The organism is Lactiplantibacillus sp. ME-2 (assembly GCF_022549155.1).
In the GTDB taxonomy this organism is placed as follows: Bacteria; Bacillota; Bacilli; order Lactobacillales; family Lactobacillaceae; genus Lactiplantibacillus; species Lactiplantibacillus plantarum.
Genome location: NZ_JAKZEQ010000018.1, coordinates 1 through 57671 on the forward strand (window position 1 = coordinate 1; position 57671 = coordinate 57671).

Sequence of the window (57671 nt, forward strand, 5' to 3'; positions counted from 1 at the left end):
GGTCTACATTGCCTCAATTTGCATCTTACTTAAGTAGTTTTAAGACGGACCCTAGATTATGAAACATTCAGCCTCCTAAATAAAACTGGTATGCGCGCATGTGCGCATGTGTACAGTATACTATTGCCAAGTATGTCTGAATAACCGTTTTAAGACTTGAAAAACTCAGCTGGGTGCTTTAGGACGCTTTTTGTGCATTTTAAGACAATATCCTAACTTCAACGCCGGCATAGCTTCAATTCGTCAATCAGTGTCTTAGTTTCTCAGCTATTTCTGTTCAGAACATCTTCCTATTACAATAAAAAGCGTTGATCTCAGCAGAATTTACTTCCACCAAAACCAACGCTAAAGTGTTATTATATCAGGTATTTTAAATTCATTTCAGACATTATATTCAGCATTACTTCTACTACCTAAGTAATTTAGCACGTTTAACATCTTCAATCGTCTTAGTTCCCGCTAGTTGCATATCGATCAACAGCTCATCATTAAGGTGACTCACTACGGAAGCGGCACCCTGCGCACCACCCAATGCTAATCCATAGATAATCGGCCGAGCAAGTGCCACCAAATCTGCGCCATTGGCTAACGCCTTAAAGACATGGGAGCCACGCCGAACACCGCTATCAAAAATTATTGGGACGCGCCCATTAACGGCTTGCGCAATCTCGTGTAAAACATCAAAGGAAGCTGGACCACCATTTAGTTGCCGACCGCCATGGTTTGAAACATAGATACCCTGAGCACCAGCCCCGATTGCTAACAAGGCATCTTCTGGTGACTGAATCCCCTTCACAATAACTGGTAAATTCGTATATTCTGTAATACGCCGAACATCAGCCGGGCTAATCTTTTGCGCCGCAGCAGCATAGATTTCCATGATACCTTTCCCTTTACCATCCCCTTCGCTGAACTTAGTCAAGTTAGCCATTGGGATTGGAAACTGGAAATTGTTGATAATATCAGCTTCACGATAACCGTCAACTGTTGCATCAACTGTCAAAATGATTGCCTTAGCACCAGCCTTCACTGCTTCATCCAGTAAACTCTGATTAAAATCCCAATCCTTGCTCATATATAATTGGAAAAATTGGGGCGCACCTTTACCAGCTGCGGCAGTATCTGCAATTGACGTTGAAGAGTAAGTACTCTGAGCCATAAGTGCCCCAACTTGAGCCATCCCTTCAGCAGTCGCAGCTTCACCCCGTGCATGTGCCAATCCTTGAGCGGCCGCTGGAGCCATCATAATAGGCGTTTTGAGATCTATGCCAAAAGCCTGAGTCTGTGTGCTTGGCTGTTCCATATCCGTCAATGCTCGTGGCACAATTTGAACATGGTTAAAGGCCATTGTATTCTGCTTTAAAGTCCATTCGTCTTCTGACCCACCACTAATATAACCAAAGCCTCCGCTCGGGATGATCTTTTTAGCAGCTGCTTCCAATGATGGTAAATTTAAAATCGTTAACTTTTGCTCACGATCACTCTGTTCATATCCATTAATAACTGTCATTATACTAATCTCCTTTACATAACCCTTTATAATTCATTTAATAATTGGCTAAGTGCCGGTTGATCCGCTTCAGCGATACCATATCGTTCACGATACTTAGCAATCGTATCTGCATCAAAGTTTTCCGGATCTACTGGAACAAAACTAGTATCAATTGGATCAACATTTTTAATTTTTGCATCAATCACAATTGGTAGCTGATTACCATTCTGCTGTAGTTGAGTAACTTTCTGGAACGTTGCTTTCAACTCTTTAAGGTTAGTCACTTTAAAACCAATCGCACCCATGTTGTCTGCCATCTTGGCCCAATCAGCACCAATCAAGTCAATCCCATACGGCGCCTGATTAGCGAGTAACTTTTCATGTTGAATAAAGCCTAATACTTTGTTTTCTAAAACCACGTTAATGACTGGCAAATGATATTTAACTTCCGTTAGTAAGTCTGGCATAACCATGGCATAACCACCATCACCAGAAATACTCCAAACCTGCTTCTTAGGATAATTCAATTGCGCGGCCAAACCTGCTGGCAAACCAAAACCCATCGTGCCATACCAAGCCGACATCGTAAAAGTCTGTTGCTTATTCAATGGTAACTGTCGAATGGCCCATTCCGTATTATTTCCAACATCCAGACCAAAGACGGCATCATCAGTGGCATTGTCCTTAATAGCTTCTAGCACCCCTTCAGCCGTCAGCCCTCCTTGATCATCAGCAGCAATTGTCTTGAGCCACCGGTTCCAGTTTTGCTTATCACGTTGAGCAGCTTTCAAGAACTTAGTTGGCTTAATTGTCACTTCAGATTGAAGTAATGCTTGGAAAAATTCTTTTGTATCTGCAAGAACAGTAATATCAGCATCATGTTGTTTGCCTAAATCTGCTAAATTGTTATTGACTTGAATAAACTTAATTCCTTGTGGCAAGTAACGTGCAAACGGAAAGTTAGTACCAACAAACAAAACCAGATCTGCCGCTTGCGAGACTTCAAAGGCAGGTTTAGTTCCTAGTCGGCCGCGAGAACCCATGAAATTAGGATGGTCAGTTGGCATAATACCAGTTGCTGGAGCCGTCGACAAAACCGGTAAACTAAATTTTTCAGAAACTGCGATAACTTCTTGACGTGCATTATAGGCACCCTTACCAATCCATAAAACAGGGTGTTGAGCAGCTTTCAAAGCCGCTATCGTCTGCTGAACGTCATCTGCTTTCGGCATTAAGACCTGTTGACTGCCGCTAAGTGAAGCCGTTTTAAAACCATCAAACTCAATATCTTGACCAGACAAATCATCTGGAATAATAACAACAGAAACCGAACGGGTCGCGTATGCTGATCTAATTGCTTCATCAACCACGTATGGAATCTGTTCAGCCGTTGTCACTTGTTTATGAAATTCGGCTACATCTGCAAAAATTGGATCTTGGTTCATTTCTTGAAAGAAGTTCGTATTCATAATGGATGTTGCTGATTGACCGACTAAAGCTAGCACCGGTACGTGATCCATCTTGGCATCGTATAATCCGTTCAAGAGATGAACGGCGCCCGGTCCTGCTGAACCAAAGCTAACACCAATCGTCCCAGTTAATTTAGCATCTGCCGCGGCAGCTAAAGCACCAACTTCTTCACGACGTACTTGAATATACTTCAAGTGGTCTTTCTCTTGGTAGAACCCATCTACCGTGTTATTAATCGAGTCGGCTGTAATACCATAGATATGATCAATGTTCCAGTCGACCAACACTTGTGCCAATGCTTGTCCTGCTTTAATTTTAGTCATTTCCATTACCTTCTTTTTGTTGTTACTATTTTAAGCACAACTATATCCTAAATAAAAACTTGACCCTTGTCAAGTCTTTATCTTAAATTATGCTTGTTGTTGAACAGCGCTAATGTCATCAATAATATCTTGCAGCGTCACTCGCGACATACGTGCCTCAGCACTATTCTGAATATCACAATAGTATTTTTCCATCACTCGCGGAATTACTGACCCGACCGGACACGTCTCCGAAGTATTATGATCAACGTTTAAAAAATTACGCTTAGCCACCACTGCTACATAGATATCTTTCAAGGTAATATCATTGGGCGAACAAGCTAATGTTGGCCTAGCAACGCCACGAACCGAAGTTAACAAGCCTGCTTTTCTTAACTTACTCATCATTCTTCTGACCATGGTAGGATCCGTATTTAAACTACTAGCAATATGCTCACTTTTCAGCTGGTCATCAGTATGCAACGCAATATATGCCATAATATGCGTCGCATCACTTAATTGTGTATTAGCCATCTAGACACCTCCCATATCCATCTCTATTGTTACTTATTTTAGCACATCTAACATGAACATAAAAGCGATTAAGGAAATAAGTTAGGCTTCTTTCCCTAATCGCAACATAAGATTATTTGATAATCTCCATTAATTCAATCAAACTTATTCAAGACACCGATAATAGCTGAATTTAAAACCCACCCTGTCCAATTTGATGTTGCAAATCATCTAAGCCAAATTGTTTTAAATAAGTTGAAAGTGGTTGTAAATCTTGAGCTTCATACCGTTGTTTAAATGCTTCAATATCAGCTGCCGAACTCGTTGCCGAATCTAAACAAAGCTTTTCAGCAGGCAGTGGCCGATCTCCTGTAATCACCGCATCAATCAGAACTGGTTCATGCTGAGCGATTGCTTTGGCTTGTTCAAAAACATCAGGTAATTGCTCAATCTTATTAACTCGAAAAGCTTGCATGTGCACGCCATCGGCAATCTTACTAAAATCAATATCATTGAATTCAACGCCAATAAAATCATTCTGATTAGTATCTTCCTGCTCATCTTTGATAAATCCATATTGGCAGTTGGTGAAAACAACATTAATCACTGGTAAATGGTATTGAACTTGCGTCGCCAAATCTTGCATGGTCATCGAAGCGCCACCATCACCGGCCAGATTAAACACCTGCCGCTCAGGATAATTAAGTTTGGCAGCAATTGCTCCCGGAATACCAACTCCCATCGTAGCAAATAAGTTAGAGGTAATGTGCCGATTGGATGGCGTTAATTTCAAATGTCGATTCGCATTCAAATTGATATCACCAACATCAATCGAATAGATTGCATCAGGCTCAGCAATTTTATTAACCGCACGTAGCACTTGATATGCTTGTAAAGGCCCCTCCTGCTTATCTTCTAATGAAGCTAGATAAGCCCGCCAATTTTTAACATTGGCTAAATTAGCTTGCCACCAAGGTGTCGACTCCCGTTCAGATACCTGTGCTAAAATTGCAGCCAGCGTCTTTTGTGCATCAGCAAGTACCGCAATATCTGTTTTATGTCGTTTACCTAACTTAGCTGGATCAATATCAATTTGTAAGAAATAACGCGTATTTTTAAACGCTTTGGAAACTTCTGCAAACGGATAATTATTACCAACAAATAAAACAACGTCGGCTTGCGCAAGTGCCTCATTCGCCGGTTTTTGTGCCACCCGATTAGCAGAACCCAAATAGGCTGGATAACGATCTGCGACAATCCCCTTAGCTGGATACGTACTCATTAATGGAATTTTCAACGTTTTACTCAATTGTTCGAGTTCTTTACCAGCCTTACGAGCTCCAATGCCATAGTAAATAAGTGGCCGTTCAGCTGCGAGTAAAGTCTGTGTCAATCTCGTCACTGCTTGAACGTCGGGTTCTGGTAATAACGGCGTTTGATAACTATTAGCGGAAGCATACCAATCTTCAGCTGGAATCTGTTGCCATGGTAAATCGACTGGAATTTGCACAACCGCAACACCTTGGTGCGCATAGGCGCGTCGAATTGCTTCGTCAATAACATGTGGCAACGTGGCAGCATTGACGGCTGTTACATTATAATCTGCAACGTCCGCATAAATCGGATTCTCATTCATTTCTTGGAACGTATCCATGTTCATCCCAGTAGTGCCAAATTGACCAATAAGCGCTAGAACAGGGACATGGTCTTCACGCGCATCATATAACCCATTCATAAGATGAGTGCCACCAGGTCCCGCTGAGCCGAAGCAAACCCCGATTTTACCCGTTAGCTTAGCATCAGCAGCGGCGGCCATTGCACCAACTTCTTCATGCCGTACTTGAATATAATGGATTCGATCCCTTTCTGCTGATAATGCGTCCATAATCGAATTAATTGAACCTCCAGGAATACCATACAAATGATCTACTCCCCAAGCTTCTAAAACTTTAATAACTGCTGCACCTGCTAGTATGTTAGTTTGTTTTGTTTGTTTTGTTTGTTTCATAACCATAATAAAGCCCCCATTTCATGCACAATTTAATTACGTGCAACTTAATAAACGAATATTACCACAGCAAACGCTTACATTCAAGCGATCATAAACTAATGCTTTTTACCACTTAATCACTATTCAAATGCATTTTAGATCAACAACAGCGCTAGTCTGCTTACCTCGATGAACCACCATCGCTGTTGAAAATTAGTATCTCATACATTCGTTTTTTAAACAATTTTAGTAATTAGTGTATGTTTTACAGGGGCATACTTCCAACAATGTCTGCATGTTTAGAAGCTAGCCATTCTTCGCCTCACACTACTATTTTCGTTTCATACGTCCTTATTTAATTGTGGATAGCGCTCTAGCACATCTACTGTATCCCGATTCAAAGCATGATCAGCACATAAAATAACTGCAGCACTATTCGAATCTGCACGGTAATACTGACTGTTTCTAATTGCAAATAACACACCATTTTGTTTTGCAGATTGAATATATTGCCCCATGATATCCATATCAAGCTGACCATTTATTAACAATTGATATTTGCTGTTTTCTTTCAAAAGGCGCTGTAAGACGCCACTACAGTTATACTTTAACGCTTCAGCAAACGAAATTCGCAACTCAATACGTTCATAAAAAGTACCTAAACAACGATGCTGTTCATCGGGTCTCACTAAGGGTAACCCACACACTGCATTCTGAATTCGTTGATCTAAATCTGGTCGTTTACCTTGCATACTCACACCTCATTAAGCAAAAATTTCTGTATAAAAGACAAAAGAAGATCCAAACCTCGCCAAGAGATTCAGACCCCCATTTAAAAATCAATTACGTTGCATCGTATCTAATCCGTAATGCTTTAAATTAAGAAAGATATGTTTATCGAAGAAACCAATGAACGTGCCTTGAAAGAACAAGCAAATAACGGTACCAACATTGACGGCCCATAAGTGCCCACTAACGCCAAACGTAATCATCATAATAATTATCGGTGGTATATAGTGAACTATTTGCGCCACTGTAGCATTTCCATGCACATAGCGGAACCGTATAATCTGCATAAAGTCATCGTTCGGATGCAGAACTAAGTTTGCGCGTTGATAAATTGATGTCGCTAAAGCAACACATAGCACACCAAACACATCGATGACAATTCGTAATGCCAACGGTAATTCTGCAATCTCACTCCGCTGAATCAAGTCAGTAAACCATTGAATCAAGAAACTGAACGGTAAAGTAAATAACAAATTACCGATTACACGTCGCCAAATGATTTGGTGAATCAAGATAGCATTCATAGTAACCACCAGCACACCACAAGTAAACAATGTCGCTCGCAAGCTTAGTGGCCATAGATGGTACAGATTTACTGCTGAAGCTGTCCATACTGCACTGCCCAAGTTCATAACAACGGTTAATGCATGACCAATCGAATTAATTAGGAGTGATAATCCGAGAAATAACCATCGTTTTAGCCAATCATGATTGGGCATCACTAACTTGGTAACTGCCATGATAACCCTCTTCTCAGGCCAAACTTAGTCAACCGTTGCTCCGACTGCATCTGGTGTTAAGAAGTCTTCATTGGCTTTCAAGTCAAAACGCTTGATTAAGTCACGGAAATCTTTGTCGGTCAACGATTGCAAGACTTCTCCACCTTGTGCACGAATCGTCGTGTAGATTAATGCTGACTTTTCAACTGTTTCAACTAACCCGTAAGTTTCATCCAGAGAGTCACCAGCTGCGAAGACGCCATGGTGTGGCCATACAACTACCCGGTAGTCGGCCATCTTAGCAGCCGTCTTTTCACCGATTTCATTAGTTCCTGGGCACATATATGGGATAACGCCTACGCCTTCTGGGAAGACAACGATTGATTCTGGATGCATCTTCCATAGCGTCCGACTGAACCGCTTAGATGACAACGGAATCGTAAAGGTCATTGCAACCAAGTTAGTTGGGTGGCAATGCATGATAACCCGTTGATCAGGATCTTGCTTCAACCGAGCAATGTGGCTCATTAAGTGTGATGGAAATTCGCTAGTTGGTTCACCACCATCATTGAAGCCCCACATTAAATCAACACTGTTGCCGACTTCGCTGATTCGAATCAAGCCCATGTCACGTTCTGGAAATTCGACCATATTCTTAAAGTACCGGCCAGTTCCCGTAACTAAGTAATACTTGCCCGCTAATTCACTGGCATCAAATTTAATTGGAATCTGACGTAAAACTTTATCCGTACCAGCATAGGCTTCAACTTCCTCTTTAGTCAGTCGTAGACTCACGTTGCCGCCATTCCGTTCGTCCCAGCCATGTCGATATAAATTTTCCGTTGTTTGTGCCATATCACGTACATATGGTGAATCAATAAAGTCTGTCATAATCATTGCCAACCTTTTCTTGTTAATTTTTGTTGTAACTAACCGTCGTTATTCCGTAACTACTTTTTTGTCCCGAGGGAATTGGACTTTCTGTTCATAGTTATGAATTTCATCAAGCCAATCAGTTCCTACTGGTGTATTGTTCTTCAAGCAGAATTCATCCCAAACAGCGCCAAATGGGAAGGACTTCAATTCTTCAGTAACCGCCAACCGCTTCGTAAAGTCGTAGTTTAATTCAGCTTTCTTCAAATCATCAATTGGTGCTAACATCGCTTGTAATAAGGCCTTTTGCGTTGCCCGCGCTCCGATAACCCATGCAGATACTCGGTTGATCGTAGCATCAAAGAAGTCTAAACCGATGTTAGTCCGTTCCAACTCGTTATCACGAACCAATGACCGAGTAATCCGTTGTAAAGCTTCGTCAAAGATTACAACATGGTCACTGTCCCAACGAACTGGACGTGAAACGTGCAACATTAATCCTTTGCCAAACGGCATGAAAGCAGAGAACTTATCCGAAACATCTTCCGTTGGGTGCCAGTGCCCAGCATCAATCGTCCAGAGTTTGCCCCGACTGATGGCATAGTTGTTATAGAACAGATGGGAGCCAACCGTATAAGATTCAATCCCCGTACCGAACAGCTTACCTTCGACAGCTTCGATCGTATTCTTTTCATCGTACTTCTTGGCAAAGACTTCATCTAGGGACTCAATCAACCGTTCCCGTGGTGCTTGTTTATCAATTGGGTTATCTTTAAAACCATCTGGAATCCAGAAGTTATTAACCGATTGTTGGCCTAATTCTTGCCCAAAGTAATTTGCGATTTCCCGCGATTTCTTACCAACTTCAATCCAGTAGTCTCGTACTGACTTTTCAGGACTAGCTAACGTAAAGTTATGCTTAACCATTGGATGGGAGAAGAAGGTTGGATTCATATCTAAGCCAATACCTTCTTGTTTAGCCCAATCTACCCAATATTTGAAGTCTTCCGGACCAACTTCGTTAAAATCTTTTTTCTTATCTGTAACCGCATACAAAGTATGCAAAGCGACTTTATGACTCCCAGGAATTAATGATAATGCTTCGTGCAAGTCACCAGTTAATTGATCTGGAGTCCGCGCAATACCTGGGTAATCACCCGAAACACCGATCCCACCAGTTAATTCTTGATCAGGGTTCAAGAAACCATGAATATCATCACCTTGCCAACAATGAACAGACAACTTGACCTTCTTTAGTGCTTCCATGGCCTTTTCAGTATCAACACCAATTTCAGCGTAACGTTCTTTTGCAACTTGATAGGCTTTTTCGACTTCGTCAGTTTTAACCATTAGTATTTCCTCCTCGTATTCAATAAGTAATTCAGGTTAATCTAAATGAAAGATTTCTTGTAAATCAGTCGTGACTGGACTATTGTCCTCATTTGTATCCATCAACGGCTCCATATATTTCCACCACTTTTTACAAATATCAGTTTCAGCGATCTTGTTGTAAGTCGCTTCGTCTGGAACCTCAAGGTAAGCAAAGGTTTGGCCAGTTAATTTATTTAAGAAAATTGAATAATTCGTTGCACCATACTTCTTAAGCGCCGTCTTCATCTCTGGCCATAGTTCCGCGTGCCGTTTAGCATATTCTTCGTAGGCGTCTTTGTGTAAATACATCACTTGTCCTAACCGAACCATTTAAACCATCTCCTTAGATTTATTTGTTAGAAATCGTTGATACTCTTTTAAAATGTCGCCATACTTATTGGTCTCCGGCAAGTACCGCTTTAGATCAAATGACGTTTCAATCAACCGCCGGCCCGCTCCAATGTTCTCTACTTCATCACTAGTAATCATTTGGACCATAATGTTTCCAACTGCAGTGGCTTCACTCGGACCCGCCACAACCTTGATATTAGCTAGGGTACTCGTTAACTGATTCATCAGAGCAACGTTACTTCCGCCACCAACAATATTCAGTGTATCAATGTGGTAGCCCAAGATACGGTCAAGTTTATTCAATTCATTGGCATAGAACAAAGACAGATTAGAATAGATTGCCTGGAATAATTCACCCGGTGTTTCCGGTATCGTCTGCTTTGTTTCACGGCAATAATCCTGGAGTTCCTTAATCATATTTTCGGGATTAGTGAAGCGTTCATCGTTGATATCAATGAATTGTTGGAATGGCCTTACTTGTTGCGCCAAGTCAGCCAGTTCACCAAAGCTATACTGATCACCTAGTTCATGACGAACACATTGGGCAACCCACAACCCCATAATGTTTTTTAAGAATCGGTAAGTCCCGTATGCGCCCCATTCATTCGTATAGTTCTCATGAAACGCTTGTAATCCATTTTCTGGCACATTTAACTCAGTTCCTAGTAGTGACCATGTTCCTGAACTAAGGAATGCCCACCGATCACCTTCACCTGGCGTTCCGACAACCGCCGAGGCCGTGTCATGGGTTGCGACCGTCACAACTTCAACTTCCGGAATATCATATTGAGTGTGCCATTTGTGGCTCACATTTCCCAGAACCGATCCGGACTCAACTAGTCGTGGAAATTGGTCTTGAGACACGTTGACTTTGCCTAACAAATCTTTATCAAATAAACCGACACGCAAGTTCAACATCTGAGTGGTAGAGGCATTCGTGATTTCAGTAACTGCATTGCCCGTCAAAACATATCCGAGATAATCCGGCATCATCATAATCTTGTCCGTCTTAGCCAATAAATCATGATTCTCTTTATACAATTGATAGAGCGTGTTAAAGTCTTGGAACTGAATGCCAGTCTTTTCGTAAATGTACTCTTTGGGTAGGTCGCTAGTTAACTGTTGGATCGCATTATGTGTCCGCTTATCACGATAACTAATTGGATCCTCCAATTTATGTCCGTTTTCACCGACAAGTACATAATCAACTGCCCAAGTATCAATTCCTAACTCAACATCCTTTATCCCCATCTTTTTGACTTTTTCGAGGCCTTTAAAGATTTCATGGATTAAATGATCAACATCCCAGCGATCATGACCATCCTTCATCGCAAATCCATTGGAGAAACGATGCACTTCCTTTAACGTTAGCTGGCCACGCTTTTGCTGACCGAGCATTAAACGCCCGCTAGAAGCGCCAATGTCTACGGCAATATAAGATTTCATTACTTCACATCTCCAGTAGCATTTGAATTAATCGGTGTCTGTTTATCTTTGGCGTCAAATTCGTCACCATAACGTTCCTTTGTAATTTGTTCCAGTGATTTACCGCGAGTCTGAGGTGTCCAAATGACCCCGATAATCAATGAAACTAACAATAATCCAATCATAAATGTTCCGGCAGCTTTGAAGCCCATCGTCGTCAGAATAGTTGGGAAGATAATTGACCAAATACCAGCTGAGCCACGGACGACGAAGAACATCACGCCTTGAGAGCCTGCACGATACTTAGTTGGGAATAATTCAGTCGCCCATAGTGCGTACCACGCTTGAGCCCCGATCCCTGCGGAGATGCCCCAAACAGCAACGAAAATCCAAAGACTAGTCCAGTTCATCCCGGCAAATGTCAGGACAACCCAAGAAACGACGGCCATTGCAGCCCCAACTGCAAAGAAGATCCGGTGATTAGCACGATCACCATAGCGGGCAAAACCAACATAAGTGGCAACTGCGGTAAAAATCCAAAGAACGGCTTGTAGTAAGTTGGCCTGTAGATTTGTTAACCCACCAGCAGTTTCATACACGTATGGCATAAAGAAGCCCATTGCACCGGCAACTAGATTCCAGAACATGTAAACACCAATTAAAAATAGCAATGACTTTAAGTTAATGACATTTGAGAATAAGTCACGATATGGGTGTGGCTTTTCACCAGTCGCCCGCTCGTGCTGTTTCTGTTCAACCCAAACTTGTGATTCGTCCAATTTGCTTTGAAGACGCCATGCAATAAAGGCAACAATCGTTAAGAAAATGAATAAGATCCGATTGCCCATAACACCTAGTGGCGATAAGGCAACACCGGCTGCAAAAATAATGGCGGGCCCTAACGACCAAGCGAATTGTGAAATACCAATATTCTCCGCCCGATTAGTTGATTCTGACGTTTCTGAAATATAAGTCCACGATGCAGGAACCCCAGCACCGACCGCAATCCCAGTAATCAGAAATCCGGCTAACAACATTGGAAAATTAACTGATGCTGCCACAATAATCGTCCCTAGCATATAAACAAGCATGTCATAGGTATAGATAACTTTCCGACCATATTTATCTGACAAGTGACCACCAATCAAGGCCCCAATCGCAGAACCAAATGCATTGGCACTCAATGCACCCAATAACCCAACTTGAAAGCTTGATAATCCCAGGGCTTTAGTCCATAGTGTTAAACCACTTGCACCAGCAACAATTGATCCAGAATCCAAAAAATTAGTAATTGATACAGCAATTGTTGAGCCATGTGATTCTTTTTTGTTACTACTCATTTTAAATACCCTCCTTTTAGTAAGCGGTTTCATTTATTTACAAGCACATTGTAACCGCCACCATGAAGATGCTACAATAACTCTTACAAGGTATATTAGTATCATATTTACAGGGAGGATTGTGAATGAACACACGTATTTTGAACGCTTTAAAGCAAACAACGTTGATTGAAGAAAAGCAAAAAGCGTCTCACTGTTTCGTTGAAGACATGCCACCCTATGCCATTAACCAAGAACTTTCTTTAAAGGAACACGGACGCGTGCTAAGTAATTATTTTTTTAAGAACAAAGACATTTATATCAGTCGTCATAATCGCTATGCAGATTATCCAACTCACACTCATACTTTTTTGGAAATGAACTATATGCTACAAGGTCATGCAATTGAAATTGTTGATGATAAGAAGATAACGCTAAATACCGGTGATTTATTGCTTTTAGATGAAGGATCAACGCACTCAATTAAGGCTTTAGGTGATAATGATTTGTTAATAAACATTCTTTTCAGAACCAAAAACATCAGTATTAACCTGTTAAATGACCTTCGTAGAAGCAATAACATTTTTTATGACTTTTTGCTCAGTCAAGTTATTGAAGATAGTAACCATAAGCGGGACTACCTCGTATTTACCAAAAAGCGTAATAACGAAGTCCAGGAAACTTTAGACCGGATCATCGATGAGTATTATTTAAAGCGTGATTTTTCGAACAGCATTATTAAATCCTATTTATCAATTTTACTGGTCCAATTGGTTCGTGAATATCCTTTGAATGGCCCTCATCAAGAAAATAAATCTAGTCTGCTAGCCATTAAGGTCCTAAAAGCAATCGCCGAAGAGTATAAGACCGTAAGCTTGGAGGAATTAGCAAATCGCTATAATTATAATAAAAATTATTTAAGTAACATCTTCAAGTCTGAAGTTGGCCAAACTTTTAGCGAAGTTCTAACTCGGCAACGACTAATTCAAGCCCACACGCTAATTGCGTCTACCTCACTTCCCATCGCCACAATCATGGAACAAGTCGGAATTAAGAACAAAACATTCTTTTATCAGAAGTATAAAAATTATTATAAGACGCTCCCCAGCACTGATCGCTAAGCATAACGCAAATATCGGCCATTACTTGTATTCACTATATAGTGATACAAACTAATGGCCGATATTTATTATTTCACTAAATTTATTTAGACCCCGGGTAAATGACTTTAACACCGAGTGCCGCCATGTGTTTTAAAAACTGATTTTTCGGTGCTCTATCAGTCACAATCGTTGACCAGGCAGGAAAGCTGGCTAACCGAATATAGTCAGAATTAACAGACTGAAACTTAGTGTGGTCTGCAACAAGAATGCTTTCACGAGCACTTTTCATCATCGCAATCTTAACATCTGCCTGATCCATATCTGCAATGTACGCTCCCGTATTATCCAACGTGCTACAAGAAACAATTGCTAACTGCGGTCTAAACATCGCAATATCTTGAATTGTATGATTACCCAATAATGAATTGGAATTAGGCCGTAACGAACCGCCGGTTAAGAATAGATTTAAATTTGTCATTTGATTAGCAGCAATCGCGAACTGCAGATTGTCGGTAATCACCTTGACGTTTTGTCGCTCCGATAAGTAATTCGGTAAATACGCCGTCGTTGTACTCGGATCAATGAACAGTGCTTGATTATCTTTGATAACCCTTCTTGCTAATAATCGACAAATTACCTTTTTCTCTTCGACATGCGTCCGATATCGAAAAGGTGACGCAAATTCAATATTGGTATTTTCCAATAAAGAGACCATTCCAAATGTCCTTTTGACCTTTCCCGACTGTTCCAAAACAATTAGATCGCGTCGCATTGTAGAAGCGCTTTCACCAGTTAGTTCTATTAGTCTTTTCACACTAATTCTGGGGTGTTTGTTCAATATCTTAAGTATGTGTAAAACACGATCATCTCGACTTACCATATTGCCCTCCATTTGAACAATTCTGAATTTTTTCACCTTAATCTGAACAATTAAACAGGAAAAAATTGAATGAGTTTCATGTTACGTCGAATTGAATACAAAACGCCGTAACGTCAACATATACTGATTGTTGATGGAAGTTAGTTTGGCAATATAGATTTATTTTTGAGATATTTTTACCGATTACTAACATATTAGCATACTGGCTTAAATCAAATTATTTTTTTAACGACTAGTCGCAACAAGCTCTAAAATGCAGAATAATGTATGCGCTTACAAAAGTAAAGAAGGAATTTTTATGAATTATCAAGATATGCTTAAATCTGACTTAATTTTCCTAGACGTGGATGCCGAAAGTCGCACTGATTTATACAAGCAGATTGCTAAAAAATTAAACACCCGTGGCTACGTCAAGTCTTCGTACGAAGCAGCCCTGAATAAGCGTGAGGATGAATTTCCAACTGGAATTGTGAGTGATTACATCTCAATCGCATTACCTCACGCCGATCCCGAAAACATTAATAGTCCCTTCGTTTGTGTTGTGACAACTAAAGCTCCGATACAAATGCTGCAGATGGGTTACAACACCGAAGAACAAGCTAGTACTTTCTTTTTCCTCGGAATTACAAAGTCGGATGATCAACTGATTCTCTTACAAAAATTCATGGCATTAATTCAGGACAAAGACTTTACTACCCAGTTTAGTCAAATAACTGACACTAAAGAAATGTTCAATTATCTATCTGAAAAGTTCAAATAATTCAAAAGGAGTGCATTACTATGGCTAAAATTATCGTTGCATGTGGGAGCGGAGTTGCTTCAAGCGAGTTAGTCGTTAAACATATTACCGATTTCTTCGAAGATCATCATATTACAGGCGTTGAAGTTGAAGCAACAGATTTTAAGAAGTTACCAGACATCCTTGCAAACTACGATGTTTATGTCTGGATTGCCCGTCCCAACGAGGAAATTCAAACAATCGTTGATCGTTACGGAATCGCTTCAGTTAACGGATTACCAATATTTACTGGACAAAACCCAGAAACTTCTTATCGCGATATCATTACCGCACTGAAGAATATGCAATCATAGGCTTAAACGTTGATAAACACTAGGAGGTGTTAGATTATGGACGTTTTAAAAACAATCGTTAATTATGTGCTGAATCTTGGTGGTCCTGTTTTTGTTCCACTTATTATGTTTATCATTGCCACTATTGCAGGATTGAAGCTCAAGAAATCCGTTCTGGCAGCCTTGACTCTCGGAGTTGCCTTTAGCGGCATGACTCTAGTTGTTAATTATATGATGGATTCAATTTCTCCCGCTGCCAAAGCCATGTCAAAGATTTTTCACTTGAGCCTCAATGCTATTGATGCTGGCTGGACTGGAGTGGCAGCCATTACCTGGTCATATAAATCAGCTTTCCTATTTTTCCCATTATTATTAGCCATAAACTTTATTATGCTCACATTCAAATGGACTAAAACTTTAAATGTCGATATGTGGAATGTCTGGAACAAAATTTTTACTTATGTAGTGGTTCTCTATTTCACACACAATGTCTTTTACGGATTTATCGTCGCAGGAATTCAGATTGTTTTAGAACTAAAGGCCGGCGATATGTGGCAACGCCATATTGAAGATCTAACAGGTATGCCTGGCGTTACCGTTCCACACTTTGTCACACTATTTGCAGTTATTTTACAACCACTCAACAAACTGCTAGACTTCATCCCTGCTATGAATCGACCATTTGACTCAGCTGCTTTACAAAAAAAGATCGGCGTCTTTGGTGATAATACTGTTATGGGAGCTATCATTGGGGTATTGCTGGGCTTCGGCGCTGGCTATTCGGTTTCCAAATCCCTAAACTTGGCAATCCAAGCAGCTACTGCTATGACCCTATTCCCAATGATTTCAAAGCTATTTATGCAGGCGCTCTCTCCAATTGCCGATGCAATGAGTGACTTTATGAAGAAACACTTTAACGGTCGCGAAGTCTTTATTGGACTGGACTGGCCAATTCTTGCCGGTCGAAATGAATTATGGGTCACAGTAGTCATCTTGGTTCCAGTAATGCTCGTGTTTGCAATGCTGTTGCCTGGAAATACAGTACTACCATTTGCAGGTATTATTAATCTCTCATTCGTCGTCGCAGCATTATTACTCACTGGTGCAAACTTATTGCGGATGTTGGTGCTTGGTATTATTACCACACCAATCTTCCTTTATGGTGCCACTTACTTTGCACCGATTATCACAAATCTAGCAAAATCAACGGGTACTGTCAAAGTACAGGCCGGCCAACAATTATCTTGGTCTACCTTTGAAGGACCAGACTTTCGCCTATTCTTTGCAAAAGCATTTACTGGTGAATGGTGGGCAATCGGCATCTCCATTTTATGGTTGCTTGGATTCATTTGGCTATATATTGACCAGAATAAGATCAAATTGCCTAGTCAGCGCTACGTACTAGCAGGATCTGCACAATCTTCGTCAACAACCGCAGCGCCATCTGAAACAACGACCACATCCGCAGGCAGTCTCGATGATCTTGATGATATGGACTTTAGTAACACGTCGAAGTCTAGCGCATCCAATAACGCTACTAAAGTTAGTCTGAACGATTTAGATGGATTGAATTTTAGTAATACATCTAAACACAACAACTCTCGGTGACAACCATGAATATAACAAAAACAATGTTCAAGAAAAAACTATTCTGGTCAATTCTGCTATTCCTTGACGTCGTCCTTTTTATTGAAGCTCTGAGCACTAACAGTATCAGCGCATGTATTGTCGTCATGATAATAAGCGAGACGATTTATTTTAAGGGCAATCATATCTTATTTGGCGAGTTTGATACGAAACGTCACGCCAAGCGTGAACAATATAAAAAGAACTGTCTCAAGAAACGCACCTTAGACCATAGCAGTAAAAGTAAGGAGATCGGATTAAAATGACTGAAGCCTATATTTTCGAAGCAGAACGGTGTGACTTAGCCATGGTTGCTAGAGAAATGTTCAACCGGAAGAACACTAATGTTGCTGGTGGTAATATTAGTGTCAAGGTTACCGCACCACGGGATATTAATTACGGATCAGTTCATGTTAAAAAAGATCATCAGTATTTGATCATGACACCCACTTTTATGTCCGAAGCTTGGTTTGGTAAATTATCCGGGGCACAAATTCTCGTCGTAGATCTGGAATCTGGACAACAAATTGACGGTGTAGGTCGCCTAACTCGTGAAATTAACATGCATATCGGCGCCTATGAAGCCAATCCGGGTATCAAGGTTGTTTACCATTCACATGCCGAAGAATCAATGTTTTGGGCAACTATTGGACAAGATATGCCAAACGTTACTGAGATCACTGCCGTCAGTCAAACTTTAGGCAAAATCAAATGTTTGCCCTATAAAGAAGCTTGTTCTCAAGAACTAGCGGACCAGGTGCATGCAAGCCTATTATCACTTGGTGATGATGCATTGGAGAACATTTTTCTTCTGAACAGTCATGGTGTTTTAATTACTTGTACCGACCTACATGAAGCAACCCGCATTCTAGAAACCGTTGAATGGAATGCTAAAATTGCTTATCAAGAAACTATTTTCAAGTCTCTTGGGCTAATTAAGCAGTACCAATCCTGTGGAAAGGATACAGACGCTTTTCTGGATTAGTATAAAAAAATTCATTTTAAAGCTAAAAGGACGTCACTTGGTTCAAGTCCAAGCAACGTCCTTTTAGCTTTTATGCACTGATGGTCAATTACAGCAACCCATAACATGACAGGATATTTAGCATGTTATAGTCAATTTAAGATAACTAAATGTTTTTATCAAAATAATCATTTGTCATACTTAGTCCGGAAGTATTTTTCAATTTCTTCTAGCGGTACGCCTTTCGTCTCAGGTACTCGTAACGCAACAAAGATAATACCTAATACACAGCACACAGCAAAAATATAAAACGTATTCGACATATTCCATTCTAATAATACCGGGGATAACAGACCAACAATAAAATTACCGATCCATAATACAAAGATTGTAATACCAGTACCAATTCCACGATATCTTTGTGGAAAAATCTCTGAATTAATTAGCCAGGTGACGGGGCCTAATGTACCCTGGAAGAAAATAATATAAAGATAAACTAAAACAACAATCGTAATGCCAGCCCAGCTAGCATTAGGCGCAACAGTATGGATAACACCAGCAGAAACCAGCGTAATACCACAAATTGTTAGGCCTGCAAACTCTAATTTTCTTCTACCTAACCAATCAATCGTGAACATTCCTAAGACAGCTCCAACAATCGACAAGAATCCATTACCGGCATTTAATATTGCCGCGACAGTCGTATCAAATCCAGATTCTTGAATAATTTTACCACCATAATACATAATAGAATTAATTCCGGCAAATTGTTGAATGATACCCAACATTGCACCAGTAATCAGAATTTGTACAACCCAGCGTTTACTAATTAGCTCCTTAAACGTTGCTTGTTCAGCATTTAGTTCCTTATCGGCCTTATCCTTATCCTGAATCTCCTTCATTTCAGATTCCACACTGGCAGCCGAACGAATTCTCCGTAACACATCCAATGCCTTATCCATCTTTCCCTGCGAAACCAACCATCTTGGTGATTCTGGGATAAGGTACATTCCGATCCAAAGGATAATGCCAGGAATAGTTCCTAATCCTAACATCCAGCGCCAAATTGCAGCATTTTGAGCACCCAATGGCGTTAGAGCAGCATTAACACCAAAAGCAACAAATTGGCCAGAAACAATCATAACTTGCGCAGTTGTTACCATTTTCCCTCGTAATTCAGTTGGTGCAATTTCGGCAATATATACTGGTACATTAGCCGATGCAGAGCCTACCGCTAAACCTAAAACAAACCGAAATACGATTAAAATAGTAATGTTTGTGGCAAATGCACATCCTAGGGCACCGACTGAAAAGATAATACCTAAGATAGTTAAAATCTTTTTTCGCCCAATTTTGTCTGCAAATGGTCCGCCAATAATCGCACCAAAAGCGGCCCCAAGAGTCAATCCTGAAGAAACAATTCCTTGTTGAAATGCAGTTAAATCAAGCTGTCCTTTTACCGCCATAAACTCAAGAGATCCATTAACGATCCCTGTGTCATACCCAAAGAGTAACGACCCCATTGCGGCTATGAATGTCGCCAACCAGAGGAAACCTGTGTGCGAGTTGCTCTTTTTGTTTGTACTTTCGCTAACGTCCATTATGGTACCTTCTTTCTAACCAGGCCATCATCCATCCTTCTATAGCTGAATATCAACTAGTTTCCCTATATTCGCAGACTGTTGACAAGCCTTGGCAATCTTCAATGCTTTGATACCGTCATCTACTGTTACTTCAGGTTGCTTTCCCACAATAACATTATTCACAAAGTCCTGAACCTCATCAGTGAATGCAGTGTCAAATCGCTCCCCAAAGCTTTGGAGTGACGGCCGAATAACCCCCTGATCATTAAAGACGGTTACTCGGTTTAAATCAGGGTGCTCCCCGATTCGTACCCAGCCATTCGATCCCATTACCTCAAGTTCAACTTGATTTCCATGTGCAGCATGCCTGCCCCCGATTAACGTTGCAATGACCCCGTCGCTCATTTTCAACTGAGCAACACCTGTTTCAAACTCACCGATATCAGCTAATTGTGGCGCAGCTATATTACTGGTTAGACCATAAGCTTGAACAGGATCTTGCCCTGTAAACCATCTAATTAGATCAATGTCATGGATATTCATATCAACAAAAATACCGCCAGAATCCGCTTCAGTTGCAAACTTTGTAAAGCTTTCCATACCTGATATAGGATCAATCTCATATCCACGCATGTAGATAATTTTGCCAATATCACCGTTATCAACAATTTTCTTAGCATACCGATATGAATCATCATATCGACGCATAAAGCCACTCTGAAAGATTTGATTGGGATGTGATTTAATGACCTTTGCCATCTCATCAACTTCATTGAAATCAAGCCCTAATGGTTTTTCGCAAAAGACATTTAGACCAGCATTCATGGCATAAATCGTCATTTCTGGGTGAAATGGTGTTGGTGCCACAATGAAGATGGCATCAATATTCTCAGTATCAATCATATCTTTATAATTGGTATAAGTTGTCTCAACACCAAGCTCATTCTTAGCCCACTCCAATTGATTACTGTCTAGAGCACACGCGGCTACCAACTTAACACCTTGAATTTTATTAACCAAATGACGGGCATGCCGCGCACCCAATCGACCTAAACCAATAATTGCAGCTCGTAATGGCTTTCTTGTGGTTACCATTTTTCATCCTCCTCGCATGAAGCAATGTCACCCAGTTACTCTGAGACTTTCTCACTTTCCGTATAAAATGCTGGTGTTGATGGGAAGTCTAAGTCTTGTTTAGCACCATCTTCGGCAAGTGATTTCAAGGCAGCATCTGCAGTCACAGCAGCGATGTATCCATCCCAAGCAGATGGACCTACTGGTGATTCATTTTGCGATACATGATTAATAAAATCTCGGAATTCAATATCGTATGCACTTTCAAATCGAGCTTTCCAATCCGTTAAAATTGCCGTACTGTATTGCGCATTCAAGCGGGTCGCCACCTGTGGAACTGTTGGCAATTCAAGAACGCCTTCTTCACCAATAACATCGCATTTAATATCATAACCATATTGGCAGCGGACAAAGACTTCATTGATAATGTTGATGCCAGATTTAGTCTCAATCATTACAATTTGTGGATCTTGAATTTTTGCGTTTTGAACATGCCGGGTTTGCTTTGGACTGAAGACACGGATATTGGCATAATCATCGTTAACTAACCAATGGTCGATATCAATTTCATGGATTGCAGTTTCAATAATGGAACGTGATGAATCATATTCCTCAGGTTGAGTTTGATTGTAGTGACGCTGATCCATCATCAATGGCTTTCCAATGACACCATCATCAATCATTTTCTTCATCTGGACATATTCTGGTGCGTAGTGACGCATAAAACCAACTTGCAACATTCGACGCCCAAGTTTCTTTTCAGAATCAATAATATCCATGCATTGTTTAGCATCAAGTGCTAAAGGCTTTTCACAGAACGTAAACTTACCAGCCTTCAGTGCAGCCATAACAATTTCGTAATGAGCCTCATTATTCGCCGTACATACGACCACTTCGACATTAGGATCATTAACAAGATCATGATAATCTTCGTATGTTGTTGCAGTTAACCCTTGTTGGTCCAATGCTTTTTGTGCTTTGCCAGGTACGATATCACATACAGCAGTGACATCGACATTAGCCACAGTTTTGGTTAGTCGATGTAAATGGTCAGATCCAATAAATCCAATACCAACAATACCTACTTTAGTTACATGTGCTTCAGCCATAATAATAATCTCCTCTTCATTTTTGATTAAATATCATCTAAGTAAATGCTAGATATCAGTGTTTAACTGTGCTAATTTTCAATTAAATGCTGTTTGATATATCGATGTGCGATTTGTGCCATTTCCAAGGGATTGGCTTTTGATGGATCCTGCTCAGCTTCAACAACAATCCAACCTTTGTAGTTATTAGCAATCAACTTGTCATAGACAGGTTTGAAGTCCAAATCACCATCGCCAGGAACTGTAAACATCCCATTCAAGAAGGACCCTTGGAATGTTAGTCCTTTTGCACGACATTCTTCTTCTTTTGATCGCCGAACATCTTTAAAGTGAACATGGACAACTCGGTCAATATGCGCATTAAGTAATGCCATATAGTCACCATCTGATACTGCAATATGGCCGGTATCATAAAGTAATCCAACTAACTTTGGATCAGTATTCGCCATCAAGCGGTCTGTCTCCTCTTTGGTTTGAATACCAGTCCCCATATGATGATGATATGCAACCTTCAGCCCATATTTGGCGGCAATCTCACCATAATGATTGAGGCCTTTGCAGACTTCATCCCATTCTTTATCTGTAAAGTATGGTTTATCCTTAAAAATATTGGTCGTATCTGAACGCTGGATGGTATACGTTTGCTCTGAAACCACCGCTACTGGAGCGTTAATCGCTTTCAAATACTGACAATGCTTCTCAAAAGCTTCACTCGCCTTTTCAATACCATCTCGAATAATATAGCTGCTAAACCATTGCCCAGCAATCTCAAGATTACGCAATTTTAATTCATACTTTAATTTTTCTGGCCCTGGGAAGAACCCGCCTACTTCGGTCCCTTGAAATCCAGCCACTACAATATCACTCAATAATTGTTGTAGATTGTTGTCTTTTCCAATCGAAGGGATATCATCATTTCGCCAACCGATTGGTGCAATTCCCCATTTAATATCTTTTTCTGCTTTTGAACTCATATCCATAACCTCCTAGTAAAGTTTAAATATCTGCTACAGTTGCTGGCTGCCCAGTTTCTAATGATTTTTTAGCTGCCTGAGCTAATCGAATCGCCTTAATACCATCCTCAAACGTACATTCAATTTCATGATTCCCACGAACAGCATCTAAGAACGATTCTATTTCATCCCTATACGCGTCAATATACCGTTGAAGGAAGAAAAACATCGGCTTATCTCCACTAACATCTTTTTCTCCGGAATATGTGGTTGTACTATCAACGACATTGTCGGCATGTGCCATTCCTTTCGATCCAAATAGCTCTATTCGTTGATCATACCCATAGACAGCTTGTCGGCTATTATCAATAACCCCCATCATGCCATTGTTGAAAGATAAATTAATAATGGCAGTATCAATATCACCAGCACTTCCAATTTTAGGATCTACTAATACGTTCCCAGTAACATAGACTTGATCAACTTCGGCATCTGTAATGTACCGTGCCATATCAAAATCATGAATGGTCATATCCATGAAAATACCACCTGAATGATTGATATAGTCCAACGATGGTGGCTCAGGATCACGTGAGGTAATCTTTAAAATTTGTTCATCACCGATGTTTCCATTGATACGATGATCTACGATTCGGCGAAAGTTTTTATCAAATCGTCGATTAAACCCAACTTCAAATTTCACACCGCAGCGCTCAACTGTATCAAGCGCTTTCAAAATATCGTGATCATCAAATCCAACGGGTTTCTCACAGAAAATATCTTTTCCCGCTTCGGCAGCCTCCATTGTGATCTGTGGATGTAGATCGGTGGGGACACAAATTAATACAGCCTCTACTTCTGAATCAGCTAAAACGTCATGATAATCTGTAACAATGTGATCAGCAGCCTTATATTTGGTTGTCCATTCTTCGGTTGCAACCAAGTCACAAATATACTTGACCGTAACATTAGGAATACGCATTAAATTTTTATAATGCACATTGCCAATTCGGCCCATACCGATAATACCGATTGTGATATTTTGGCTTGTGATTTTTGTGCTTTTATCCATATTGACGCCCCTTTACATTAGCATTCTTTAGGTGAGCAAGCTCTTGTGAAATTATTTCGATTTATTCAAAAATCAGATTAATCGCCAAAAGTTCTTGCCTTTGTGTTCGCTTAAAGAATACTCACTATTAAAGGGATTGTCAACCACATTTTCAAAAACTCGCAAAACAAAAAGCGCTTTCTTCAAAAGCGTTGACATTCACAATCCATAGTGAAATAATAGCAAATGAATTCAGAATGATACTTGTTCAGTTATTAACTTTAAAATCACTGTTAGCTGATTCCATTTAATTTATCATTAGTCTTATTAGCGCTTAGGAGGGACTCATATGTCTGCTGAAAAAAGTATTTCATCTGATCATGTACCGCTATCAGATCCAGCTTTAAAAACCATCAATCGAAATGCCGGGCGTAATCTGAATCATATTGCATTTATTTCAACACTTGGCGGTTTATTATTTGGGGTTGATACCGGTGTCATTAACGGTGCAATCGGATATATGGCGACCCCCGCGGAATTAAACCTCTCGCCTAATAATGAAGGACTAGTCACGAGTGGCATCACTCTTGGTGCTGCATTCGGTGCAGTCTTCGCAGGACACCTCTCAGACCGAATTGGTCGAAAACGACTTTTAAAGTACCTAGCCTTGCTTTTCTTTGTTTGCACATTAGCTTGTTCTCTTGCGCCGAATGCACTGTTTATGATCATCTCCCGGGTCCTACTCGGGCTAGCTGTGGGTGGTGCCTCCGTTATAGTGCCAACATATCTATCAGAAATATCCACCCCTGAAATAAGAGGACGTCTAGTAACACAAAACGAGTTAATGATTGTTACCGGACAACTATTAGCCTTTATCGTAAATGCTATTTTAGGTAATTGGTTTGGCCATATTTCTAATATTTGGCGTTATATGATTGGCTTTGGCATGATTCCAGCTGTTGCACTCTTCTTCGGTATGATGGTTGTGCCAGAATCACCGCGGTGGCTAGTAATGGTCAATCAGCTTGATAATGCCTTTGATTCTCTTAGGAAAATCCGCTCCCATCCCGAAACATGTAACGAAGAAATTACCCAGATTCAGGATACATTGAATCAAGAAAGCGAGATTAAGCAGGCCACTTTCAAGGACCTATCAACACCATGGATTCGACGCCTGGTCTTTATTGGAATCGGTCTTGGCGTAATGCAGCAATTTATTGGCATTAATATCATGATGTATTACGGAACAACAATCCTGACGAACTCCGGATTCGCACATAATGCCGCTCTAATTGCAAATATAGGTAATGGTCTAGTGTCGGTTATCGCTACTTTTATCGGCATGTCAATTATGAATCGCGTGAATAGACGAAGCATGCTAATCGCTGGTATTATCGGCACTACCACTTCACTTATCTTAATCGTTGGTGTTTCTGCATTTCTTAGCCAGAGCCCGCTGTTACCAATACTTGTCGTTCTTTGCACCATGATGTTTTTGGGCTTTTTCCAAGGTTTTATCTCTCCATTAGTTTGGCTCTTGCTCTCTGAAATATTTCCACAAAACTTACGTGGACTGGGAATGGGTGTCTCGACCTTTTTCCTGTGGTTTGCAAACTTTCTTGTAGGCTACTTTTTCCCAATACTATTGAGTGCAGTCGGAATGACATGGACATTTTTGATCTTCGTATTTTTCAATATTCTGTCATTTATCTTCGCATATAAATATGCACCTGAAACGCGTGGAAAATCACTTGAATTGATCCAAATGGAATTTAAATATGGTGATACCACGGGAATTAACCCCGAAGATAAATAATTAACTTGTGTATTAATCAATAAAAATATTAAAGGTGGTCTTTATTTATGAAAAAAGTACATGCAGGTATTATTGGATTAGGTCGCGCAGGACAAATGCATTTAAAAAATTTGATGACAATTCCAGAAATTGAAATTGAACAAGTTGCTGATGTCTTTATTGAAAACGTTTCAAGTCACTTAAATGATATCGGTATCACAAATCAAACTCGCGATTATCACGATATTTTAAACAATCCAAAAGTTGGCACCGTTTTCATTTTCACTTCTACCAACACTCACGAAGAAATCGTAACTGCCGCTGCTAAAGCAGGAAAGAATATCTTTTGTGAGAAACCATTAAGCATGAATCTTGTAGAAGAAGCCAGCTTAAACGTTTTACGAGAAGTCAAAAAAGCCGGCGTTAAACTTCAAATTGGTTTCAATCGCCGGATGGATCCTCAATTTCGGAATATTTACGAAAATGTTCGTATGGGGAAGATTGGCACTCCCCAGGTAGTTAAGATTACTTCACGGGATCCGGATCTTTTACCTCATGATTTAATTCAACGAATTGGTGGTTTGTTGTTTGACTTTACAATGCATGATTTTGATATGGCTCGTTATATGATGAACAGCAACATTACTGAAGTTTACGCTAAGGGTGGCACCCTCATCGATCCAACATTAAAGGATATTGATGATATTGATACTCTTGCACTTGTTCTCCAGTTTGAAAACGGCACTTATGGATTAATCGATAATAGTCGGCGTGCAGTATACGGCTACGACCAACGTGTCGAAGTTTTCGGCTCTGAGGGGATGCTAAAAGCTGAAAACGTCAGCAGCAGCACTGTTGAGTTATACAACAATAAGCATGAGGAGTTAGCAAAGCCATTACCAATCTTCAAACAACGCTATCATGAAGCTTATTTAGCCGAAATGCACGCTTTTGTTCGTGCAATTCTGGAAGATGAACCACTGGTTGCTCAGGGTCGCGATGTAATCATGGCACAGCGGGCCGCAATTGCAGCTAAAAAATCACTAGAAACTGGCCTGCCACAAAAGGTTGACACTACTTATCCTTTAGATTAATTAAGATAGAAAGAGGTTATTTGATGATTGATCAGAACAAGATTATTGGACAAGAGAAAAATGCGTTGCTCACACACTTTAACTTGGATGACGTTGACAAATTAGTCATTAGCTTGAAAAAGATCGGTCGAGAGAATTTCGATAAAGTTTGCATCCTAATCAAAATAAATAAACGGATCGTTTTCTTCCACGCCGGAACCCAAACGACGAACGAGAACAATCTCTGGATCCACAAGAAGGCAAACGTTGTCGATAAATTTGATCACAGTTCTTTGTTTGAAAAAGCAATTTATGAAGAAAATCCAGACAAATTCTACATCAATAATGGATTGAGTCGACGTGACTATGCAATTGTAGGTGGTGGATTCCCAATCGGACTTGAAAGTACTGGGATAATCGGTAGCTTAATCGTATCTGGTCTAACCGATACGGAAGATCATGATCTTGCTTATCAAGCACTAATAGATATTCAATCTCAACAAAGCTAGGCTAGGAGGTAATCTCTTGTGAAAGCATTTGGCTTTAATCAATATGGTAATTCCAACGTTATGGAAGAACTAAATATCCCTATTCCAAAAATTAAGCCTGGAGAAGTATTGGTCAAAACAACTGCCTTTGCCATTAACGCATTTGATATTGCTGTCAGAAATGGACAATTTCGGAATAACGTAACGCTACTTTTCCCGACAATTTTAGGAACTGATGGCGTTGGTCGCATTGTTAAGCTAGGAGCAGGAGTTCATGATTATAGTATCGGCGACGACGTTTTAGCACGGCCAGGGATTGGAACATATGCCGAATACTTTAAGGTTTCAGTTGATCATCTTGGCTCACGTCCAAGCAATTATAGCCCTTATGAGGCTGCCGGACTCCCTCTATCTGGAATTACCGCATATAACACACTCGTCCACATAGCCCATGTTAAACAGGGGCAAACAGTCGTTATTCTGGGCTCTTCTGGTGGCGTTGGGTCAATGCTTGTTCAAATGGCACACGCTTTAGGATTATACGTTATTGGAACGGACGCCGAGTCGGCTCGAGAAACTGTTTTAAATCTTGGGGCTTCTGAATTTGGGGCGTATGATACCGAACGCGTCAGTTCCAAATTCAAAAGCATGGCAGATATTCTAATCGATGCTACTAATCTTGGCGCTTCAATTGCTGGAATACAAATCATTAAGCCTACTGGCACATACGTCTCACTAACAACCTTGCCTAAGGACCGCACATTAAAACCAGACGTTATTTACAGGCAAGTTATCCCTCGACGTGAATATCGCGATAGTGATGCATTCACCACCATTTCCTTAATGATTCGGAACAATCAGTTACATGTTCCGATTGATCACTTGGAGTCTTTCACGCTTGACGGTATTCGTAAAGGACAGTCAGATGTCGAAAACGGCAATCCTGATGGTAAAGTAATTGTCACTCTTTAAGCGCAATTTATCATGCACAAATTTTTTTAGCATCTAGGTCATTCTAAATCAGATTATCCCTTCTGATTCAACAGACTTGGGTGCTTTTTAGTTCTTATTACACCACCTGTGAAGTATATTAAATTAATCGAGATATAATCCGCATCACGGAATATATAAACTTTTAATTGTTAATATTTATCGACAAATGCTTATTATATTATAATTATTAGTGAGAGAAGCTGAGAATTATCTTTTTGATTATGGTGAACTAACCACTTTTTTAATTTCGCCTACACTAAGAGATGATTTCAGCTTTTCTTTAGATAAAATAAATTGGAGTTGATAATTTTGGAAGATATTATTTTAGATTGTGACCCAGGACATGATGACGCCGTAGCCTTAATGATTGCAATTGCATCAAAGGATATTAACCTACTCGCTGTAACGACTTCAGCTGGAAATCAGCGTCACAGTCAAACATTACGCAACGCGATGTCCCTTCTTACTTTAATGAAACGTCAAGATATTCCAGTTGCTTCAGGAAACACGAAGCCTTTAATGCGTTCCCTAATCTCCGGCGTTAGTATGCATGGTGTTACAGGGTTAGATGGTGCAGATTTACCATCCCCAGATTTCTTTTCTCAAGGAATACCAGCTATCGAACTAATTGCTAAGATCCTCACTGATCACCCACAGAAAGTCACTCTAGTTGTCACAGGGCCTTGCACAAATATCGCATTATTCCTATCTGTGCATCCTGAGTTACGTTCTCGTATCAAGCAGATTGTTATTCTAGGGGGTGGCATGGGACTCGGAAACTGGGGACCAACCACTGAGTTCAACATTCAGGTGGATCCAGAAGCTGCGAAAATCGTCTTAGATTCCGGAATACCGATTATTTTAGCGCCGTTAAATGTCGCATTTGAAGCACAGCTACTTCCTAACGAAATCGAAAAAATTCATAATATTGATAATTCAGTAGCTCAGACAATTAGCGGCCTTATGGACTTCTATGGAATTTCATTTGGTCGTCAACGATGGGGATTTAAAGGTCTCCCATTATACGACCCTTGTACAGTTGCTTGGCTCATCGATCCTTCAAAGTTTACAAGTAAACGTTGCAATGTTGAAGTAGAGACTAAAGGAGAGCTCACTACTGGGGAGACCGTTATCGATTATTATCATATTACCAACCGTAAGCCTAATGCTGAGGTATTGTTTCATATTGATCGCCAGTGGTTTGCCGATCTAACCATTAGTAGCATTAAATCCTTCGATTTTTAAACAATTGATAAAGAACATTTTGGCTTCAACCTAAAAGTCCAGCTTTCAATCGTAATGTACTTAGTTAATTATTTATAATAAAAATTTATTTTTTTGTCTTCGCTAGTATATCACTTTCAAAAGCTACTTTAATTATCACCAACAATTGCACAATCGATAGACTGTTCCAATTTCAAAAACAACCTGAGATTATTGTCATCACATTGATGATCAATCTCAGGTTGTTTTTCAATGCCAATCTCTTAAACAATAATATTGATTATGACGAATTGTTAAATCAAGCGTAACTTTTTGTCGAAGACCACTTCGCTTGGACTTTTTCACCCCAAGACCTTGCGTGGACGGTTATTTAGATCTGTGACTAATACGATAATCTCCTGGTAATTCAAATCAGTTCCTTTAGGAAAACATTCGCGAATTAAACCGTTAATATTTTCATTGGTTCCACAATCAAGTGTAAGCGTCTTTACCCGTTCCGCTAATAAATATCGTGATTTACGGTCTACCAGTGTCACCTTCCAGTGACCAAACCAAGTTCTACTTTCAGCTGAAAGTGGGCGTTCATGGATTGAAGGCACATCGTTAAAACGACCACGCCGTTCCTTGATAGTTTCCTTAACTTTGCGCGTTTTACATCGATGTCTCAATTGGCAGGCAAATCCACGGACACCACGACTTTTACACTTTTCACCAAGACTATTCAAAGCAATCCCACGATAAATTGTGTTGTAACTGATTTTCCAGTTACTATGTTCAAAATCTAAACGTCCTGCGATTTGTTCTGAGGGCATTTACGATGGACGATACAATTAATGACGAATACTCGGATATCAGTTTGCGATAAGATCCGTGGTCTTCGACTGTTCAAGCGTTGACGTTTATAATTTCAGTTGAACATTAACCGCGGAATATTTAGAACGACCGCCATTCCGGCTAACTTCCCGTGAAATAATCGCTTTAGAACAACCGATGCGTTGGGCAATGTCTTGATAAGACTGTTTTAAAATTAGCCCCACTAGTGGGCATTCACGGTCATTTAGGGTAAGATGATGATATATGAGTCCTCCTTGTAAGGATGTTGTGGTGACTATATTTTACAGGGACTCAGACTGGGGGGCTTCTTTTTGATCATTTGTTGCACTTCAATTGTAAATTATTCCCATTAAAAAGCCATCCTCGCAAGCTAACTACCGCTTTCAAAACATGACCTTAACTCAACTTGACACATAGCAAAATAGTATCTGCCAAATTAATTATTCAGCTATAATCCGTACCACGCTACCGACTTTAAAATCAGGATAATCACCCTGCTCAACATATAACGTCCCAGGCAATTTAGCCTCCTTTGCACCCGTAAAACTAATAGCCGTGTGACCTAATCTTCCAAGGTTAGTCTGGACTTCGCCACCAACTGCTGTAATTTGATAGACTTGATTGTCGACTTCAAGTTTCATTCCTGCTGTGATTTGCTCACTTATTGGGACAACTTCGATAATAAAGCAAGAAGGCCGTAATGCGTCTGGAGCTTCATCACCAAATAATACTGCCATGCCAATCGATTTAAAATCAGCAGATTCCGCACCTATTTCTAAGACCTTTGTTGAAAAGATAATTCTCTCTTTTGTCATCATACAATACACCTCAAACCTTCTAAAAATTTATTTTGAATATAATCCAAAACTTGCAATCCAAGCAATAAAGACCCGCGGAACGCCATTGATAAACCGACTATATAACACTGATGGCACCCCAACTTCAACCGTCTTAGAATCAGCCTCAGCTAGTCCTAAGCCAACTGGAATAAAGTCACAACCATTTTGCGTGTTAATCGCGAATAATGCTGGTAAGGCATACTGTGGTGGAATATTACCTTTCCCGATTTCAACGCCAATCAAGGTCCCGATAACTTGACCGATAACTGCGCCTGGCCCAAGCAATGGAGATAAAAATGGTAATGAGCAAATAAATCCTAAAACCATCAAGCCCCAGACATTGCCTGCTAACGGCTCCATGACACTGGCAAAAACCTTACCAATTCCAGAGCCATTAATAATCCCAATAATTAATGCCACAAATGCCATAAATGGAATAATAGTATTAATAACTGTTTGAACAGCATCTTTTGCGGCCTGATTAAACGTCGAAACAACTCGCCCAGCGCCAATCCCAATCTTAGTTAAGATCCCAGGATTTTTTGTTTGTGCTGTTAGTGTCTTTGTATTATCGAATTTCGTATCATCATCTACATTCTCAAATCGGTTAGCGCTTTCATTTTGACTATCAGAAAGTTGCTCCTCCTCAGATGTTACCAACATAATCTGATCAACATCTACATTGGAAACATAATTAGCTTCATTCATAAATTGCGCTAAGGGACCGCTCTTACCAGTCGGTAATACGTTAATTGTTTTGATACCCTTCTTGGGATAAATTCCACACCTTAATGTCCCACCACAGTCTACAACCGCTAATGCTGTTTCTTCATCAGGAATTGACGTCTTAAAGCCATCAACAGCTTCCATTCCTGTCAACTTAGCAATCTTATCAACAATTGCTGGTTTATTACCTCCAGTGACATAAACAAATTTATGCTTCGTGATAGTTGGTGTAATAATTAGCGGGCCGCCCCAGCCACCAGAGCCTTTAACAACTTTGATACTATGATATTCTTTTGCCATGATCTCGTTCCTCACTCTCTCAATTAGCCGTTAAATTCAACTTTCTTGGACAAGGTAATCCCTTGTTGTTTGCAAACATAGGCTGTTGTAAAGTCAGTAATCCAACCACCGATAAAGTTCATTACTAGGCCGACTAATAGATATCGAATCGCCAAATCCATTGTATTCAATCCTAACTTCTGAACCCCTTGCGCAATCCCTAACCAAATGAAATACTCGGAAGGATTGATATGTGGGAATACCCCATTACTAGTGTGGCAAAATTGAGCAATCGATGCATACCAACTAGGTTTATAGTATTCTGGCAAGAACCGTCCCATTGAGTGCGCCATAGGATTACCGAGCATAAATGCCGAAACAAACGGTAAAATTAAATAACGGGTTACAGGATTCTTTGACGAAGCTCTGGCCAACTTGGCCATCTTCTTGTCACCAACAAAGGCAATAATCGCGTTCATCAAGACTAACAGCAATAGCACAACAGGAATAATTGATGTCATCCATCCAATTAATGTTTTACCACCGCTCTGAAACAGCCCCATAAAGCCCGAGGCCAAATCTGTGACTACTTTCATAGTATTAATGCTCCTTTACGTTCACTTGTTTTTTTCGCAAACTTGCTAAGCCTTTATAATAAATAGATTTCAGCTTTTCAATCATTGGTAGGCTCCAAATTTTGACACTACCATCGAAATCTTGTGGCGTTAGCTGATTTGCTTTGTAATTTAAATAGTTCTTATAGGCATCCAATAGACAAACTCGCGTTAGCTTATCGAATTGTTTTAATTGCTGGTATGAAGCAGCAATTTTCGCAATATTTTTCTGCCGCAGTTGATGCAATTCCCTAAACTTTGCAAAAATCGTAACCCCCTTCATCATTTGAGCCTCTAAGATCGTGCCGTCATCCTTTATCGCTAATAGAATTAGTGTCCCCGACCGTAATTTTTTAGGATTTTTGCCAATTGCTACTGGCGCCAACACTCGTAATTGATGAAAGGTTTTAGAAAAATTCTTAATTTGTCTTAGTCCAAGGAAACCTTGTAATAGAAACGCACTGACTAGGATCACGCCAAAATAAATTAACATTAAATCGCCTCCATCAACTGATTTAATCCTTGATTTTCATCATAATTTTTCAAGTTATTATAAATATTGCTGTTAGCTGTGATACTGCGAATTAGATCGTATACTTGTGCTAATATTTTGCTTAATGTTGCATCTAGTTTATACGGAATTGCGACCAAAAAAACCACGTTTACCTTTTGATTATCGAATACTACCGGTTTTTCAAACACTCCTACTGTTACAAGGATTCGATTTAGTCCAGATTTATCAATAACGTGTGGCAATGCAACCCCATCACCAAAAATACTACTCGATTGTTGCTCTCGATTAAGCCAAGCTTGCATAAAATCTGGTGTCAGTTGACCATGTTGTATCTCTTGATTAATTAATTTTTTCACTCCAGTGACGTAGGTCTCCTGTTCATCAAACTGCGTGACATCAAATCGACACTGCCCCTGATTAACAGCTTCATCAACCAACGAAATTTGAAGACGTTCACGTAACGTTCCTTGATTAAAAATAGAATTCAACCGAATAATAGGCGCGTGGTTAATTAATTCATTATCTGTTAAAAAACTGTTAGAAAAAATCAGTAAATATTTTTCTGGACTCTGCTCCCATTCACTAATTGAGTTAAAAACATCAATCTGCAAATCATCATCTAACATTTCTTTCAATTTCTCGGAAATAAACTTTTTCATACTAGTATTAATGGGCTCAACTAGTGCAACCCGATGAATAATTGGTGCTGCCATGTATTCTTCGAGCTCCATCTGAAAATAGACTGTTAAATAACCAACCTCCTGGGAACGAATCCGAATATTCAATTTAGTGGCAATGGTTGATAATGTTAATTGCGCTAACTCCGTTGAAACTGGATACTTACTTAACATGTCTACCGAGATAAATCCTTCTGACTTGACATCAAAAATAGCCCGATTAATGAGAAATAATAAATGATATCGCAACTCCATCAACAGCCGTTTAAAGTCCAAATTCACATCTAATTTTTGCTTAAGGATTGGAAAAACCGACTGCATTAAATCCTCAACTTCGACCAATCCCACTTGAACTAACTGATTATCATCCTTCGGTAGCTTTCTAATGTTTAATGGGTATGAAATAAACTCCCATTCGCTAGTGCTTAACGAGCTACCAATTATCTCAGTAACTAGATTCCGCAAGGACGCCATCGTTACATCACTAAGAAGTGGATGATAGTTATTAATACGATCATTGATTTGAATGTTATATTTACGTAACCAATTAATAACTGCAATATTTCTTTTAAACATGGTCACAGTATCATTATTATGATCAAGTTTTTTAACAAGATTAAGCAATTTGACATCTGTCGCTTTATCCCAGGTTGCTTCCAGTTCGTAGTATTTCCCGACTAAAGTTCGTGTAATTACTGCATACATATAATCATGTTCAACCGCTAAATGAATCCCACGATTAGTTTTTGTCTCAATTCTGACTTGGTAATAATCAAGCTGTTGTTTGAGCGCTTTTAAATCCTTATTGATAGTGCCACGACTCACAGCCAATGATTCTGCCAAATCATCCAGAATAACGTAATCCGTGATTTGCTGTAACAATTCTTTTAAAATCGTTACTTGTCGCTTTGAGGGATCATTGAAATCTAAATCCTTTTTCAAAAAATTAGTTTGTAGCTTAGCCATGGCAGAATAATTATTGATAACTAGGTAAAACTTGGCTTGATTAACGTTGATTTTTGCAATACCCACCAAATAATCATTGATTGCACGAATATTCTTGGTAATTGTGACTCTCGAAACAGAAAAATGGGATTGTAATTCTCTTAGTGTCAATGCATCATTATTAATAAAAAAGTTTAATATTTCAAAACTTTGCCTATCCATTGCCTCACCATGCCCCCAACTAAAATTTAAAGGTTAACCACGACTCTTGCCTCCCGCAACGTTAATCGTAACCCCGGTAATGTAACTGGCACGTTCTGATAGTAAATAGTTAACTGCATCCGCAACTTCTGATAGTTTTCCACTCCGACCAAGAGGTGTGGTTGACGTACTCTTATAGCCTGCCCGAATGTCATCAACAGTTTTATGCCGGGTATAAGCTAACGCCTCTTCATAAGAGCGTGTTCTTAGCCCAGTAGCTTCCATAATACCTGGCGCGACACCAACGACCCGAATATTATGTTCACCTAATTCTTTAGCCCACGAACGAGTGAACCCATTAATCGCTCCCTTAGTTGCTGAATAAACACTCTGTCCTTGTGAACCTTCAAGTCCAGCTTCTGAGGACATATTAACAATAACACCGTACTGTTGCTTCTCGAATTGATGGGTAACTGCCTGCGATACAAGGAAGACGCTTTTCACGTTCACGGCAAACATTTTCACAAAATCCGATTCTGCAAATTCATACTTACCGTGAGGATCCTTGGCGTCAGCCAATAAACGTGGCAAATTGATACCAGCATTATTTACAAGCCCGTCAATTTTTCCTTGTTCATCAACAACCTTTAAGACCAGCCGATTAACCGCTTCCGCATCTGTGACATTGGTTTCAACAAAGTGTAAATTATCATTTTGCTGATCACCTTGATTGAGGTCAGCATTATAAACAATCGCCCCGTTATTCAATAATTCAGTTACAATTGCTTTACCAATACCGGATGAGCCCCCAGTAACAACGTATACCTTACCCGAAATATTAATCCATGAATTATTCATCAAAATCGCTCCTTAATCATTTCTTTTCTTCACAGATAAATATATACGAAAGCGCATACATTATTAATGCACTCTTTTTTCATTGGCTTTTTAAATTAATGGACTAATGATTCATCAAACATTTAGATGTCTGATATAAACTATAAATATTATGCCGAATTATTTTCATTATCGCCATATCATAAAGCAAATTTTGTAATCGACCATTGTAATCAATAACCGTAAAAATAGAGTCGCTTTAAAGAAGCGTATAACTCCTTCAAAGCGACTCTATTAAATAGTCTTATAGCCATATTAATTTGTTTTAAATCGTCACCGTAACAGCTGCTGCCGCAATAATTAGTATCAGTCCACCAATCGTGACCCACATTTCTTTGGTAGTCTTCTTTTGGCCTAAGAACCAAATACCGGTTAACGTTGCCAATACAACGGAGGTTTGTGAAAGAATAAAGCCGGTTGCTAATCCGTTCATATTTGGTTGCGCAGAGATTAAGTAAGTCAACGCCGCAAACGCGAAGAAGAAACCTGAGATGATGTGCGTGTATGACACCCCTTCAACGAGGGCTAACTTTTCACCTCGTGATGCTAAGAACAGGGCATATACGATCGAAACAATAACCATCCCAATTGCTTGGGGAACGAAGGCTTCCTCCCCACCAATATTGGTTGCTTGGGGCGCAGCCGAATAAGCCCAGTACCCGATTTCACCAACTGCTAACCAGATAACAGCTTGGCGTAAGGTCCGGGCGTTACCTGCATCCTTATGTTCAGACCACACTGTTAGCCAGGCACCAATGATAATTCCAACTAAGGCTAGGCCACCCAAGACCTTGTCCATTGCCCCAGGCCAGTCACCTAAGGCGAAGACGCCCCACAGTGATGCGCCCAACAGCTGGAAGGCCGTCGTAATTGGCATTGCTCGTGAAGAACCAACCATCGTAAACACTTTAAATGTCACGATTTGGGCACTTGCCCAACCGATCCCTGATAGAATTGAAAACCAGAGATTCATGCCGCTTGGAAAAGCAATCCCTTGCACCCATGCATAAATCAGCGCAAAGATTAACGTTCCAATAGTTGAACCCAAGATCTGATTAACAGGCCGACCACCAATTTTCGACGCAATCGTGGGGTAAAGTCCCCAACCAAGTAACGGCCCTAAGCCAATTAGTAAAGCGGTAGTATTCATTCCAATCCCTCCATTAATCACCAACTACTTTAAAAAGTAACGCCACTTTCCAATAGAATATTTGAATAAGGTGTCATTTCACCAGTCCGAACAAAGGCCTTGCAGTCAGCCAAGTCCTTCTTCATTTCTTCATGTGGAATGAAGGTAATTGGGGTGTCTGGTAAGCGCTTCTTGATGGCCGTCAACATCTTAGGATTTTGAACTTTAATTTCTTCTGCCAAATAGATTCGTTGTACTTCAAGCTCTTCCAAGACGTTATTCAAGACTTGCATAAAACTAGGAATACCATTATCAACGGCTAAATCGATTTTTTCGGTTGAACTTGGTACTGGCATGCCAGCATCACCAATACTCAACTTATCGAAATGGCCCATCGTTGCAATAACTCGTGACAAATCTGAATTAATAACTTTTGTTTTTTTCATAATTATTTACCCTCCGCGGCTGTAATTTCATTTTTATAAGGAATTGATGGTTGCGCACCGAAACGTTGTACGGCAATCGATGACGCCCGGTTACCATAGCGAATCGCATCTTCAAGATTACTAAAATCTTTATTTAACACACTACTCATCGCGCCAATAAACGTATCTCCGGCTGAAGTCGTATCCACGGCTTCGACTTTAAAGGCTGGTACGATACCATGTCGCCCATCGATATCATAAAACGCACCCTTACTACCAATCGTAATGATAACAGCTGAAATACCGAGGGCGTGTAATGCAGCGGACGCCTTTAACATGCTGGCTTCATCGGTGATTGCAATCCCAGTCAAAGTTTCCGTTTCCGTCTCATTTGGTACAATCATGTCAGTAACTGCTAAAAGTTCAGCGGGGACTTTTTCCATGGCTGGAGCGGGATTCAAGATTGTTCTTACGCCAGCGGCCTGTGCAATTTTAAAGGCTTCGACCGTACTATCGACAGCGCTTTCAAATTGTGCAACCACAAAATCACTAGTTTCAATGATATCATGGTGGGCTTCAACGTCTGCTGGCGTAAAAGCCATGTTGGCACCACCATGAATCATAATTTGGTTTTCACCGGCATCATTAACCGTGACGTAAGCTTGACCTGTCGATTGATTAGTCATCTTTGTGATCCCTGCCAAGTTGATCTTTTCCTGCGTCAATAAATCAAGCATGGTTTTACCAGCAGCATCGTCACCAACCGCACCAATAAAGTGGGTATTAGCACCAGAACGTTGCGCTGCGACGGCCTGGTTCGCGCCCTTACCACCACCGGCTGAAAAGATTTCCTTAGTGTGAATCGTTTCGCCAGGCTTTGGCATGTTTTCAACCCGAATCGTCCGGTCTAAGTTGATACTCCCAATAACGGTTACCGTATTCATAATGGTCCCTCCAAATAGTTAAATTAATCTGAATTTAGTTTTTATTAAAACGTTTTATGAAAACGTTTTAATAACTCGTAAAAAATATAACACATCTGAATAATTAATTCAAATGTGCCGTCGAATTTCTTTCAATTAATTTAACTGGTAAGTGGTGTTCTTCCCATGGTTGCTGCGGATTAGCAATACGGTCGAGTAACTGGTTGGCCGTCGTTTGACCCAACTCAAAAATAGGTTGTGCGATGGTTGTAAGCTGGGGCGCGACATATTGGCACATTTCGACATCGTCATAGCCAATGACACTGTAATCATCCGGTATCCGCTTATCATGTTCAGCCATGCCCAAGTATACACCGAATGCGATTTCGTCATTGACTGCAAAGATCCCCGTAACTCCAGTCGCCAAAATTTCCGGAACAACTTGTCGACCACCCACTTTAGAAAGCGGCGTCGCGATGACATGTACCGCTGTCCGCGGATACACACTATAAAAACCACTAAGCCGCTTTTGGACATTGGCTGACGGTTTTGCTGGAATAAGAACGGCGACTTGCCGGTGTCCCAAATCTTTTAAGTGTTGAGCAGCTTGCCGCCCCCCATCATAGTCATCAGTCAACACAGAATCACTGAACCCTTCGGCGCGCTTTTGGTCTAAGACGATAAATGGGTGACCCTTTTGCCGTAGAATATCATTAATCGCATTATTGGAAACGGCCGAACTTGCGATAATAAAGCCATCCACACCCCGGCGGCTGAGTTCATCCAAATAGACGCGTTCTTTGTCTTCATCCAGATCAGCATTACACAACATCGTGATGAAATTTTGCTGATACAAGACATTTTCAATGCCTCGAAGTAGCTCACCAAAAAAGGGATTCCGGATATCAGGCACAAGGACCCCAATTGTTTTGCTGGTCTTCTTAATCATCCGCTGAGCAAAGTAATCGGGCTCATAATTTAATTCATCCCGGGCCGCTTCCACCTTAGCAACGGTCGCCGCACTAAACTTATCACCATGCCCGTTTAAAATTTGTGACACGGTCGCAATTGAGCGTTCTGCAAGGCGCGCAACATCTTTGATTGTGACTGCCTTATTTTTCATGGGCTTCTCCTCCGTAAAATTAACTCTTGCATTATTGTAGCCTAGAACGCCGAATTTTCCTAACCGAATCTCAAAAATGTTAATAGCCATATAAGTATATCCATAACGATTCAAAGATTCTAAGCCACTCACGTCCAGCATCAAAAGCGTCCAGATTAAAACTGCGTCCAAGAAGCAGCCATACCAGTTGCTTCTTGGACGCATAATATTTTTAACGTAATTTCCCCTTGTTACCAGCATAGACACATCTATTACAAACCGTATAGCGTATCCCATATACCAAAGTTAAGCCCAGCTTGCAAAAACTAGCGCGTTCGGAATCGACCGAAAATCACAGCAGATACATGAACTGTTCAATATTTAAGGCGTACCCATATAAATACCTTAATACGCTCCAAAACAAATTTATTTGCCGTGTGTCGTTTTCTGAGCATTATCCTGATAATCGTTAACCCTTTCATCAACTTCAGCCTCGTGGACGATAACTTGTGAATGATCACCATTCAATGCTGCGGTCGCTTGTTGAATAGACTTCTGTAAATCCGTTAATTCTGTCGTCATTATTTTTCTCCTTTGCATACCAAGAAAATGGGCGGTCTCTTTTAACCGGCCTTCAGCCATCCAGGCCCTACCTATCTTTCAAAAAAGTTGCTTTATAATACGGTCATATCTGACTGCTAAAAGCCTAATCCGTCTTTGAAACAACCATTCAACAACGACTTAATTCTACTTCGTTCCAAACTAGATTCACAAATCAAATATACCCTATTTTCAATTAAGTTGCCCTGTCCCACATTATCCAACATTTAATAAGCTCGTATCGTCACATTCATCAGACTGGCAGCGTTTACCAGGCTAAAAAGTGTCACAATCTCAACGTTTCGTCACCTGAGTCCCGTGCGTTTCTAACTCCATAATTTCTCTTATATATTTAAAGGGAAAAGGGACAACCGTATACTGGCCGTCACGAACATATCCACTATCCATCAATGTTGATAGTAACGGCATAATTCTTTGAATATCTGCCTTTGGTTGCATACTATCAAGGGCAACAACTTGTTTCAAACTAGTGGCGCGAGTTAAATCTTGCTTGATGATTTGATTCCGGCCGACATAGTAATAGTAGTCCGATCCTAACATCAACAACCCAATTCCGTAAATACCATTCCACCAATCATCATAAATCTGTTGCTTGACAGGCAAGTGTAACCACACATGCGCATTATCGAAAAAGCGTTGATTAAAGGTAGCCATTAACTTTGGACGCCAACTAAGTGTCGGTGCCGTTTTTAGTATCTTTTGAAAGCTCCCAATAGTTATTGTCTCGGTATTGATCCGTTCAATCTTCGTGATTAATGCTTGCTTCAACTCTCGATTACAATCATCTAATTCATTAGCTACTTTTAATAGTGCCCAGCGGTGAATTGAGTGATGTGACCTAGCTTTTCTCATCATTGCATTAATTTGTTCTGCATTCGGAATAATTCGTAGTGCTGTTTCTCCAAGCTTATATAATTTATCCTCATATGCTAATATTTTGGTGAATTTAAGCGTTTCCCGTCCATTTTCCTCATCGAATTCGTGAATCACTCTTTCAAACTCTGCCGACAGTCCCCGCTGTCCCTTAGTAGCCTTCTGAGATGTTAAATTTCCGGCATCGTCGATTTCCAAACGATAATATGCCTTGTCAGCCATCATATAATATCGGAATTTGGCGGCAGCAGCCATCTCATCACGATTTGGAAACGTGATTTTTCCACTCAAAATATCCTGTTTAATCAATAGCTGACTGAGTAACGTCCGTATTTTTGCGTCTTCTAACAAATGTACTTTGTTTCCTAAATATAAGGCGTTACCTGCCACCTTCTCGTTAACAAAGTTTTTATAGATTAAATGTTGGATCACCTGATGTGGCGTATTCTTTTGGTACCGCGAATCCTGACTATCATCTAGAATTTGGATATTGAGCCCGGTAGTCATCGCACTGTCAGTTATAATTTTAATCTGACAGGTTGCTAATTCTGGCGTGCGCTGCCATAGTCTGCCAAATGATTCTGCGAACTCCCGTTGTGCTGCTGATTCAGGATCAATCATTAGCGTCACTGTTTTATGGATAAGTTGGTCAATAATTCGTGCCCGCTTCAGAGGCGTAACGTTCTTTTTATCGACAGCCATTTCAGTTAGGCAACTGTGTGCAATCGGCCCCGATTTGAAACACATCCAATACTGCAATTGCGTCAGACTTAACAATTTATGCAACGTACTGACCTTGTCTTGTTCATAATCACTTTCCTGAATTGAGAAAAAGTTAATGAGATTTTTTTGGTTATCGACACTTTTAAGTCTAAAAATTTGCTGTCGGTTCCGGTATTGCCATTTCATACAACCTTCGCTCACTGCATAGCCAACATTGACCGTATCATCCTCAATCTCCGTAAATGTTCGACTTATTAATTTTAGGACATGTTGATCAATCATAACCTCTAAGGCCACCCGTTGCTGTGGCTTTTCTTTTGTGTGATTAGGCATGATTAAGAAGAGTCTATCCGTTGCGTTAAAGTTACACCAGTCTCGGTTTTCGTCCAGCTTACCTTGAAAATGACATTTCATTAACATAAGTAATAAATCGTCATCGGTGATACCATACTGCCCTAACTGTTCAAAATTAACAAACTTTTGCTGAATATCAGGGTCCGTAGCCATGATTTTAGCCGTGCGACTAATCATCATCAGATACCGCGTTTGTCTGACGTTGCCATTGATCATTACTGTAAGCTTCTTAATTGCGAGTGCTTGTGCTTTCTTAAACCAACTACCTAACTTTTTTGGAATTTGTGTTGTAATTATCGCAAATCTAAATTGTTGATTAATACCCGGATCATTAAACTCAAAATCAATGTAGTTGGTTTTGGCTAGTTTCTCTTCAGTATTCATGAATAAATGTCGCCACCTTCTGCTTTTCAGTTTCGGTTAACACAAATTGGCCTTGACGATTGAGTAAAGCAGGAAGCTCCATCACTCGTTGTCCTTTTAATAAATGACTAGTAAAGGTGAGGTCACTATCGGGTTCTATCAGATTGACAATCAACACTTTCCAATCATCTCTACCAGTCATCTTGCATACTCGTGCCAGTTTTTTCAACACCCAATCTTGTTCATCATCGTTCTCACTATTATGAGGATAGCGCCAGTTTTTAACATCAACTAGCACCCGTTTATCGAGTTGAAAGTCAAACAGTTCATTCAGCTGATTCCCCAGTAGACTAGTTCGATATTGCCACTGATCCTTAATTACAAACTGCGCGCTAACCTCACCCAAAATGCCGCAATAGTTGTCAAATTGTACCGGATTCAAGATATAATTCTTTGATTCCCATTCAATTGCCCATTGATTCTGTTTAAAATGCGCCAACATCCCCGGATAAGCTAATAGGATTGGCAGCCCTGCCGCAGCTGCAGAGATACTTTCTCGGCCATTATTGTTTTCGGGGAAATCAAACATCTCACCATTTCGTTGCACATGATAAGCATTCGCTTGCATATCAAGATAAGCAAATTCAGGTTGGTCTGTCCGCTGATTATTCATTAGCGTCGGATGTTGCAAGTAAAATTCACGCGCCTTCTGGTATCGCCGTGCAACCACAGCTTTCACCTGTAAGTCGTGCTTAACTTGATTAAAGAATTCCTGACTCTGGTTAGTATGATTACGCCAACGTTCTTTTTTTACAACTTCACTTGTCACCACTCGCCAGTGACTTTGCCGCTGATAGTCTTGCAGCGCTTGCGCAATTGGTCCTAATTGGTAAGGCGCCATCGATGTCACGTTATAATAATCTAAAACGCCATCCCCTATAATAACAGTCACTTCAGCAACTTTATTAAACGTGCGATCAAGTCGGCCGATCGCTTGTAGGATACACTGTGTTTGTGCGCCGACATAACTTACCGTGTTTCGAAACTGTTTGATTGGTCGCCCCCGACTCCGTTCACGCGCATATGTTTTGATATCATTTAATGAGATTTCATCCGCATCAGCTAGTTCCATATACTCATAATAACCACGAATCCACTGCTTCGTATTCGCTTTAGTGGCGCACTCAGGAATCAGGGTGAGCAAGTGCGTTATCGCTCCAAGATAGATCCCATCAATATCAATTTGCTTATATCGTGGATCCTGAATATCAGCGTCCTCAGGGGCAATATTAATAATCTGCGCCTGATCTGGTTCAGTATTCGCTCGGACCAGATTAACCCCTACCCCCAGGGTTTTGTATGCGCTTAGCAAATACACACGCGTTTGTTCTTCAGAACGTACTTTTAAAGCTGCGGCCACTTGTTGTTCAATCGGTTCACTTTGCAGCTTTTTGGCAATCATATGAAGTTGCGGTAAATGCTTTTCGTCCGGACAGAGAAGGCCTGCAAGTAGTTCAAATACTTGCTCGATTACCTGAACTGACATTTTAATTGTATCTACTTCTGTATCTAACTTTGGTAGAACACTTTGTAGCCCTAATACGACCCGTCGATTTCGATGACTTAGAAAACAGATAAAGCTTCCAAATAATGATAGATACCGCTTTTGGCAATAAAGCGCATTGTCGCTAACTTTTTGCTTCAGCTGCTGCATTAACTGCTGTACAAGTTGTTCGAGTAATGCTAATTGAGCGTGATTATCATCATTGATTTCAAAATTTGGGTGATATTTCAAAATCAATTTTTGCATAACCCGGATATCATCTAATTGATCAGGATCAGGAATAACATTTATCACGTTGACTTGAACACCTTGCTCCCGGCACCGGGAACTAACATCCATATCTTCCTTGGTGGCTGCAGGAACTAACTCCGTTCCTTTTATAAACGCGGCACCCAGTTGTTGCTGAATATATTTGAAATCAAAATTGCTAATGACTGTTTCTAGGTCGGCAGTTGCAGATAGTCCCAGAACACGATTACTGCGAGCTAATTTCAGCAAAAATTGTTCTGGCGTCGTGTATATGAAGGCCGCTCCGATCTCCGTTCGATTAAGATGCGCATCACTATCAGTCAACGAAAAGAGTTGCATGCCATGGTCTTGTAATAATCGCCCATAATGGCCGTTCTGCAAGTTGTCGCCAACATTTCCCCGGATGTTTTTCAGAGCTTCGATTTCCAGTAAAACAATTTTTTGTGTCTCGTTAGAAAGCCTCAAAGTATCACAAATAGTCCGGACAGAATCAGCAAATTGATAATAGTCTTCGACTTCACTACGCCGTTCATTGATCCGTGCTTGATAGCTTGTTGCCCACTGCGCAATTTGTATCACAAAATACTTAATGAATTTATTAACATCACGGACCATTCCATAGAAATTTAAATTGCCTTTGGCCGGCTCAGTCGATTGTAATGCGACATATTTCCCGTCTGGATCATCACGACTCCACCACGCACTACTACTCGTTATCTGAAGGTGACTTAAATTAAAGATAAAATTAGTTGCTGCTGGACTCCCCTTTGTTTTATAGTCTTTTAACAATTTGTAAGCTGTTGCTAATTCATTGGTTCTACTCTTTAGATTACGTAACCGATGATCCTTACGTAAAACAGTCATGATATCCGCTGGACGGCGCTTCTGTTGATCATTAACCCCGGCGTAAACCTGGCAAAAAAACGGCTGAAAATCAATTGGAATCTTCAGGGCATCATCAATTATTTTATTGAGCAAAATCGGTTTTAACCCGTCAATTTCGTCAAAAATAACAGTTGCTTGATTCAATACGGTAGGGCTACTAACTGTAATTGAGTAGCCGCCCCAAAAGGATATATATGAACGAATAAACTTATCAGCAACCACAATTATCAATTGGCGGTTAGCTAAATCAATGGTTGGAAGATAACGATTAATGTAGGCTGTCAAGGGCGTCTCTTTGTCACGGACATGCCGTTTAATAGTCTCTTTGTCACTTTCACTGATAGGTTCTGCAATACCGACTTCCTTGATAAGCTGTTGTCGAATCGTGCGTTGATAATTAATATACGCTTGCTTCAATCCATGGTTATTCGGCAAATACTGTGACTTAACATCTTCACCCATATGCTTAAATTCATCATACCGCTGCGCTAATGTCTCCAAAGCCTCTTGGATGTCCCGGTAGTGTTCTAACGTTTTAGGTAATTTTTGTGTCGTTATTATATTGACCATGGTCGGTAATGACCGTAATACTGCAACCTTACGCGTATAGAACATCATAAAATCTGACTGACTAACTTTCAGTTCACGCGTTATCCATTCACGTTTAATCGATTCATAAAAACGATCCGCATGTAAGCTTTTATTCTGATTAGCCACAAAGCAAAAGCGCTCATCAGTATAAACAATTCGCCTGCTAATATGTTGCCGTACCGCAAATGTCTTGCCACTCCCAGTAGGAAGCGCCAAGGTCATGAGAGCGCCTGTCCGATCACCGGCCTCAGACACCTGGTTCATAGAAGCTAATAATGTTGCAATATCTAATGACAATATAGCGTCCTCCTTAATTCCATTACCGTAACAAACGGTTAGGATACCATCAACAGGATTTACCAAAAAAATACACAATATTTAACATAAATATACATTTTTAGTTTTGTGTAAACTTACGCTTAATCGCCCAATCAAGTAGTCATAAAAGAACAAAAAAGCCCGCGCTCATCATGAGCGCGGGCTCCCTTAATTCACAAAGGGCTATTTTTCAGTACCTTGGCCGTCCCATTCACGTTCAATAATCGCCTTTAATTCACTGATTAAAGGTTCGCGTGGGTTAGCGGTCGTGCATTGGTCTTCATAGGCCAGTTCGGCTAATTCGTCGACGGTGGCGTCAAAGTGCTTCTTTTCGACCCGGTTGGCTTTCAAGGATAAGGTCACATCCATTGAGTGAGCCAAGTCAATGTAAGCTTTAACTAAGCTTTCTTTGAGTTCTTCGTCGGTCTTGCCTGGTAACCCTAAGGCCCGGGCAATGTTGGCATAGTCGGCTAAGGCAGTATTATGGTTGTACTTCGGCCACATTGCTAACTTCGTTGGGATTTCAGCATTGTAACGAACGACTTGCGGATACGTGATCGCAATTGCCAATCCGTGTGGTAAGTTGAATTCCCCGCCTAATTTATGGGCGATCGAGTGGTTGATACCCAAGAAGGCATTGGCAAAGGCCATCCCAGCTAGCGTTGAGGCATTGTGCATCTTCTCACGAGCCATCTTGTCACCATCATAAGAAGCTTTCAAGTACTTGAAGGCTAATTGCAAAGCTTGAATTGACCAGCCGCGTGTGAAGTCAGAAGCCATCGTTGAAACATATGCTTCGGTTGCGTGGGTAATTACGTCGAGACCAGTCCAAGCCGTCGTCCGCTTTGGCACCGTTTCAACAAATTGTGGGTCAACGATCGCAATATCTGGTTGCATTGCGTAGTCCGTAATCGGGTATTTGACGTGCGTCTTGGAGTCCGTAATAACCGCGTATGGCGTTACTTCAGAACCAGTCCCAGAAGTCGTTGGAATCCCAATATAAGTTACTTTTTCAGATACTGGTACTTTGTACGTCCGCTTCCGGATATCCAGGAACTTCTGTTTAGCACCTAAGAAGGAAGCTTCTGGGTGTTCATAGAAGAGCCACATCCCCTTAGCGGCGTCCATTGCAGAACCACCACCGAGTGCAATGATTGTATCTGGCTTAAAGGCCTTCATCCGGGCAACCCCTTTGTAGACTGTGTCAGTCGACGGGTTCGGTTCAACTTCTGAGAAGATGTCGATATCAACCGGATCAGTCCGCTTGTTCAAGACCGCCGTTACTCGATCAGCATAGCCAAATTCAACCATCCCAGGATCACAAACTAGGAAAACCTTCTTAATCCCGGCCATGTGTTCCAAGTAGCGAACGGAATTGCGTTCGAAGTAGACTTTGGGAGGCATTTTGACCCATTGCATGTTATTACGCCGTTTTGCCACAGTTTTGATATTAATCAGATCCATATCTGTAACGTTATGAGAAATCGAGTTGCCACCATATGATCCCGTGCCCAGAGTTAATGAAGGCGCCATGTTATTGTAGATGTTACCTAACCCACCAACTGAAGATGGCGTGTTAACTAAGATCCGGCAAGCTGGCATTTGTAAGCCAAATTCTTTGACCAATGCATCATCGGTCGTATGAATCCCAGCAGTATGGCCTAAGCCACCATAGTGAAGTAATTCATTAGCCCGTTTGAACGCCGCTTCATGCGAATCCGCTTTGTAAACGGTCAGAACTGGTGATAATTTTTCGCCGGATAATGGGTACTTGATACCGACACCATTAATCTCCGCAATCAAGACCCGGCAGTCCTTAGCGACATCTTTCAAGCCAGCCATTTGTGCGATTTGATAAGCTGTTTTACCAGCAACTGGACCACGAACTGTGTGCCGGTTAGGATCAATGACAGCATCACTCAAGGCTTGCACATCTTTAGGTTTAACGTAGTAGCAACCCAAACGAATAAATTCAGCTTTAACTTCAGCATAAATTTCCTTGTCGATAATGGCACTATTTTCAGAAGCACAAATCATCCCATTATCAAACGTCTTCGATAAAACAATGTCGTTAACCGCCTGCTTAATGTCAGCTGTTTTTTCAACATAAGTTGGGCCGTTACCAGGACCAACACCCAGTGCTGGTTTACCTGATGAGTAAGCGGCTGTCACCATACTTGGACCACCGGTAGCCAAGATCGTCGCAACATCCGTATGGTGCATCAAGGCGTCGGTTGCTTCAATGCTTGGGTGTTCGATGTATAAAACAGCATCAGCTGGACCACCAGCAGCTTTAATCGCTTCCCGCATCACATCAGCAGCCGCAGAACTACATTTCTGAGCTTGAGGATGGAAACCAAAGACGATCGTGTTACGCCCCTTTAATGAGATCAACGTCTTGAAAACCGTTGTTGAAGTTGGATTCGTTACGGGTGTAACCCCGGCTACGATACCAACTGGTTCAGCAATTTCCATTAGTTGCTCTTCATCGTCTTCTTTAATGACGCCGACTGTCTTATCATGGCGCATGCTGTTCCAGATATATTCGCTGGCGTAGATGTTCTTAATCGCCTTATCTTCAACAACACCCCGACCGGTTTCCTCAACCGCCAACTTGGCTAACTTCATATGATTGTCCAGTGCGGCAACCGCAACCTTTTCACATAAATCATCGATTTGTGCTTGGGTATATGACTTCAAAATAGCTAATGCTTTCTTAGAACGTTGAACTAATTGATCAACTTCGTCAGTAACTTTGCTTGTTTGATTTTTTTCTGTCTTAATCATGAAGTGCTTCCTCCGTTCAATTCCTTTGTGAATTATTTTACAAACTTTATTATAGCCATCCTTGCTCATAATGCAACAAGAATTTGAAAAATTATTTAATATCATCCAAACAGTACACTTATAAACTCATGTTTAGCAGTATTTATAGCCAATAAAAAAATTCAATTGTTAAGTTCATTAATGAACAATAGCAGTCAAAAACAACCGCAAGCTCCTCATTAGCCATGATGAGCTTGCGGTTGTTAAAATTTCATCAGCTTGGATCTTAATCCCTGTCCCGAGTCTTGATTACCGAACAACGATAACTGAAATAGGTGCTTTTCGGGCTAAACGCGGACCAATTGCCCCAGCAATCTTAGAATGTGGAAATTCAGTATCGGCACCGGTCACTAATAGATCTGGTTTAAATTCTGGAATAACTTGCTCTAAAATGACGTCATCCACATCACCGCCTTCATAGACAAGCGGCTCTACTTGATTAACGCCTCGTTGTTCAGCAAGCTGAACATACTCGGCAACAACATCTTCAACGTGTTTCCGTTTAGCTTGGATCTTCGACGGTGTTAATGAATCAAAGATATTGATATCTTCGCTTTCCAGCACCGAACAAATTCCCAACGGAACATCATAGTCGTGGGCCAAAGTCGTTGCGTATCGAAACGCACGTTCTGAAGAGGTATTATCGTCCTCATCAACGGTCAGTAAAATTCGCCGATAGACAAGTGGCTCTTGCATTTTTTGATTTTCCATAGTTAATCTCCTCATTGAAGTGAATTGATATTGACCACTGCCATTATACCAGTTTCAGAATTCAAACGGCACCATTTCTCACACGCATATAATCATAAGCTGATTTCCTTCAAACGCCGCTCTAAATAATTAAGGGTAGCTTTTAACGCTATGATTCCAGCCACCAGTTAGAGCGGCAGCACTCTCCCCATTACTCCGGTAAGGCTTTCAACGTCTGCTTCAACCAATTCACATAGTAGTCTTCTCGTCCGATCGCATGTTGTAAGATCAAATAGTGACCATAATGTTGCTTAGCAGCTTTAGCTTGCGGGAAAACGGTCGCCAATCGCTGTTGTAAGTGTGCTAACTTAGCTGTGTGCAGGGTGAGCTGTTCCTGTAACATCGCTAGTAGGCGTGGATCACGATCCGTTTGAATAAAGTATAGTTTTAAAATAAATTCATCTTTCGTAGCGGTTAAGTCTGGTGTACCGACACTGATCCACTCATGTAACAGCTGCCGACCAGTTGCGGTGATATGGTAGAGTTTCTTTTCAAGTTTTTCGCCACTGACCGTAATTTCATGCGTGACGTAACCTTGTTCTTCTAGTCGCTTCAATTGCGGATAAATTTGACTATGTTGAGCTTGCCAGAATTCACCGATCTCGTCATCAAAGGCTTTAGTTAGATCATAGCCCGTTAATGGTTGCTGGTTTAATAACCCTAGAATAATAAATTGTAACTTGTTTTTTTGCGCCATTGGAAATTCCTCCTTGACGATTCCTTGATAACAGTATACACTAACCTTGTTGTTTAAAACATGTAATAAATTACATGATTAAAATGACATATTAGACATAAGGAAGGTAATTCTAATGACAAAAACTTTTAAAATACTTGATGACTTTCTCGGCACACACTTTATCTACACTTATGATAACGGCTGGGAATACGAGTGGTACGCCAAGAACGACCACACCGTTGATTACCGAATCCACGGTGGGATGGTTGCCGGTCGTTGGGTCACTGATCAAAAAGCTGACATCGTCATGTTGACCGAAGGCATTTACAAAATTTCTTGGACTGAACCAACTGGGACTGACGTTGCACTAGACTTCATGCCCAATGAGAAGAAACTACACGGTACGATTTTCTTCCCAAAGTGGGTTGAAGAACACCCTGAAATTACGGTCACTTACCAAAACGAACACATCGATTTAATGGAACAGTCTCGTGAAAAGTATGCCACTTATCCAAAACTAGTTGTACCCGAATTTGCCAATATTACTTACATGGACGACGCCGGCCAAAACAATGAAGATGTAATCAGTGAAGCACCTTACAAAGAAATGCCGAATGATATTCGCAGCGGCAAGTACTTTGATCAAAACTACCATCGTTTAAATAAGTAATGTTTCACGTGAAACATTCTGGTCTACAAATTGGATAATTAGCAGTCTGTCCAATCTTTGAAAATTACTAATCATCTGAAAAACATTCATTTAGCAACACTTCAAAAAGGCCTTCATAAATGTCATGACATTTATGAAGGCCTTTTTCGTAATTATTTTACTTAGGCTTCCGTTACATCCAGTGCGACCTGTCCCAGCCCGGCATCGAAGTCGGCTTGCCAGTGCCCCGCGGTCAAATGTGGTGGTAGGACAAACGTCCCCGACGAAACTCGTTGACCAGCCGTTAATGTCTTACCTTGCTCTGCAAGCTTGCCGACTAACCACTTCAATGACTCAAGCGGGTTACCCAACACTTCACTCGCTTGACCAGTTTTAACCGTCTCCCCATCATGGACTAGCGTACACTTTGGCGTTGCTACTGCATCAGCTGAAGCGAACAACTCGGCAGTCTCCCGTTCAGTTCCATATACCACTAGCCCACCGACTGCGGCATCCGCGACCACCAAATTTTTAGGCAAATCGGGAAACCAGTCAGCAAAACGTGAATCTGGCAATTCAAGTCCCGGCGCGACAGTCGTTTTTTGCCATAAATCGGTCAATGAATCGGTGGTTGACAGGGCTTCTTTAGCCTTAAAGACCAACTCAACTTCGACGAGTGGGTCCATTAGTTGCCCGCGTCGAACCGTGGTTGGTGCCGCCAAAAAGTGATCTGCAACCTGGGCACCGTACAGCGGCGTATGAGCATCAAACATCTTTTGAGTTTCCGCACTCGTCAACGAGACCTTGTATCCGCCAACCGGCTGCTGTTTTAAGGCCGTTAACGCGGCTTGAACTCGATACGCAGCGTCTTCGTCAGCGACACTACTTGTAAAATAAGCCATTGTTAACGCATGCTGTGTCTGATAGGCCGTAAATAGCTGTTGTGCAACTTGAGTTTCTGTTTCTGTGGTGGTAGTTGTCATTATAAAACCTCCATTATGTGTTTGTGGTTACTGTTATCCTAATATGTGTTCGTAATGAGGCCGTCTAATCATTGCTAATACGTTAACTCATTACAATTAATCTAGTTGTCACTTCATTATTTGGATGTATTCATTCAGTGCGCTAACTTAATCGTACGGGCGTCTTAAATACGAATTATTAAGACTACGGGTCATAAATATCGTTCATGTTAAAACTATGTGTGCCTAAACGTATAAATTGCACGTTGCTAAAACTATGTGTTAATCGATACACGTGGTATCGTATGTGATCTACCCGGAGTACTCAGTTATACTATGTGTTTTTGATTCCTTGTTGACCTATGTGTTACTCGAGGAGCAAGTCCTCGTGCGACTAGTTACCATTGCCCACATTTGTTGGTAACTAGCCACCTGAATGTCCGATTCCATACTCCTCACCACCTTTAAATCATAAAAAAACGTCCTTTAACTAACTCCTATGAGTTAATTAAAGGACGTCCAGAACGGGTTACCACCTTTATTCGCGACTACTTCACAATAGTCACCTTAGTACGTACAGCAATTGCGATACGCCGGTACATTAATGGGTACCATCCAGCACCATCTCCACGAATTTCGAGGCGCAACTCCAAGGTGATCTATGTTAAGTGGTATTGACTGCCTTACACCAATCCGCAGCTCGCTAACTAACCAGCTTAGCACCGTTCCTTATCACGGTTTTTAATCTAAATTTAATTAATGATTAGATTCTAGCGCCAGATTATCACAATGTCAACCTTAAAATTAAAAATAAATTAGATTAATTAAGTTTGCGCTCATTGGCCATAACATCCACTAATGCCACGTACTGCTCAGTATGCGTATCACGCAACGTATAATTTGGTGGGAGCGCGTCCGCATCTGCTTTGACAATTCGAAACCCTACTTGCACATAAAATCGCAGGGCATTTTCGTTGGCCATCACACACTTCAACGTGAGTGGTTCGGTTGCATACTGGCGCATTTCTGTCAGTAGCCGTTCACCAACTTTCAAGTGGCGGAAATCTGGGGCCACAAAAAGCAGATGAATGAAGTTGGCCAGCCGGTACAACGAACAAAAGCCAGCCCGCTGACCATCAATCCACGCGACCAGCACGAATTCACCACGGCTGTCTTCGTTAAAATCTTGCAGTTGTGGATCAGTGACCCATGGAAAATCTTGCTGACGGTCCACTAAATATATTTCAGCCAGCGCTGCTTGATCCGCAGCTGTTGCCGGTTTTATCTCAATTCGTTTGGTCATCCTGCGCCCTCCCCCATTTAATGATTCTCATTATGACGTTAGTTGTTGAGAATTTCAAACATTAATCGCCTTAATCTATTCATCAAAGCTAGCTTTCAACTACTGACAAGCGTTATAATGTTAGGCAATACTTTCACCAAATGAAAGCGGGGGAAAAATGAAAACCGCAATTGTAACGGATAGCGCAAGCTACCTCTCAGCGGCCGATGTTGAAAAGTATCATATTCACGTCGTCCCAATTACTGTTATTTTTGGTCACCAAACCTACTTAGAAAACGTCGAAATAACGTCCAAAGAATTTTATGAACGAATGCGTACCGCGCCTGAGTTACCAACGACCACTCAGATTACCCTTGGTCAGATGCAAACGACTTATGATCAGCTGGCAAAGGCGGGCTATGATGCTGTCATTAGTATCCATCTTTCTTCTGGTATCACCAGCTTTATTACTAATCTCGAAAGTTACCTGCCAAACGTAACCAACATCAAGGTTTATCCGTTTGATTCACTAATTACGGCTGGTGGAGAAGCTTACATGGTCTTGTTAGCTGCTAAATTAGTCACTGAAGGATACTCACCCGAACAAGTTATTGCTCAGCTCAAAAAAATCCGTGAAACAACCGGCGTATATTTTGTTGTCGATAATCTCAGTCACTTGGTTCGGACTGGTCGGCTCTCAAACGCTTCTGGACTCGTTGGCAACCTCTTACGCATTAAACCCGTTCTGACCTTTCAAGATGGCAAGATCGTCGCTATTCAAAAAGAACGAACGATGCGGCGGGCATACGCAGCCATCAAAGCCAAGCTGGCTGCCGAGATTGCTGCCGTTGACTATTCACTTCGCGTCACAATCGAAAACGGCAACAATCCGAAACTCCAAGCCGAATGGACAGCTGACTTGAAGGCTAGCTTTCCTGATCTCACCATCGATGAAGGCGAGATCGGTCCCGTCGTTGGGGTTCACGTTGGAGAAGGCGTCATGGGACTGATTTGGGCGCGTGACTGGGAAAAATGGACCATTTAGTTCACCATTATCAACCCCTGATAATTCATCATGACAGTCAAAAACAACTTTTGTTCCTCACGACGAGCTGAGGAGCAAAAGTTGTTTTTTGCATTGCCTTATTTCCGTTTCTTGCCTTTTTTCTTTTTCTTGTTCTTTTTCCGCTTTGTGTTGGGCTGTTCGGCCGACTTAGTCAACAACTTCCGTGCCTTTTTGATCAACTTAGATCGTTGTTTGGTATCCAGCTGTTCCCACAATGTTATTAATTCGGGGTCAACGGCAGGGGTTGGCGTGACCGACACTGGAATCGGTACCGCTTCCGGGGCCACCGCTGTTGCAACATCAGTCGTACCTAGCAGCCAATCTGGCGACACATTCAGTACCGCCGCTAACGCCGTAACCTTATCATGTTTAGCCACGTATTTATTACTTAACCACTGGCTGATTGATGAACGACCAATTCCCGTTTGTTTAGATAACTGAGCAGAGGTTATGTTCGCTTGTTGCATCGCTTCTTTTAATCGTTCTGAAAATATTCCCATCACATTACCCTCCTAGTGCAACGGATCCCATGCGGGTAGCCGCTGTGCACGTTCGTTAAGCAGCGCCTGAAATTCCGGTGCCAAGAAATGCTTGTGAACAACTACTTCATAGACGTACTCATTAAACCAATCTTGGCTCATTACGAAGTAGCCTTGATCACCTACTTGCTCACCCCAACTATTTTCGACCTTCCACTTAGTTGGCGTATCAGCCACTAAGTCAACGCCGGTTAACGTCATGGCATGGCTAACTTCACCTTCACCTGTTAACAGCCGTTGCGCCTTAGTCAGATGATCGTTGGTTCCAAATAACTTGCCAGTTTCAAATAAATGAGCATCCAAGTATCCCGTCTTCCGGTCCATCTGTCGCAGCACATCGTTGCCAAACCAAACCGTTTCGCCAGCCTGTAACTGTTGCACAGCAACGTCCGTCAGCACACCCATATCAAGGTTCAAAAATTCGATAGGCTTACCACCAATCACGTTATCCTCGTCTGGCAAGCTATAAAGTCGATTAAACGGCTTATCTGGTGAATTAGTAACGACCACGTAATCATCCAGATCAGTTTCAAAGTAGTCCTGATAGAATTGCTGAGGCGTTAAATTAGCCGTACGATGGTACTGTTGCTCATCATCACGATATTCTAAATCAAAGCTAGTTGGTGGTTCACCAAATGAGTACGCCGTCATCCGATAGACCGTTTGCAACATTGATTTCTCCAGTGATTGTAGCTCGGCCTCGCTTGCACCATCCATCACGAGTTGCCGAAGTTTTAACCCATCTTTACGAAGCTGCCGTGATAAACTGGCTTGAAATGCCGTCGTATTATCAGTGTTGAAGGACTCTGGCATCACACTAGCTGGAACGACGCCATACTTTTGAACCAAGCTGGCCGCCATCGCCCACTGACCACCATCTTCGCCCGGATTAGCAAATAAGAACTGAACAAGCCGGTCATCAATCGGCTGACGCGCCGTTTGTTCAACATTCCGATAAAAAATATTAGCCCTTTCAATCTTATCCCAGAAAAACAAATAGTTTTGTGATAACTCAAAGTCTTTGACGTGATACCGGGTCGCAAACTTATGCCGGAGCGTGTTTAATAATGAAAACTCCCAGCAACGACCGCTGTGCTTCTGATTACTGACCTTACCCGTTGGTACTTCAACAGAAAAAGTCCGCGCTAAGCGACTCGCAGCTTGATTATCAAAACTTGCAGCCTCAATCCCATTCTTCGTAATCGCTCGCGTCAATACTGGTGCCATTCGATCCTGCGCATGCGTTGTCCGTAAAGCGGCAAGTGCATCCGGTGTTAGTTCAGTTGCCATATTTACCAGCCTCCATCGTGATACTTGCCATTATTCTAGGCTTATTGACCATTAAATTCAATTTAGATGCTACCTTTTGTTTGCTTTTCTGAACAAGATTAGTCACTTTAACCATCCCACATTGTTCTCCCTGTAAAGAATGACTAAGTAACCTAGTTTCCCCCCCCTACCATTCAGTTGGTGAGCATACAAAAAAAAGCGCGCTCACTAACGAGTCGCGCTGGCTGCTATTCAGTAACTAATTGAATTAATATTATGGCGCTTAGTCTTATTCGAGTCCCAAAATGGCACTTTGACCACGCCCAACACCTTATTGGCTGGGACAAATCCCCAGTAACGACTATCATTTGACACTGACCGATGATCACCTAACACAAAGTACGAATGCTTAGGGACCTTAGTTGTTTTCAGATTCCAACTGTAACGGTTCTCCAGCGTACTCAAATCCCAATTTGTCGTTCCCTGCGTCCGCTCATACTGACTGATGAACTTCTGCGGGACAAGCTTGCCATTGACATAGAGTCGGCCGTCTTCAGATTTAACTGTATCACCGGGCATTCCGATCACTCGTTTGACATATTTGACCGTCTTGGAGCGTGCGTCTGGATCAACTTGATAGGCGTTAAAAACGATGACACTGAGGTGCTGAATCTTAGCTGTCTTGACCACGGCGACGCGCTCATTGTCATCTAAGTTAGGTTCCATTGACGGTCCATCCACCCGAACCATCGTAAAAATAAAGTGCCTGATCACCATGGCGACGAGTAACCCCACTACAATTGGTAGTACCCAGCTCATAATACTCTTAAAAGTTTTCATCAAACGTTCTCCCTTACCCCGCTATAACTTCCAATCATTATAGTCCAATCAACTCAGCTTGTCTGGTATTGGTGAATCGTTTTTACAAATTTATAAGTAACCTTGCAACGATATCACACTAAAATGACCGCCAAAACAATCTTGACGGTCATTCATAATTTCCTTAATGACTAACTAACACATCTTGATGACATCTTTCTTCCACTCATCAAGATTGTGGTGTATCTTGCAAACTCCAATTGATCTTTCCATGATAGGATCCTGCATACAATTCGGGCTGAACATCGAGAAAAATACCTTGTCGCGCTTGCCAGGTTGCTGCAATATTAGTAGTTTGTTGATTAGGATTTGTATGTGTGCCATGGCCTACCAACGTTTCCTGATTGGTCATCACATGTTTTTGACCAGCAGCATCAATATAGACCAAATCCCCAATTAATGAGTGTTGAGCAGACTTCATTTTAGTTGCGGTGGCATACACATACCACTTTGAAGCAACTGATCGCGTATCATGAACCTCAATTTGCCACTGATTTGTGGGCGATAATAAGCGCTCGCTTTG

Annotated in this window: 51 protein-coding genes and 1 pseudogene (1 of these 52 running past the window's edge); 12 read left to right on the plus strand and 40 right to left on the minus strand. The window is 41.1% G+C overall.

Going from position 1 to position 57671, the window contains the following annotated elements; genetic code table 11:
• Positions 1-409 precede the first annotated feature (409 nt).
• The 11 genes from MMY95_RS08025 to MMY95_RS08075 form a co-directional block, all read right to left on the minus strand.
• A complete protein-coding gene (locus MMY95_RS08025) occupies positions 410-1510 on the minus strand; it encodes a lactate oxidase (RefSeq protein ID WP_104796037.1) in 1101 nt (366 codons plus the stop codon).
• 26 nt (positions 1511-1536) lie between these two features.
• Entirely contained in the window at positions 1537-3291 is a 1755-nt protein-coding gene (locus MMY95_RS08030) for a thiamine pyrophosphate-dependent enzyme (protein WP_241277580.1), read from the minus strand.
• Positions 3292-3372: 81 nt separating this feature from the next.
• Positions 3373-3798, minus strand: coding sequence for an Rrf2 family transcriptional regulator (locus MMY95_RS08035; RefSeq protein WP_003642935.1), 426 nt, complete (start codon positions 3796-3798; stop codon positions 3373-3375).
• A gap of 172 nt (positions 3799-3970) precedes the next feature.
• The gene (spxB, locus tag MMY95_RS08040; RefSeq protein ID WP_053267323.1) at positions 3971-5791 is read right to left on the minus strand and encodes a pyruvate oxidase; all 1821 of its coding nucleotides are present in this window, start codon (positions 5789-5791) and stop codon (positions 3971-3973) included.
• A 317-nt stretch (positions 5792-6108) separates the two neighbouring features.
• Positions 6109-6519 (minus strand): YueI family protein, encoded by a 411-nt coding sequence (locus tag MMY95_RS08045; RefSeq protein ID WP_053267322.1) that lies wholly within the window; start codon positions 6517-6519, stop codon positions 6109-6111.
• 87 nt (positions 6520-6606) lie between these two features.
• Complete coding sequence (locus MMY95_RS08050; RefSeq protein WP_003642938.1) at positions 6607-7296, minus strand: DUF6198 family protein; 690 nt, start codon at positions 7294-7296, stop codon at positions 6607-6609.
• Between the two features lie 24 nt (positions 7297-7320).
• The gene (gene rhaD, locus MMY95_RS08055) at positions 7321-8172 is read right to left on the minus strand and encodes a rhamnulose-1-phosphate aldolase (protein ID WP_021729905.1); all 852 of its coding nucleotides are present in this window, start codon (positions 8170-8172) and stop codon (positions 7321-7323) included.
• 42 nt (positions 8173-8214) lie between these two features.
• Positions 8215-9498 (minus strand): L-rhamnose isomerase, encoded by a 1284-nt coding sequence (locus tag MMY95_RS08060; protein ID WP_003642940.1) that lies wholly within the window; start codon positions 9496-9498, stop codon positions 8215-8217.
• A gap of 36 nt (positions 9499-9534) precedes the next feature.
• Entirely contained in the window at positions 9535-9849 is a 315-nt protein-coding gene (gene rhaM, locus MMY95_RS08065; protein ID WP_104796038.1) for an L-rhamnose mutarotase, read from the minus strand.
• Positions 9850-11316 carry a rhamnulokinase gene (rhaB, locus tag MMY95_RS08070; protein ID WP_003642942.1) on the minus strand — a complete coding sequence of 489 codons (1467 nt, stop codon included), beginning with the start codon at positions 11314-11316 and terminating at the stop codon, positions 9850-9852. It lies immediately after the preceding gene.
• On the minus strand, positions 11316-12635 hold the full coding sequence (locus tag MMY95_RS08075) for an MFS transporter (protein WP_021356811.1): 1320 nt from the start codon (positions 12633-12635) through the stop codon (positions 11316-11318). Before MMY95_RS08075 ends, rhaB begins: the two co-directional genes overlap by 1 nt.
• Positions 12636-12760: 125 nt before the next feature.
• Between MMY95_RS08075 and MMY95_RS08080 the strand changes: the two genes are divergently transcribed.
• Positions 12761-13735 carry a helix-turn-helix domain-containing protein gene (locus tag MMY95_RS08080; RefSeq protein ID WP_241277581.1) on the plus strand — a complete coding sequence of 325 codons (975 nt, stop codon included), beginning with the start codon at positions 12761-12763 and terminating at the stop codon, positions 13733-13735.
• 82 nt (positions 13736-13817) lie between these two features.
• On the opposite strand, the gene MMY95_RS08085 is transcribed toward MMY95_RS08080, so the two are convergent.
• Positions 13818-14609 carry a DeoR/GlpR family DNA-binding transcription regulator gene (locus tag MMY95_RS08085; RefSeq protein WP_241277582.1) on the minus strand — a complete coding sequence of 264 codons (792 nt, stop codon included), beginning with the start codon at positions 14607-14609 and terminating at the stop codon, positions 13818-13820.
• Between the two features lie 286 nt (positions 14610-14895).
• On the opposite strand from MMY95_RS08085, the gene MMY95_RS08090 reads away from it, so the two are divergent.
• The 4 genes from MMY95_RS08090 (at position 14896) to MMY95_RS08105 (ending at position 18279) form a co-directional block, all read left to right on the plus strand.
• A complete protein-coding gene (locus MMY95_RS08090) occupies positions 14896-15357 on the plus strand; it encodes a PTS sugar transporter subunit IIA (RefSeq protein WP_011102241.1) in 462 nt (153 codons plus the stop codon).
• Between the two features lie 20 nt (positions 15358-15377).
• Positions 15378-15689, plus strand: coding sequence for a PTS sugar transporter subunit IIB (locus MMY95_RS08095; RefSeq protein WP_053267318.1), 312 nt, complete (start codon positions 15378-15380; stop codon positions 15687-15689).
• Positions 15690-15725: 36 nt separating this feature from the next.
• Positions 15726-17276, plus strand: coding sequence for a PTS transporter subunit IIC (locus MMY95_RS08100; RefSeq protein ID WP_011102243.1), 1551 nt, complete (start codon positions 15726-15728; stop codon positions 17274-17276).
• A gap of 280 nt (positions 17277-17556) precedes the next feature.
• A complete protein-coding gene (locus MMY95_RS08105; protein WP_053267317.1) occupies positions 17557-18279 on the plus strand; it encodes a class II aldolase/adducin family protein in 723 nt (240 codons plus the stop codon).
• Between the two features lie 167 nt (positions 18280-18446).
• On the opposite strand, the gene MMY95_RS08110 is transcribed toward MMY95_RS08105, so the two are convergent.
• The 5 genes from MMY95_RS08110 to iolG (MMY95_RS08130) form a co-directional block, all read right to left on the minus strand.
• A complete protein-coding gene (locus tag MMY95_RS08110) occupies positions 18447-19859 on the minus strand; it encodes a sugar porter family MFS transporter (RefSeq protein ID WP_053267316.1) in 1413 nt (470 codons plus the stop codon).
• Between the two features lie 39 nt (positions 19860-19898).
• Positions 19899-20936, minus strand: a complete 1038-nt coding sequence (locus MMY95_RS08115) for a Gfo/Idh/MocA family oxidoreductase (RefSeq protein WP_241277583.1) — start codon at positions 20934-20936, stop codon at positions 19899-19901.
• Positions 20937-20971: 35 nt separating this feature from the next.
• On the minus strand, positions 20972-22024 hold the full coding sequence (locus tag MMY95_RS08120) for a Gfo/Idh/MocA family oxidoreductase (RefSeq protein WP_011102248.1): 1053 nt from the start codon (positions 22022-22024) through the stop codon (positions 20972-20974).
• A gap of 71 nt (positions 22025-22095) precedes the next feature.
• Positions 22096-22998 (minus strand): myo-inosose-2 dehydratase, encoded by a 903-nt coding sequence (iolE, locus tag MMY95_RS08125; RefSeq protein ID WP_241277584.1) that lies wholly within the window; start codon positions 22996-22998, stop codon positions 22096-22098.
• 22 nt (positions 22999-23020) lie between these two features.
• On the minus strand, positions 23021-24049 hold the full coding sequence (iolG, locus tag MMY95_RS08130; protein WP_053267313.1) for an inositol 2-dehydrogenase: 1029 nt from the start codon (positions 24047-24049) through the stop codon (positions 23021-23023).
• Between the two features lie 328 nt (positions 24050-24377).
• On the opposite strand from iolG (MMY95_RS08130), the gene MMY95_RS08135 reads away from it, so the two are divergent.
• The 5 genes from MMY95_RS08135 (at position 24378) to rihA (ending at position 29622) form a co-directional block, all read left to right on the plus strand.
• Entirely contained in the window at positions 24378-25844 is a 1467-nt protein-coding gene (locus MMY95_RS08135) for a sugar porter family MFS transporter (RefSeq protein WP_011102251.1), read from the plus strand.
• Between the two features lie 47 nt (positions 25845-25891).
• Positions 25892-26917, plus strand: a complete 1026-nt coding sequence (gene iolG, locus MMY95_RS08140; protein WP_053267312.1) for an inositol 2-dehydrogenase — start codon at positions 25892-25894, stop codon at positions 26915-26917.
• A gap of 23 nt (positions 26918-26940) precedes the next feature.
• Positions 26941-27405, plus strand: coding sequence for a heme-degrading domain-containing protein (locus MMY95_RS08145; protein WP_223843863.1), 465 nt, complete (start codon positions 26941-26943; stop codon positions 27403-27405).
• Positions 27406-27423: 18 nt separating this feature from the next.
• The gene (locus tag MMY95_RS08150; RefSeq protein ID WP_044432675.1) at positions 27424-28356 is read left to right on the plus strand and encodes an NADP-dependent oxidoreductase; all 933 of its coding nucleotides are present in this window, start codon (positions 27424-27426) and stop codon (positions 28354-28356) included.
• Positions 28357-28683: 327 nt separating this feature from the next.
• Positions 28684-29622 (plus strand): pyrimidine-specific ribonucleoside hydrolase RihA, encoded by a 939-nt coding sequence (gene rihA / locus MMY95_RS08155; protein ID WP_167325154.1) that lies wholly within the window; start codon positions 28684-28686, stop codon positions 29620-29622.
• Between the two features lie 320 nt (positions 29623-29942).
• On the opposite strand, the pseudogene MMY95_RS16085 reads toward rihA, so the two are convergent.
• The 17 genes and pseudogenes from MMY95_RS16085 to MMY95_RS08245 form a co-directional block, all read right to left on the minus strand.
• Positions 29943-30680 (minus strand): annotated as a pseudogene (locus MMY95_RS16085) (helix-turn-helix domain-containing protein).
• Between the two features lie 195 nt (positions 30681-30875).
• The gene (locus tag MMY95_RS08170) at positions 30876-31253 is read right to left on the minus strand and encodes a PTS glucitol/sorbitol transporter subunit IIA (protein WP_003641596.1); all 378 of its coding nucleotides are present in this window, start codon (positions 31251-31253) and stop codon (positions 30876-30878) included.
• Between the two features lie 27 nt (positions 31254-31280).
• Positions 31281-32300 (minus strand): PTS glucitol/sorbitol transporter subunit IIB, encoded by a 1020-nt coding sequence (locus MMY95_RS08175; RefSeq protein WP_053267311.1) that lies wholly within the window; start codon positions 32298-32300, stop codon positions 31281-31283.
• A gap of 23 nt (positions 32301-32323) precedes the next feature.
• Positions 32324-32875, minus strand: coding sequence for a PTS glucitol/sorbitol transporter subunit IIC (locus MMY95_RS08180; RefSeq protein ID WP_003641598.1), 552 nt, complete (start codon positions 32873-32875; stop codon positions 32324-32326).
• Between the two features lie 4 nt (positions 32876-32879).
• On the minus strand, positions 32880-33386 hold the full coding sequence (locus MMY95_RS08185) for a transcriptional regulator GutM (RefSeq protein WP_053267310.1): 507 nt from the start codon (positions 33384-33386) through the stop codon (positions 32880-32882).
• Positions 33386-35251: an HTH domain-containing protein gene (locus tag MMY95_RS08190; RefSeq protein WP_015826193.1), complete on the minus strand. Its 1866-nt coding sequence runs from the start codon at positions 35249-35251 to the stop codon at positions 33386-33388. The genes MMY95_RS08185 and MMY95_RS08190 overlap by 1 nt, the downstream gene beginning before the upstream one ends.
• Before the next feature lie 33 nt (positions 35252-35284).
• Positions 35285-36088, minus strand: a complete 804-nt coding sequence (locus MMY95_RS08195) for an SDR family oxidoreductase (RefSeq protein WP_003646226.1) — start codon at positions 36086-36088, stop codon at positions 35285-35287.
• A 304-nt stretch (positions 36089-36392) separates the two neighbouring features.
• On the minus strand, positions 36393-37277 hold the full coding sequence (locus MMY95_RS08200) for a GRP family sugar transporter (protein WP_003641602.1): 885 nt from the start codon (positions 37275-37277) through the stop codon (positions 36393-36395).
• A gap of 29 nt (positions 37278-37306) precedes the next feature.
• Entirely contained in the window at positions 37307-37702 is a 396-nt protein-coding gene (rbsD, locus tag MMY95_RS08205; protein ID WP_003641603.1) for a D-ribose pyranase, read from the minus strand.
• A gap of 2 nt (positions 37703-37704) precedes the next feature.
• Entirely contained in the window at positions 37705-38625 is a 921-nt protein-coding gene (gene rbsK, locus MMY95_RS08210) for a ribokinase (protein WP_104796044.1), read from the minus strand.
• A 103-nt stretch (positions 38626-38728) separates the two neighbouring features.
• On the minus strand, positions 38729-39727 hold the full coding sequence (locus MMY95_RS08215; protein ID WP_003643604.1) for a LacI family DNA-binding transcriptional regulator: 999 nt from the start codon (positions 39725-39727) through the stop codon (positions 38729-38731).
• Positions 39728-40132: 405 nt separating this feature from the next.
• Complete coding sequence (locus MMY95_RS08220) at positions 40133-40288, minus strand: hypothetical protein (protein ID WP_225868067.1); 156 nt, start codon at positions 40286-40288, stop codon at positions 40133-40135.
• Between the two features lie 312 nt (positions 40289-40600).
• On the minus strand, positions 40601-42661 hold the full coding sequence (locus tag MMY95_RS08225; RefSeq protein WP_016511070.1) for a hypothetical protein: 2061 nt from the start codon (positions 42659-42661) through the stop codon (positions 40601-40603).
• The gene (locus MMY95_RS08230) at positions 42651-46226 is read right to left on the minus strand and encodes a hypothetical protein (protein WP_053267307.1); all 3576 of its coding nucleotides are present in this window, start codon (positions 46224-46226) and stop codon (positions 42651-42653) included. The genes MMY95_RS08225 and MMY95_RS08230 overlap by 11 nt, the downstream gene beginning before the upstream one ends.
• Before the next feature lie 204 nt (positions 46227-46430).
• A complete protein-coding gene (gene adhE, locus MMY95_RS08235; protein WP_003643605.1) occupies positions 46431-49034 on the minus strand; it encodes a bifunctional acetaldehyde-CoA/alcohol dehydrogenase in 2604 nt (867 codons plus the stop codon).
• 288 nt (positions 49035-49322) lie between these two features.
• A complete protein-coding gene (locus tag MMY95_RS08240; protein WP_003641607.1) occupies positions 49323-49784 on the minus strand; it encodes a universal stress protein in 462 nt (153 codons plus the stop codon).
• Between the two features lie 190 nt (positions 49785-49974).
• Positions 49975-50520, minus strand: coding sequence for a PadR family transcriptional regulator (locus tag MMY95_RS08245; protein WP_003641608.1), 546 nt, complete (start codon positions 50518-50520; stop codon positions 49975-49977).
• Between the two features lie 115 nt (positions 50521-50635).
• On the opposite strand from MMY95_RS08245, the gene MMY95_RS08250 reads away from it, so the two are divergent.
• A complete protein-coding gene (locus tag MMY95_RS08250) occupies positions 50636-51172 on the plus strand; it encodes a phenolic acid decarboxylase (RefSeq protein WP_003646197.1) in 537 nt (178 codons plus the stop codon).
• A gap of 161 nt (positions 51173-51333) precedes the next feature.
• Here MMY95_RS08250 and MMY95_RS08255 read toward each other — a convergent pair whose 3' ends face one another.
• The gene (locus MMY95_RS08255; RefSeq protein WP_104796046.1) at positions 51334-52134 is read right to left on the minus strand and encodes a 2-keto-4-pentenoate hydratase; all 801 of its coding nucleotides are present in this window, start codon (positions 52132-52134) and stop codon (positions 51334-51336) included.
• A 799-nt stretch (positions 52135-52933) separates the two neighbouring features.
• Positions 52934-53416 carry a GNAT family N-acetyltransferase gene (locus MMY95_RS08260; RefSeq protein WP_241277587.1) on the minus strand — a complete coding sequence of 161 codons (483 nt, stop codon included), beginning with the start codon at positions 53414-53416 and terminating at the stop codon, positions 52934-52936.
• Positions 53417-53573: 157 nt separating this feature from the next.
• Here MMY95_RS08260 and MMY95_RS08265 point away from each other — a divergent pair, with 157 nt between their 5' ends.
• Positions 53574-54440 carry a DegV family protein gene (locus MMY95_RS08265; protein ID WP_003646195.1) on the plus strand — a complete coding sequence of 289 codons (867 nt, stop codon included), beginning with the start codon at positions 53574-53576 and terminating at the stop codon, positions 54438-54440.
• Positions 54441-54538: 98 nt separating this feature from the next.
• On the opposite strand, the gene MMY95_RS08270 is transcribed toward MMY95_RS08265, so the two are convergent.
• The 4 genes from MMY95_RS08270 to MMY95_RS08285 form a co-directional block, all read right to left on the minus strand.
• Positions 54539-54961: a helix-turn-helix domain-containing protein gene (locus MMY95_RS08270; protein ID WP_016511073.1), complete on the minus strand. Its 423-nt coding sequence runs from the start codon at positions 54959-54961 to the stop codon at positions 54539-54541.
• 12 nt (positions 54962-54973) lie between these two features.
• Positions 54974-56290 carry a C1 family peptidase gene (locus MMY95_RS08275; RefSeq protein WP_003641614.1) on the minus strand — a complete coding sequence of 439 codons (1317 nt, stop codon included), beginning with the start codon at positions 56288-56290 and terminating at the stop codon, positions 54974-54976.
• A 231-nt stretch (positions 56291-56521) separates the two neighbouring features.
• The gene (gene lepB, locus MMY95_RS08280; protein ID WP_003641616.1) at positions 56522-57109 is read right to left on the minus strand and encodes a signal peptidase I; all 588 of its coding nucleotides are present in this window, start codon (positions 57107-57109) and stop codon (positions 56522-56524) included.
• Positions 57110-57317: 208 nt separating this feature from the next.
• Positions 57318-57671, minus strand: partial view of a hypothetical protein gene (locus MMY95_RS08285; protein ID WP_241277588.1) — the end only. Its footprint extends 519 nt past the window's final position; only the last 354 of its 873 coding nucleotides appear in the window; its start codon lies beyond the right edge, outside the window; it ends in the stop codon at positions 57318-57320.

Coding starts and splice junctions, on each gene's coding strand:
- MMY95_RS08090 (WP_011102241.1), top strand. CDS start 14,896: ATGAATTATCAAGATATGCTTAAATCTGACTTAATTTTCCTAGACGTG.
- iolG (WP_053267313.1), bottom strand. CDS start 24,049: ATGGATAAAAGCACAAAAATCACAAGCCAAAATATCACAATCGGTATT.
- MMY95_RS08080 (WP_241277581.1), top strand. CDS start 12,761: ATGAACACACGTATTTTGAACGCTTTAAAGCAAACAACGTTGATTGAA.
- MMY95_RS08075 (WP_021356811.1), bottom strand. CDS start 12,635: ATGAGTAGTAACAAAAAAGAATCACATGGCTCAACAATTGCTGTATCA.
- MMY95_RS08180 (WP_003641598.1), bottom strand. CDS start 32,875: ATGAAAGTAGTCACAGATTTGGCCTCGGGCTTTATGGGGCTGTTTCAG.
- MMY95_RS08200 (WP_003641602.1), bottom strand. CDS start 37,277: ATGAATACTACCGCTTTACTAATTGGCTTAGGGCCGTTACTTGGTTGG.
- rbsD (WP_003641603.1), bottom strand. CDS start 37,702: ATGAAAAAAACAAAAGTTATTAATTCAGATTTGTCACGAGTTATTGCA.
- MMY95_RS08260 (WP_241277587.1), bottom strand. CDS start 53,416: ATGACCAAACGAATTGAGATAAAACCGGCAACAGCTGCGGATCAAGCA.
- MMY95_RS08115 (WP_241277583.1), bottom strand. CDS start 20,936: ATGGTAACCACAAGAAAGCCATTACGAGCTGCAATTATTGGTTTAGGT.
- rhaD (WP_021729905.1), bottom strand. CDS start 8,172: ATGATTATGACAGACTTTATTGATTCACCATATGTACGTGATATGGCA.
- MMY95_RS08215 (WP_003643604.1), bottom strand. CDS start 39,727: ATGAAAAATAAGGCAGTCACAATCAAAGATGTTGCGCGCCTTGCAGAA.
- MMY95_RS08225 (WP_016511070.1), bottom strand. CDS start 42,661: ATGAATACTGAAGAGAAACTAGCCAAAACCAACTACATTGATTTTGAG.
- MMY95_RS08275 (WP_003641614.1), bottom strand. CDS start 56,290: ATGGCAACTGAACTAACACCGGATGCACTTGCCGCTTTACGGACAACG.
- MMY95_RS08270 (WP_016511073.1), bottom strand. CDS start 54,961: ATGGGAATATTTTCAGAACGATTAAAAGAAGCGATGCAACAAGCGAAC.
- MMY95_RS08190 (WP_015826193.1), bottom strand. CDS start 35,251: ATGGATAGGCAAAGTTTTGAAATATTAAACTTTTTTATTAATAATGAT.
- iolE (WP_241277584.1), bottom strand. CDS start 22,998: ATGAGTTCAAAAGCAGAAAAAGATATTAAATGGGGAATTGCACCAATC.
- MMY95_RS08120 (WP_011102248.1), bottom strand. CDS start 22,024: ATGGCTGAAGCACATGTAACTAAAGTAGGTATTGTTGGTATTGGATTT.
- MMY95_RS08045 (WP_053267322.1), bottom strand. CDS start 6,519: ATGCAAGGTAAACGACCAGATTTAGATCAACGAATTCAGAATGCAGTG.
- rbsK (WP_104796044.1), bottom strand. CDS start 38,625: ATGAATACGGTAACCGTTATTGGGAGTATCAACTTAGACCGGACGATT.
- iolG (WP_053267312.1), top strand. CDS start 25,892: ATGAAAAAAGTACATGCAGGTATTATTGGATTAGGTCGCGCAGGACAA.
- MMY95_RS08250 (WP_003646197.1), top strand. CDS start 50,636: ATGACAAAAACTTTTAAAATACTTGATGACTTTCTCGGCACACACTTT.
- MMY95_RS08185 (WP_053267310.1), bottom strand. CDS start 33,386: ATGTTAATTTATTTTGGCGTGATCCTAGTCAGTGCGTTTCTATTACAA.
- MMY95_RS08035 (WP_003642935.1), bottom strand. CDS start 3,798: ATGGCTAATACACAATTAAGTGATGCGACGCATATTATGGCATATATT.
- MMY95_RS08030 (WP_241277580.1), bottom strand. CDS start 3,291: ATGGAAATGACTAAAATTAAAGCAGGACAAGCATTGGCACAAGTGTTG.
- MMY95_RS08050 (WP_003642938.1), bottom strand. CDS start 7,296: ATGGCAGTTACCAAGTTAGTGATGCCCAATCATGATTGGCTAAAACGA.
- MMY95_RS08240 (WP_003641607.1), bottom strand. CDS start 49,784: ATGGAAAATCAAAAAATGCAAGAGCCACTTGTCTATCGGCGAATTTTA.
- MMY95_RS08025 (WP_104796037.1), bottom strand. CDS start 1,510: ATGACAGTTATTAATGGATATGAACAGAGTGATCGTGAGCAAAAGTTA.
- MMY95_RS08170 (WP_003641596.1), bottom strand. CDS start 31,253: ATGATGACAAAAGAGAGAATTATCTTTTCAACAAAGGTCTTAGAAATA.
- MMY95_RS08085 (WP_241277582.1), bottom strand. CDS start 14,609: ATGGAGGGCAATATGGTAAGTCGAGATGATCGTGTTTTACACATACTT.
- rhaB (WP_003642942.1), bottom strand. CDS start 11,316: ATGAAATCTTATATTGCCGTAGACATTGGCGCTTCTAGCGGGCGTTTA.
- MMY95_RS08095 (WP_053267318.1), top strand. CDS start 15,378: ATGGCTAAAATTATCGTTGCATGTGGGAGCGGAGTTGCTTCAAGCGAG.
- MMY95_RS08110 (WP_053267316.1), bottom strand. CDS start 19,859: ATGGACGTTAGCGAAAGTACAAACAAAAAGAGCAACTCGCACACAGGT.
- adhE (WP_003643605.1), bottom strand. CDS start 49,034: ATGATTAAGACAGAAAAAAATCAAACAAGCAAAGTTACTGACGAAGTT.
- MMY95_RS08060 (WP_003642940.1), bottom strand. CDS start 9,498: ATGGTTAAAACTGACGAAGTCGAAAAAGCCTATCAAGTTGCAAAAGAA.
- MMY95_RS08195 (WP_003646226.1), bottom strand. CDS start 36,088: ATGAATAATTCATGGATTAATATTTCGGGTAAGGTATACGTTGTTACT.
- MMY95_RS08255 (WP_104796046.1), bottom strand. CDS start 52,134: ATGACAACTACCACCACAGAAACAGAAACTCAAGTTGCACAACAGCTA.
- MMY95_RS08175 (WP_053267311.1), bottom strand. CDS start 32,300: ATGGCAAAAGAATATCATAGTATCAAAGTTGTTAAAGGCTCTGGTGGC.
- MMY95_RS08105 (WP_053267317.1), top strand. CDS start 17,557: ATGACTGAAGCCTATATTTTCGAAGCAGAACGGTGTGACTTAGCCATG.
- MMY95_RS08245 (WP_003641608.1), bottom strand. CDS start 50,520: ATGGCGCAAAAAAACAAGTTACAATTTATTATTCTAGGGTTATTAAAC.
- lepB (WP_003641616.1), bottom strand. CDS start 57,109: ATGAAAACTTTTAAGAGTATTATGAGCTGGGTACTACCAATTGTAGTG.
- MMY95_RS08100 (WP_011102243.1), top strand. CDS start 15,726: ATGGACGTTTTAAAAACAATCGTTAATTATGTGCTGAATCTTGGTGGT.
- rhaM (WP_104796038.1), bottom strand. CDS start 9,849: ATGGTTCGGTTAGGACAAGTGATGTATTTACACAAAGACGCCTACGAA.
- MMY95_RS08145 (WP_223843863.1), top strand. CDS start 26,941: ATGATTGATCAGAACAAGATTATTGGACAAGAGAAAAATGCGTTGCTC.
- MMY95_RS08265 (WP_003646195.1), top strand. CDS start 53,574: ATGAAAACCGCAATTGTAACGGATAGCGCAAGCTACCTCTCAGCGGCC.
- spxB (WP_053267323.1), bottom strand. CDS start 5,791: ATGGTTATGAAACAAACAAAACAAACAAAACAAACTAACATACTAGCA.
- MMY95_RS08135 (WP_011102251.1), top strand. CDS start 24,378: ATGTCTGCTGAAAAAAGTATTTCATCTGATCATGTACCGCTATCAGAT.
- MMY95_RS08220 (WP_225868067.1), bottom strand. CDS start 40,288: ATGACGACAGAATTAACGGATTTACAGAAGTCTATTCAACAAGCGACC.